This is a genomic window from Bacillus sp. FJAT-53060 (assembly GCF_037104745.1).
Lineage (GTDB): Bacteria > Bacillota > Bacilli > Bacillales > Bacillaceae > Bacillus > Bacillus stratosphericus_B.
In genome coordinates, this window is sequence record NZ_JBAWSW010000009.1 from 1 (window position 1) to 56820 (window position 56820).

At 40.4% G+C, this 56820-nt stretch carries 62 protein-coding genes and 7 pseudogenes (1 of these 69 only partly in view); 41 read left to right on the forward strand and 28 right to left on the reverse strand.

From position 1 onward, the window contains the following. The 8 genes and pseudogenes from WAX46_RS05345 to WAX46_RS05380 form a co-directional block, all read right to left on the reverse strand. Positions 1 to 262, reverse strand: a pseudogene (locus tag WAX46_RS05345) (helix-turn-helix domain-containing protein); the annotation flags it as partial. A gap of 315 nt (positions 263 to 577) precedes the next feature. Further along, positions 578 to 952: a monovalent cation/H(+) antiporter subunit G gene (gene mnhG, locus WAX46_RS05350; protein WP_226567430.1), complete on the reverse strand. Its 375-nt coding sequence runs from the start codon at positions 950 to 952 to the stop codon at positions 578 to 580. Further along, entirely contained in the window at positions 936 to 1220 is a 285-nt protein-coding gene (locus tag WAX46_RS05355) for a Na(+)/H(+) antiporter subunit F1 (protein ID WP_226567461.1), read from the reverse strand. Before WAX46_RS05355 ends, mnhG begins: the two co-directional genes overlap by 17 nt. Beyond that, positions 1217 to 1696 carry a Na+/H+ antiporter subunit E gene (locus WAX46_RS05360; RefSeq protein WP_226567428.1) on the reverse strand — a complete coding sequence of 160 codons (480 nt, stop codon included), beginning with the start codon at positions 1694 to 1696 and terminating at the stop codon, positions 1217 to 1219. Before WAX46_RS05360 ends, WAX46_RS05355 begins: the two co-directional genes overlap by 4 nt. Before the next feature lie 6 nt (positions 1697 to 1702). Beyond that, entirely contained in the window at positions 1703 to 3178 is a 1476-nt protein-coding gene (locus tag WAX46_RS05365) for a Na+/H+ antiporter subunit D (RefSeq protein ID WP_336493457.1), read from the reverse strand. Further along, positions 3171 to 3512 carry a Na(+)/H(+) antiporter subunit C gene (locus WAX46_RS05370; protein ID WP_226567426.1) on the reverse strand — a complete coding sequence of 114 codons (342 nt, stop codon included), beginning with the start codon at positions 3510 to 3512 and terminating at the stop codon, positions 3171 to 3173. Before WAX46_RS05370 ends, WAX46_RS05365 begins: the two co-directional genes overlap by 8 nt. Continuing rightward, a complete protein-coding gene (locus WAX46_RS05375; RefSeq protein WP_226567425.1) occupies positions 3512 to 3943 on the reverse strand; it encodes a Na(+)/H(+) antiporter subunit B in 432 nt (143 codons plus the stop codon). The genes WAX46_RS05370 and WAX46_RS05375 overlap by 1 nt, the downstream gene beginning before the upstream one ends. Then, complete coding sequence (locus WAX46_RS05380) at positions 3940 to 6345, reverse strand: Na+/H+ antiporter subunit A (protein ID WP_336493458.1); 2406 nt, start codon at positions 6343 to 6345, stop codon at positions 3940 to 3942. The genes WAX46_RS05375 and WAX46_RS05380 overlap by 4 nt, the downstream gene beginning before the upstream one ends. A 219-nt stretch (positions 6346 to 6564) precedes the next feature. On the opposite strand from WAX46_RS05380, the gene WAX46_RS05385 reads away from it, so the two are divergent. Continuing rightward, the gene (locus WAX46_RS05385) at positions 6565 to 6774 is read left to right on the forward strand and encodes a hypothetical protein (RefSeq protein ID WP_226567423.1); all 210 of its coding nucleotides are present in this window, start codon (positions 6565 to 6567) and stop codon (positions 6772 to 6774) included. A gap of 75 nt (positions 6775 to 6849) precedes the next feature. Here the strand turns inward: WAX46_RS05385 and WAX46_RS05390 are convergent, their stop codons facing one another. From WAX46_RS05390 to malK, 7 genes are all read right to left on the reverse strand, one after another. Beyond that, positions 6850 to 8169 (reverse strand): 2-hydroxycarboxylate transporter family protein, encoded by a 1320-nt coding sequence (locus tag WAX46_RS05390; RefSeq protein WP_442895658.1) that lies wholly within the window; start codon positions 8167 to 8169, stop codon positions 6850 to 6852. 193 nt (positions 8170 to 8362) lie between these two features. After that, a complete protein-coding gene (locus tag WAX46_RS05395) occupies positions 8363 to 9322 on the reverse strand; it encodes an ABC transporter permease (protein WP_226567421.1) in 960 nt (319 codons plus the stop codon). Continuing rightward, a complete protein-coding gene (locus WAX46_RS05400; RefSeq protein ID WP_226567420.1) occupies positions 9323 to 10369 on the reverse strand; it encodes an ABC transporter permease in 1047 nt (348 codons plus the stop codon). Next, positions 10362 to 11897, reverse strand: a complete 1536-nt coding sequence (locus WAX46_RS05405) for an ABC transporter ATP-binding protein (RefSeq protein ID WP_226567419.1) — start codon at positions 11895 to 11897, stop codon at positions 10362 to 10364. Before WAX46_RS05405 ends, WAX46_RS05400 begins: the two co-directional genes overlap by 8 nt. 155 nt (positions 11898 to 12052) lie before the next feature. After that, positions 12053 to 13135, reverse strand: a complete 1083-nt coding sequence (locus tag WAX46_RS05410) for a BMP family lipoprotein (RefSeq protein ID WP_226567418.1) — start codon at positions 13133 to 13135, stop codon at positions 12053 to 12055. Positions 13136 to 13527: 392 nt separating this feature from the next. Further along, on the reverse strand, positions 13528 to 14235 hold the full coding sequence (locus tag WAX46_RS05415; protein ID WP_226567417.1) for a response regulator: 708 nt from the start codon (positions 14233 to 14235) through the stop codon (positions 13528 to 13530). After that, positions 14228 to 15826 (reverse strand): malate sensor histidine kinase MalK, encoded by a 1599-nt coding sequence (malK, locus tag WAX46_RS05420; protein WP_226567416.1) that lies wholly within the window; start codon positions 15824 to 15826, stop codon positions 14228 to 14230. Before malK ends, WAX46_RS05415 begins: the two co-directional genes overlap by 8 nt. Before the next feature lie 184 nt (positions 15827 to 16010). Here malK and WAX46_RS05425 point away from each other — a divergent pair, with 184 nt between their 5' ends. After that, on the forward strand, positions 16011 to 16568 hold the full coding sequence (locus WAX46_RS05425) for a DUF5366 family protein (protein ID WP_226567415.1): 558 nt from the start codon (positions 16011 to 16013) through the stop codon (positions 16566 to 16568). 44 nt (positions 16569 to 16612) lie between these two features. On the opposite strand, the gene WAX46_RS05430 is transcribed toward WAX46_RS05425, so the two are convergent. From WAX46_RS05430 to WAX46_RS05440, 3 genes are all read right to left on the reverse strand, one after another. Beyond that, a complete protein-coding gene (locus WAX46_RS05430; protein WP_226567414.1) occupies positions 16613 to 17023 on the reverse strand; it encodes a thiol-disulfide oxidoreductase DCC family protein in 411 nt (136 codons plus the stop codon). A gap of 18 nt (positions 17024 to 17041) precedes the next feature. Then, complete coding sequence (locus tag WAX46_RS05435; protein WP_226567413.1) at positions 17042 to 18943, reverse strand: transglycosylase domain-containing protein; 1902 nt, start codon at positions 18941 to 18943, stop codon at positions 17042 to 17044. 66 nt (positions 18944 to 19009) lie between these two features. Continuing rightward, positions 19010 to 20188, reverse strand: coding sequence for an MFS transporter (locus WAX46_RS05440; protein ID WP_264188667.1), 1179 nt, complete (start codon positions 20186 to 20188; stop codon positions 19010 to 19012). 215 nt (positions 20189 to 20403) lie between these two features. Here WAX46_RS05440 and kapD point away from each other — a divergent pair, with 215 nt between their 5' ends. After that, positions 20404 to 21021, forward strand: a complete 618-nt coding sequence (gene kapD / locus WAX46_RS05445) for a 3'-5' exonuclease KapD (RefSeq protein WP_226567412.1) — start codon at positions 20404 to 20406, stop codon at positions 21019 to 21021. Here the strand turns inward: kapD and WAX46_RS05450 are convergent. Continuing rightward, positions 21018 to 21410: a kinase-associated lipoprotein B gene (locus tag WAX46_RS05450; protein ID WP_226567411.1), complete on the reverse strand. Its 393-nt coding sequence runs from the start codon at positions 21408 to 21410 to the stop codon at positions 21018 to 21020. The two genes, kapD and WAX46_RS05450, sit on opposite strands and share 4 nt — an antisense overlap. Positions 21411 to 21500: 90 nt before the next feature. Between WAX46_RS05450 and WAX46_RS05455 the strand changes: the two genes are divergently transcribed. Beyond that, a complete protein-coding gene (locus WAX46_RS05455) occupies positions 21501 to 21680 on the forward strand; it encodes a hypothetical protein (RefSeq protein WP_226567410.1) in 180 nt (59 codons plus the stop codon). Here the strand turns inward: WAX46_RS05455 and WAX46_RS05460 are convergent, their stop codons facing one another. Further along, the gene (locus WAX46_RS05460; RefSeq protein ID WP_336493460.1) at positions 21681 to 22973 is read right to left on the reverse strand and encodes an ATP-binding protein; all 1293 of its coding nucleotides are present in this window, start codon (positions 22971 to 22973) and stop codon (positions 21681 to 21683) included. 132 nt (positions 22974 to 23105) lie between these two features. Continuing rightward, positions 23106 to 24281 (reverse strand): MalY/PatB family protein, encoded by a 1176-nt coding sequence (locus WAX46_RS05465; protein ID WP_336493461.1) that lies wholly within the window; start codon positions 24279 to 24281, stop codon positions 23106 to 23108. Between the two features lie 83 nt (positions 24282 to 24364). Here WAX46_RS05465 and WAX46_RS05470 point away from each other — a divergent pair, with 83 nt between their 5' ends. Further along, positions 24365 to 24625 (forward strand): DUF1871 family protein, encoded by a 261-nt coding sequence (locus tag WAX46_RS05470; RefSeq protein ID WP_336493462.1) that lies wholly within the window; start codon positions 24365 to 24367, stop codon positions 24623 to 24625. On the opposite strand, the gene WAX46_RS05475 is transcribed toward WAX46_RS05470, so the two are convergent. Further along, positions 24622 to 25446, reverse strand: a complete 825-nt coding sequence (locus tag WAX46_RS05475) for an alpha/beta fold hydrolase (protein ID WP_376776414.1) — start codon at positions 25444 to 25446, stop codon at positions 24622 to 24624. The genes WAX46_RS05470 and WAX46_RS05475 overlap by 4 nt on opposite strands. Positions 25447 to 25623: 177 nt before the next feature. Here WAX46_RS05475 and WAX46_RS05480 point away from each other — a divergent pair, with 177 nt between their 5' ends. The 3 genes from WAX46_RS05480 to yugI all read left to right on the forward strand — a co-directional run bounded on the left by WAX46_RS05480 (position 25624) and on the right by yugI (position 27908). Next, positions 25624 to 26124 (forward strand): Lrp/AsnC family transcriptional regulator, encoded by a 501-nt coding sequence (locus WAX46_RS05480; protein WP_226567405.1) that lies wholly within the window; start codon positions 25624 to 25626, stop codon positions 26122 to 26124. Then, the gene (locus WAX46_RS05485; protein WP_336493463.1) at positions 26125 to 27318 is read left to right on the forward strand and encodes an aminotransferase; all 1194 of its coding nucleotides are present in this window, start codon (positions 26125 to 26127) and stop codon (positions 27316 to 27318) included. Between the two features lie 197 nt (positions 27319 to 27515). Further along, positions 27516 to 27908, forward strand: a complete 393-nt coding sequence (gene yugI, locus WAX46_RS05490) for a S1 domain-containing post-transcriptional regulator GSP13 (protein ID WP_226567403.1) — start codon at positions 27516 to 27518, stop codon at positions 27906 to 27908. A gap of 65 nt (positions 27909 to 27973) precedes the next feature. On the opposite strand, the gene WAX46_RS05495 is transcribed toward yugI, so the two are convergent. Then, a complete protein-coding gene (locus tag WAX46_RS05495) occupies positions 27974 to 28207 on the reverse strand; it encodes a DUF378 domain-containing protein (RefSeq protein ID WP_226567402.1) in 234 nt (77 codons plus the stop codon). 127 nt (positions 28208 to 28334) lie between these two features. Between WAX46_RS05495 and WAX46_RS05500 the strand changes: the two are divergent. From WAX46_RS05500 to WAX46_RS05545, 10 genes and pseudogenes are all read left to right on the forward strand, one after another. Beyond that, positions 28335 to 28493 (forward strand): annotated as a pseudogene (locus tag WAX46_RS05500) (NADH-dependent alcohol dehydrogenase); the annotation flags it as partial. Between the two features lie 321 nt (positions 28494 to 28814). Beyond that, the gene (locus tag WAX46_RS05505) at positions 28815 to 30170 is read left to right on the forward strand and encodes a glucose-6-phosphate isomerase (RefSeq protein ID WP_226567401.1); all 1356 of its coding nucleotides are present in this window, start codon (positions 28815 to 28817) and stop codon (positions 30168 to 30170) included. A gap of 132 nt (positions 30171 to 30302) precedes the next feature. Continuing rightward, entirely contained in the window at positions 30303 to 30506 is a 204-nt protein-coding gene (locus WAX46_RS05510; protein WP_226567400.1) for a hypothetical protein, read from the forward strand. Positions 30507 to 30550: 44 nt separating this feature from the next. Further along, on the forward strand, positions 30551 to 30952 hold the full coding sequence (locus WAX46_RS05515) for a YugN-like family protein (RefSeq protein WP_226567399.1): 402 nt from the start codon (positions 30551 to 30553) through the stop codon (positions 30950 to 30952). A 532-nt stretch (positions 30953 to 31484) separates the two neighbouring features. Next, on the forward strand, positions 31485 to 31709 hold the full coding sequence (locus WAX46_RS05520; RefSeq protein ID WP_226567397.1) for a hypothetical protein: 225 nt from the start codon (positions 31485 to 31487) through the stop codon (positions 31707 to 31709). Positions 31710 to 31787: 78 nt separating this feature from the next. Beyond that, positions 31788 to 32465, forward strand: coding sequence for a zinc metallopeptidase (locus WAX46_RS05525; protein ID WP_226567396.1), 678 nt, complete (start codon positions 31788 to 31790; stop codon positions 32463 to 32465). 48 nt (positions 32466 to 32513) lie between these two features. Further along, positions 32514 to 33806, forward strand: a complete 1293-nt coding sequence (locus WAX46_RS05530) for a hemolysin family protein (RefSeq protein WP_226567395.1) — start codon at positions 32514 to 32516, stop codon at positions 33804 to 33806. A gap of 137 nt (positions 33807 to 33943) precedes the next feature. Continuing rightward, positions 33944 to 34306, forward strand: coding sequence for a secondary thiamine-phosphate synthase enzyme YjbQ (locus tag WAX46_RS05535; protein ID WP_336493464.1), 363 nt, complete (start codon positions 33944 to 33946; stop codon positions 34304 to 34306). Positions 34307 to 34322: 16 nt separating this feature from the next. Next, on the forward strand, positions 34323 to 35354 hold the full coding sequence (locus WAX46_RS05540) for an NAD(P)H-dependent flavin oxidoreductase (RefSeq protein ID WP_336493465.1): 1032 nt from the start codon (positions 34323 to 34325) through the stop codon (positions 35352 to 35354). A gap of 24 nt (positions 35355 to 35378) precedes the next feature. Next, positions 35379 to 35627: a hypothetical protein gene (locus tag WAX46_RS05545; RefSeq protein WP_336493466.1), complete on the forward strand. Its 249-nt coding sequence runs from the start codon at positions 35379 to 35381 to the stop codon at positions 35625 to 35627. 21 nt (positions 35628 to 35648) lie between these two features. On the opposite strand, the gene WAX46_RS05550 is transcribed toward WAX46_RS05545, so the two are convergent. After that, a complete protein-coding gene (locus WAX46_RS05550; protein WP_336493467.1) occupies positions 35649 to 36389 on the reverse strand; it encodes a protein-glutamine gamma-glutamyltransferase in 741 nt (246 codons plus the stop codon). 178 nt (positions 36390 to 36567) lie between these two features. Here WAX46_RS05550 and WAX46_RS15760 point away from each other — a divergent pair. The 5 genes and pseudogenes from WAX46_RS15760 to tlpB form a co-directional block, all read left to right on the forward strand. Beyond that, positions 36568 to 36774: pseudogene (locus WAX46_RS15760) on the forward strand (hypothetical protein); the annotation flags it as partial. 205 nt (positions 36775 to 36979) lie between these two features. Next, a pseudogene (locus tag WAX46_RS15765) lies at positions 36980 to 37870 on the forward strand (HAMP domain-containing protein); the annotation flags it as partial. After that, a complete protein-coding gene (locus tag WAX46_RS15770) occupies positions 37865 to 38815 on the forward strand; it encodes a methyl-accepting chemotaxis protein (protein ID WP_376776419.1) in 951 nt (316 codons plus the stop codon). The pseudogene WAX46_RS15765 and the gene WAX46_RS15770, both read left to right, overlap by 6 nt. A 203-nt stretch (positions 38816 to 39018) precedes the next feature. Further along, positions 39019 to 39376 (forward strand): annotated as a pseudogene (locus WAX46_RS05565) (IS3 family transposase); the annotation flags it as partial. Between the two features lie 113 nt (positions 39377 to 39489). After that, a complete protein-coding gene (gene tlpB, locus WAX46_RS05570; protein WP_336493469.1) occupies positions 39490 to 41478 on the forward strand; it encodes a methyl-accepting chemotaxis protein TlpB in 1989 nt (662 codons plus the stop codon). 194 nt (positions 41479 to 41672) lie between these two features. Here the strand turns inward: tlpB and WAX46_RS05575 are convergent. Then, positions 41673 to 41839 (reverse strand): annotated as a pseudogene (locus WAX46_RS05575) (Gfo/Idh/MocA family oxidoreductase); the annotation flags it as partial. A 364-nt stretch (positions 41840 to 42203) separates the two neighbouring features. Here WAX46_RS05575 and WAX46_RS05580 point away from each other — a divergent pair. Together WAX46_RS05580 and WAX46_RS05585 are read left to right on the forward strand one after the other, a co-directional pair. After that, a complete protein-coding gene (locus WAX46_RS05580; protein ID WP_336493470.1) occupies positions 42204 to 43346 on the forward strand; it encodes an AI-2E family transporter in 1143 nt (380 codons plus the stop codon). A 126-nt stretch (positions 43347 to 43472) separates the two neighbouring features. Further along, positions 43473 to 44306: an undecaprenyl-diphosphate phosphatase gene (locus WAX46_RS05585; protein WP_226567387.1), complete on the forward strand. Its 834-nt coding sequence runs from the start codon at positions 43473 to 43475 to the stop codon at positions 44304 to 44306. A 472-nt stretch (positions 44307 to 44778) separates the two neighbouring features. Here the strand turns inward: WAX46_RS05585 and WAX46_RS05590 are convergent. The 3 genes and pseudogenes from WAX46_RS05590 to WAX46_RS05600 form a co-directional block, all read right to left on the reverse strand. Next, positions 44779 to 45114 (reverse strand): annotated as a pseudogene (locus WAX46_RS05590) (biotin synthase BioB); the annotation flags it as partial. Positions 45115 to 45363: 249 nt separating this feature from the next. Then, positions 45364 to 45714 carry a hypothetical protein gene (locus tag WAX46_RS05595; RefSeq protein WP_336493471.1) on the reverse strand — a complete coding sequence of 117 codons (351 nt, stop codon included), beginning with the start codon at positions 45712 to 45714 and terminating at the stop codon, positions 45364 to 45366. A gap of 265 nt (positions 45715 to 45979) precedes the next feature. Next, positions 45980 to 46357: a helix-turn-helix domain-containing protein gene (locus WAX46_RS05600; protein WP_226567385.1), complete on the reverse strand. Its 378-nt coding sequence runs from the start codon at positions 46355 to 46357 to the stop codon at positions 45980 to 45982. A gap of 406 nt (positions 46358 to 46763) precedes the next feature. Here WAX46_RS05600 and WAX46_RS05605 point away from each other — a divergent pair, with 406 nt between their 5' ends. The 16 genes from WAX46_RS05605 to WAX46_RS05680 form a co-directional block, all read left to right on the forward strand. Further along, positions 46764 to 46913 (forward strand): hypothetical protein, encoded by a 150-nt coding sequence (locus tag WAX46_RS05605; RefSeq protein WP_226567384.1) that lies wholly within the window; start codon positions 46764 to 46766, stop codon positions 46911 to 46913. Further along, positions 46891 to 47136 (forward strand): hypothetical protein, encoded by a 246-nt coding sequence (locus WAX46_RS05610; RefSeq protein ID WP_336493472.1) that lies wholly within the window; start codon positions 46891 to 46893, stop codon positions 47134 to 47136. Before WAX46_RS05605 ends, WAX46_RS05610 begins: the two co-directional genes overlap by 23 nt. Further along, entirely contained in the window at positions 47111 to 47374 is a 264-nt protein-coding gene (locus tag WAX46_RS05615) for a hypothetical protein (RefSeq protein ID WP_226567382.1), read from the forward strand. The genes WAX46_RS05610 and WAX46_RS05615 overlap by 26 nt, the downstream gene beginning before the upstream one ends. Positions 47375 to 47391: 17 nt before the next feature. Further along, positions 47392 to 47577, forward strand: coding sequence for an XtrA/YqaO family protein (locus WAX46_RS05620; protein ID WP_376776417.1), 186 nt, complete (start codon positions 47392 to 47394; stop codon positions 47575 to 47577). A gap of 124 nt (positions 47578 to 47701) precedes the next feature. Next, positions 47702 to 48220, forward strand: a complete 519-nt coding sequence (locus WAX46_RS05625) for a sigma-70 family RNA polymerase sigma factor (protein ID WP_226567380.1) — start codon at positions 47702 to 47704, stop codon at positions 48218 to 48220. A gap of 139 nt (positions 48221 to 48359) precedes the next feature. Beyond that, a complete protein-coding gene (gene terS, locus WAX46_RS05630; RefSeq protein ID WP_226567379.1) occupies positions 48360 to 49007 on the forward strand; it encodes a phage terminase small subunit in 648 nt (215 codons plus the stop codon). Then, positions 49004 to 50317 carry a PBSX family phage terminase large subunit gene (locus WAX46_RS05635; RefSeq protein ID WP_264188660.1) on the forward strand — a complete coding sequence of 438 codons (1314 nt, stop codon included), beginning with the start codon at positions 49004 to 49006 and terminating at the stop codon, positions 50315 to 50317. The genes terS and WAX46_RS05635 overlap by 4 nt, the downstream gene beginning before the upstream one ends. Then, positions 50314 to 51771, forward strand: a complete 1458-nt coding sequence (locus tag WAX46_RS05640) for a phage portal protein (RefSeq protein WP_226567378.1) — start codon at positions 50314 to 50316, stop codon at positions 51769 to 51771. Before WAX46_RS05635 ends, WAX46_RS05640 begins: the two co-directional genes overlap by 4 nt. A gap of 38 nt (positions 51772 to 51809) precedes the next feature. After that, a complete protein-coding gene (locus WAX46_RS05645) occupies positions 51810 to 52895 on the forward strand; it encodes an XkdF-like putative serine protease domain-containing protein (protein WP_336493473.1) in 1086 nt (361 codons plus the stop codon). A gap of 22 nt (positions 52896 to 52917) precedes the next feature. Continuing rightward, entirely contained in the window at positions 52918 to 53841 is a 924-nt protein-coding gene (locus tag WAX46_RS05650) for a phage major capsid protein (RefSeq protein WP_336493474.1), read from the forward strand. Positions 53842 to 53854: 13 nt separating this feature from the next. Continuing rightward, positions 53855 to 54238, forward strand: coding sequence for a protein YqbG (gene yqbG, locus WAX46_RS05655; RefSeq protein ID WP_226567375.1), 384 nt, complete (start codon positions 53855 to 53857; stop codon positions 54236 to 54238). Then, positions 54235 to 54591: a YqbH/XkdH family protein gene (locus tag WAX46_RS05660; protein ID WP_336493475.1), complete on the forward strand. Its 357-nt coding sequence runs from the start codon at positions 54235 to 54237 to the stop codon at positions 54589 to 54591. The genes yqbG and WAX46_RS05660 overlap by 4 nt, the downstream gene beginning before the upstream one ends. Further along, the gene (locus WAX46_RS05665; protein ID WP_336493476.1) at positions 54588 to 55082 is read left to right on the forward strand and encodes an HK97 gp10 family phage protein; all 495 of its coding nucleotides are present in this window, start codon (positions 54588 to 54590) and stop codon (positions 55080 to 55082) included. The genes WAX46_RS05660 and WAX46_RS05665 overlap by 4 nt, the downstream gene beginning before the upstream one ends. A 4-nt stretch (positions 55083 to 55086) precedes the next feature. Continuing rightward, positions 55087 to 55542 carry a phage tail terminator family protein gene (locus tag WAX46_RS05670; RefSeq protein ID WP_226567372.1) on the forward strand — a complete coding sequence of 152 codons (456 nt, stop codon included), beginning with the start codon at positions 55087 to 55089 and terminating at the stop codon, positions 55540 to 55542. Next, complete coding sequence (locus WAX46_RS05675) at positions 55529 to 55741, forward strand: hypothetical protein (protein ID WP_226567371.1); 213 nt, start codon at positions 55529 to 55531, stop codon at positions 55739 to 55741. Before WAX46_RS05670 ends, WAX46_RS05675 begins: the two co-directional genes overlap by 14 nt. 3 nt (positions 55742 to 55744) lie before the next feature. Beyond that, positions 55745 to 56820 carry the 5' portion of a phage tail sheath family protein gene (locus WAX46_RS05680; RefSeq protein ID WP_336493477.1) on the forward strand. Its footprint extends 271 nt past the window's final position, so 1076 of the gene's 1347 nt are visible here — the first part of the coding sequence; it begins with the start codon at positions 55745 to 55747; its stop codon lies off the right edge, out of view.

Here is a 56820-nt window from a genome sequence, read left to right on the forward strand (position 1 = left end):
GTTGTCTCAGATAACGATTTTCTGCCTGCAGTCTCTCTAATTCCGAAGAGTACTCGGGACCCTTTCCATAGATATATTGTTTTCCAACAGGCTGTTCGAACCTGTGTGTATCCCCAGCCTTATGCCACCTCACCCATGTCTGAACCTGCGTCTTATTCTTGATATTCAATTCCTGCATGATCTCTTTCATAGGTACACCTGCCAATCTCATTTCTACAGCCTTCTGTTTGACTTCAACTGGATAACTCACTCTTGTCCCCATAGAAAAAACACCTCCATGTTTTATTTCGGATCACAACGGTCCGTTTTCAAACTTGAAGGTGTTTTTTATTTGTCTCATCTTAGGGGGTCAGTCCCTCCATCGGAAGCTTTTTTTTACTCTGTTGAACGATAATGTTGATATTTGAGCGTCATAATGGAGGTTTTTGGTTTCTAGAAAAATTCAAAGTGAAAAGGTGTTGCTATCTATGATAACTCTTGCTAATATTCTTTACACTCGTAAGACATAAATAAAAGGACCTAACACGTTAGGCCCTTCATTTATTTGTTCCTCCACAAAAGGATATTAAATTGTCTTTTATAAATAAGAATCCTCATTTCGCTTAATCACGAAGTTACGAAACCCGTCATAATCATCTTGCACACTCCGTTTGTCCATCTTGACTCCTGTGTTGTAGGCAGCTCTTCCGATCAGGTGAGCGCCGACTGGTGCTGTCAGGAAGATAAAAACAATCCCGAGTAGGATTTTCGCAGAGATAATACCTGCAAGAAACCATTCATGAAAGAATACACCAACTAAAATGAGTACAACGCCAAGTGTCGATGCTTTTGATGCAGCATGCATACGTGTATAGACGTCCGGTAAGCGAAGTAAGCCAATGGCTGAGATCAGACAAAGGATGGCGCCAAGTAGAATAAAAAAGATCACAATGGCTTTAGCGATGACGATCATTTTCAATCACTTCCCCTTTCTCAAGGAATTTAGAAAAAGCGACAGTGCCGATAAAAGCTAGGATACCGAGCAGTAAAATAATTTCAAAGAACATAGTCGTCTTCAGTAATATTGAAACAATGGCTGTCATCCCAATTAAATTGATCCCTACCGCATCAAGTGCACTCACACGGTCAGGAATGGAAGGTCCTTTGATGACCCTGATGACAAAAAGCAAGGTAGACAATGCGAGAATGCCGAGTGAAATTTGCAATACGAGTTCCATTATTTACTACTCACCTCCTGAATGGCTTTTTCAAATGATACACGAATGTCATGGATGGCTTTTTCAGCATCTTCAATATCCATCGCATGAATATATAAAATGGATCGATCATCCGATATATCAATGACCAGTGTGCCTGGTGTCAATGTGATTAAATTGGCAAGCACAGTAATTTCCCAATCACATTTTAAATCTGTACGAAAGGCGAAAATTCCCGGCTTGATTTGAAGCTTCGGTGATAATATGTTCTTCAAAACACTCAAATTGGCAAGAAGCAGTTCACGAATGAAAATGATCAAGAGCTTGAAAATGGCATAAAGTGCATAGCCATAAAAACGTTGCGGGAAGAATCGCCGCAGCATAAAAATAGCGACCATCCCAAGTACAAAGCCTTTTACAAAGCCTGAGGCTGTGTAAGTATCATTCATAAACATCCATGTAAAGGCGAGGAGAGCGTTTAATAATATTTGAAAGGCCATGTTCATCTACTCCTTCAGCACAGCTTGAATATATTTTTCTGGTGTTGAAATCATTTCCGTAGCTTGATTGATATAAGGTGCAATGAACTCTGTTCCTAATCCAATCGCAAGCGATAAAACAACAAGCAGTACTCCAGGATACACCATACCTTTAATCGACTTTCTTCTCGGAAGTTCCTGTTCTTCGCCCCAAAATGCGAGCGTGAAAATCCTCATAACAGAATAAAGGACAAGCAGACTAGACAGTAAGACGAGAATGGAAAATGTCATGTGTCCAGCAGAAAATCCACCTTCAACAATTTTTAGCTTTCCAACAAACCCACTAAGTGGCGGAATACCTGCAAGTGATAAAGCGGAGATGAAAAACATCCAGCCGAGGAGAGGCTGGGATTGAATCAGACCGCCCATTTTTTTCAGGCTGTTGGTGCCAGCGTACACAAATAATGCACCTGCCAGCATAAATAAAGCTCCTTTGATCACCATATCGTGAATGAGATAATAAATGGCTCCTTGGAGCGATGCTGGTGTATTGGCTGCAATCCCAAATAAGATGACCCCAACAGCTGTCACAATATTATAAATCACGATTTTTTGTATATCAGAATAGGCGATAGAACCAATCACACCGAAAATAACCGTTAGGGCGGCTAGCCACGCCATGAGTGTATGTGTGAAGGCTGTATCATGTATAAAAATTAACGTAAAGACTCTGGCAATGGCATATAAGCCTACCTTTGTCAGCAGTGCGCCAAATAGAGCTGAAATTGCTGCAGGCGGTGCATGATATGATCCTGGCAACCAGAAATAAAGCGGGAAGACACCAGCTTTTAAGCCAAATACTATGAGGAACAGAATCGAAATGACGGTGATTAATCCTGTTTGTCCTGATTCAGCTATTTTCACACTTAAATCAGCCATATTCAATGTGCCAGTGACCGCATATAAACAAGCTATACCGACAATAAATAATGCCGATGAGATGATATTAAACACAATATATTTCAGTGATTCACGAAGCTGGGGCTTTGATCCGCCTAACACAATGAGCATGTAAGACGCCATCAGCAGTAATTCAAAGAAAACAAACAAGGTGAATATATCTCCTGTTAAAAAGGCACCACTGACGCCAGCTAATAAAAACTGTACACCAGAATAAAAGAACAGCCGCTCTCTTTCTTTCCCAATCGTTTGAAAGGAGAAGAGAACTGTGACAAGTCCAACAATGGAAGAGGTCAGTACGAGCAGTGCAGCAAACTGATCGGCCACAAGCGCAATTCCAAATGGTGCTTTCCAGCCGCCCAAATAAAGTGTCTGTATACCTTTTGTAAAAATCGTTTGAACCAAAAACAAGTTACATATAATGGCTGAAAGAGATGCAAAGACACTAAAGCCTCTAGACAGCATGATGTTCTTGTTCATAAAGATCAATAGTGTAGCGGATAGTAATGGAATTAAAATAGGCAGGATCACGAGATTATTCATGCTGATCATTTCCTCTCATTTGATCCATGTCATCTGTTCGTAGCTCTTGAAAGGCACGGAAGGCCATGACGAGCAAAAAGGATGTCACACCAAACGAAATGACAATGGCTGTTAAAATTAATGCTTGTGGCAAAGGATCTACATAGGATGTGAGCCCCTCTTTTAAAATAGGAGGTGCTCCTTTTTTTAAGCCGCCCATTGTTAATAGAAGCAAATGGACGCCGTGACCCAAAACAGCAGTACCAACGATGACCCGTAGAAGACTTTTTGAAAGCATTAAATAGGTCGCCGTCATAAAAATAATTCCGACGATAATAGACATTAGAAATTCCATTATTCCTTCTCTCCAATCGTTTGAATAATGGTCATGGTGACACCAACAACTACCAAATAAACACCGATATCAAACAGTACCGCTGTTGCCAGCTCTGTTTTCCCTAAAAACGGCAATTGAAAATAACCAAAGGTATGGGATAAGAAAGGTGCTCCGAACAGGAAAGATCCGATACCGGTCAGGATGGCAATGAGGAGCCCGACACCTGCTACATAAATAAAATTAAACGGCAAGATGCGTCTCACTGTTTTTAGGTCATAGGCTAAGAGCAGCAGGACGACAGCGCAAGAACTCATTAATCCACCAATAAACCCTCCGCCAGGATTGTTATGTCCCGCAAGAAACAGGTGGAGTGAGAAAAGCAATATGATGAATGCAGTGATTTTGGTTGTGACTTGTAATAGTATATCATTCGTCTCAATTTTTCTCATCGCCGCATTCCTCTCTTCTGTTTTCTTTGTGACTTTAATAACCCATAAATACCAAGTGCTGCGATAGCAAGCACTGCAATTTCAGTAAGTGTATCAAAGCCCCTAAAATCAACAAGAATGACATTAACAATATTGTCTCCACCTGCAAGCTTGTAGCTGTTCTTAATAAAATAAGACGCAATGGTATCAAGTGACTGCTCACTTGTTGAAGCGAAGGCAAGGCAGGTAACAATGATGCCGACACCTAATGAAATGATTAAATTTGTCAATCTGAACCTTCTCTTTTTTTGCTTCAAGCTCAGTTTTGGCAGGTGATAGAAGCAAAGTAAAAACAGCGCAACAGAAATCGTTTCAATAATCAGCTGTGTGAGTGCAAGATCAGGTGCTCTGAAAATGACAAAAAATAGTGAGAGCGTATAACCCATGACACCTAGTCCAATAATGGCCGTTAAGCGAGAACGGGCAAACACAGTCGTGAGGGTCGCCGCCACCATGACAAGTGAAAGGATGACCTCGTAAGTGCCGATTGGTGCAGCATGCTCCGTTTGAAATGAGAAGGCTTGTTGATAGACCATGACGCTTCCAAGCACGATAATCATGAACCCAAACACATAGACAAGGTAGTCACGAAGAAACCCAGTCATATAGCTGCTTGTCAGTCGATACGAGCCTTTTTCTAATCCTGTAAGCGAATGATCATATAATGAGTTAAATGACCATTTTTCTTTGAAGATATTGTAGATTGGACGCCATTTTGACAACGTCAAATATCCGATGATTCCTAAAGCGACAACACCTATCGTCATATAAAGCTCTTTCTGAAAGCCGTGCCATGCTTCAATTTTGACAACAAACCGTTTTCCTGGATCAATCGCATCAGGGATAATGGCTGCAATCGCAGGTTCGATGACAGAATAAGCTAGAATATTTGGGAAGAAGAAAAAGGTGACCACAAGTGCAGCAAGAATAATTGGTGGGATGAGCATACCAATCGGTGCCTCGTGCGGTTTTTTTTCTAATTGATCGAGTTGTAGGCGACCTCTAAATGTTTTAAAGAAGAGCATCATACTGTAAATGAACGTAAACACACTAGCGATCCAAGCAATTGCTGGGAAGATAGCACCCCATGTGGAAACATCGGTAAAACTGATGTCAGAGATACGTATCATGCTTGTGAAAAATAGCTCTTTACTCATAAAGCCATTAAATGGCGGAAGTCCAGCCATTGAGAATGTACCAATCAATGTAATTGTAAATGTAATAGGCATGATGGTCATTAGTCCGCCTAATTTACGAATGTCACGTGTGCCTGTTTCATGATCAATAATACCAGCTGCCATAAAGAGACTGCCTTTAAACGTGGCATGGTTGATTAAATGAAAAATAGCGGCCAGAACGGCTACGCCGAAAAAAGCAGGATTGTTTTCATGAATGGCAGATGCGCCTACTCCAAGCATAAGCATAATCATGCCAAGCTGACTAACGGTTGAAAAGGCCAGAATAGCTTTCAAATCGTTTTGCCGGACGGCGTGAAATGATCCCCAGAATAATGTGACAAGTCCAACGATTGAAAGGGTCCAAAACCACACCTCTGAAACTGCAAAGATGGGACTGAAGCGGGCAACAAGATAAATACCAGCTTTTACCATTGTGGCAGAATGCAAGTAACTGCTCACTGGAGTTGGTGCTTCCATTGCGTCAGGCAGCCAAATATAGAATGGAAATTGCGCTGATTTAGTAAACGCACCAAGTAAGATCAACATCATGGCAGGGATAAAATAAGGTGATGCCATAATGAGCTGGAGCTGATTAATTGCTTCACGGATACTGAATGAATCAGTGATCAAGTAGATAAGGATGAAGCCACCAAGCATAGCCAATCCACCAAAAACAGTAATAAGCAGTGATTTTGTCGCTCCGTAACGAGAACGATCTCGCTTATACCAATACCCAATCAAGAGGAAGGAAGAGATACTCGTTAGCTCCCAAAACAAGTAAAGAACCACCATGTTGTCAGATAGAACGATACCAAGCATAGCGCTCATAAACATTAACAAATACGTATAGAAAGAGCCGATTTGTTCTTTTTCCTTTGACAAGTAGAAAATACTGTACAAGACCACAAGTGAGCCAATACCTGTAATTAATAGCGCAAATAACAAACTAAGTCCGTCTATATATACAGTGAAATTCATTCCGAGTGAAGGAATCCATTCGGCCTGTGAGAACAACGTTCGTCCATTTGATGTGATTGTGATCATTTGGACAAAATAGCTAAATAAAAGAATAGGGAGGATAAGAACAAACCACCCCGTATGTATACGCTTTACGTATTTAAAAAGAAAAGGCACAATAAACGCAAGCAAAAAAGGTGATAGGATGGCGAAGTGAATAAGCTGCAAGAAATAAACCTCCTTCGATCAATATAAATTCACGTTCTAAAGAACTGGTAAATAAAATTATAGCGTAAATACAGAAATAGTGCATTGGTTTGAACTGATTTACAACAAATTGCATTTATTTTTGAGTTCTTTTGACCACAAAAATTATTTTATCAAAAATGAAACTCGTTGTATATTGTTTTGTTTTTCGTACATGCTTTTCTTAAAGGAGCTGATTACATGAAACTAAAAGCGGGCATCAGCTTAAGCATATTCTGCACGATTTTAGGAGGAGCATTCTTAATAGAACGAAATGATCAAAAAAGGTGGCAGTCAGAAAGTGAATGGCCGATGTTTTCAGAACATCTTCTCTATATGACCTATCAAGAAGCAAGACAATATCCATTTCAGCCGAGAGAATATATACGAGTAGTCTTTGGTGAAGAATAAAGTCTAATAGGAAAAAAGGAATATAAAAAAGCATGTGCCCATAATGAGAGCTCATGCTTTTTATGATTGTATTGATTAAGTAAACATTCTGAGTAAGATCGTTGCGCAAATAACAGTTGCTGCTCCACCAAGACGTGTAGAAACTTGGGCGAAAGGCATAAGTCCCATTCTTCCAGAAGCGGAAAGGATCGCAACGTCACCAGTACCGCCTAGTCCGCTGTGGCAGCCAGTAACAATTGCAGATTCTACTGGGTACATGTTCATTAATTTACCAACGATGTAACCAGAACCAACCATTCCAAGAACAACAGCGATACATACGCATACAAATGGAATAGAGATAACAGTTGCTACATCATCAAGCGGAATGTAGAGAATTCCTAGACCAACCATGAGTGGCCATGTGAAGCTTCTAGATACAAACTTGTAGAACTGTTGAGAACCATTTTGTAGATGCTGAGGCATCACGTTTAAGTATTTAATTAATGCTGCAAGAACAATCATTAAAATTGGACCTGGAATATGGATAAAGCTTTCTAACAAACCACCAAAGATAAAGGTCGTACAAGCAATAAGTACACCTGCACCCATTAAACCGAAATCAACTTTTGCATCCATATCAGGCTGCTCGAAAATTTCATTTGCTTCTTTCGTTTTTACAAGACGGCCATTCCCGTTAAGTTCAGGACGCTTTTCACCAAGCTTTTTCATGGCGCCAGCACAGATAATGGCAATGACGTTCCCAATAACAGCAGCAGGAATTAATTGAGAAATTAATGACTCTGCTGATACACCAAGAATTTGTGAATAAGCAATAGATAATGGCAAAATCCCTTCACCAACACCACCAGCAATAATCGGTACAATAATAAAGAAGAACGAATGATGTGGTGTGTAACCAACTAAAAGACCAACAAGAATTCCGGCAGTCACAGCTGCAATTGTACCTGCGACAAGAGGAACAAACATGCGAATAAGGCCTTGTACTAAAACAGTTCGTTGCATCCCAAGAATACTACCTACTACAAGAGCAGAAATATAGAAGTAAAGGAAGTTAGACGTTTTCATAAGAGACGTAACCGCTTCCAACGAGTTTGGATTCAGAACATGAAAAAAGACCAGGAACGATGGTATGAATAAAGAAAGAATCGCTGGTCCACCAATATCTTTTAAGATTGGAATACGTTGTCCTACATCTCCAAGGAAAATCCCCAAAATCATAATAACAGCGAAACCACCAAGCATATTTACTGGAATTTTATTGAAATAAGCGGCAGTTAAAATAATCGCTGCAAGTACTAAATACACAGGAAGATCAATAACACCAATTTTCCAAGACATCATCTTTCGGAAAACGCTTTTATTATTGTCAGAATCGTTTGTAATCGATTTCAATTGTTGTGCATTAGCCACATAAACACCCCCAAACGCTATTTGTCTCAATTGTAGAAGATTGAATGATACTCTTCTATTTATTAAACTAAATTAAGTATAATAAAAGTAAAATAAACAGGGATTTTTTCGTTTTTATCATACAAAAATCCCCTGAAGATAGTTTGTCCTTCAGGGGATTGTTCATATATCGTATTTATCGTTTTCCTTTTAAATAAGGTGTACCAAGGGCTTTCGGTGCATCTGCACGTCCGATAAAGCCAGTAAGTGCTAGGATGGTAAGCACATACGGTGCAATGAGCATGTACACGTTGGGTATATCTTGAAATAACGGTAAGAGAGAGCCAATGATACTTAAACTTTGAGCAAATCCAAAGAATAATGCAGCGCCCATTGCGCCAAATGGATGCCACTTACCGAATACAAGAGCAGCCAAAGCAATGAAACCTTGACCTGTAATCGTCGCATGTGAGAAATCTAGAGCGATGGTCGAAGCGTAGACAGCCCCTCCAAGACCGCCAAACAGACCACTAATGAAAACGCCAATATAACGCATACGATAGACTTTAATGCCCATTGTATCAGCAGCCATTGGATGCTCTCCGACTGCACGAAGACGAAGACCAAATGGCAGTTTAAACAAAACAAACCAAGCAACAACCGCTAGAGCTAATGTGAGTATGGACGTATAATATACATCTTTAAAGAAAATATCACCAATGATTGGAATATCACTTAAAAGGGGAATATCTCCTTTATAGAAAGGCTCTGTAATTTTATCTGTTTGTGCTTTTCCGTAAATAAGCTTAACGACAAACAATGTAGCGCCAAGAGAAAGCATATTAATAGCGACACCACTGACAATTTGATCTGCTCGAAACGTTATGGTCGCAACAGCGTGAATGAGTGAGAACAATCCGCCTACAGCCATCCCAACGAGAAGACCAAGCCATGGGGTCAAGGGGCCAAACATATCAGCAAAAAACAAGTTAAAGATAATACTGGAAAATGCTCCGATGACCATCAAACCTTCAAGACCGATATTAACAACACCTGATCTTTCTGAAAAGACGCCTCCAAGAGCGGTTAAAATAAGTGGTGCAGCATAAACAAGTGTAGCTGGGATGACGATTTCAAGAATTTGCAGAAACCCCACTTATTTCCCCCCCTTTTTCTTCATTTGTTGAATCACAATCCGGATAATATAGCTTGAGGCGACGAAAAGAATAATGATCGCAATGACAATATCAACGACCTCAGTCGGTACGCCAGATTCAAGCGGCATATTTAAAGCACCGACCTTCAATCCACCAAGCAATAATGCAGCCAGAACAACACCAATGGTTGTGTTTCCGCCTAATAAGGCGACGGCGATTCCATCAAAACCAACACCGGTAAAAGAGCCTTTAATAGAGGCATACTCAAACGTTCCAAGCCCTTCCATTGCACCTGCAAGACCTGCAAAGGCACCAGAAATCAGCATCGCATAAATGATATTACGGCGAACGTTCATTCCGGCATAATGTGAGGCCTTTTGATTCATGCCAACAGCTCGTAATTCAAACCCTTTAGAGGTTTTTTGAATAATGACCCACATGACAACAGCAGCAATGATGGCAACAAAAATACCATTATGCATTCTAGAAAAATCGGTGATTTGCTCAAAGAATCCAGAGCGAAGCGATGCGGTTGCTTCAATTTTTTCTGTTTTATCTTTATTACTTGTTAAGACATTTGAAATCAAATAGTTTGTTACATGAAGGGCAATATAGTTCATCATGATGGTGACAATGACTTCATGTACATAGAAACGAGCTTTTAAAAACCCAGGAATAAAGCCCCATAATGCACCTGCAACAGCAGCCGTGATCAGTGCAAGAGGTAGGTGGATGTAGATCGGTGCATGAACCGTAGTTCCAATCCATACAGCAGCTACCCAGCCGATCAGTAATTGACCTTCTACACCGATATTAAAGAGGCCTGTCCGAAATGCAAAGGCAACAGCAAGCCCTGATAAAATATAAGGTGTAACTTGTCTGATGGTTTCTCCCATATAATAGGTCTCACCGAAGACGCCATTCCAAAGGGCGCCATAGCCTTCGATGACACTATAACCGCTTGCAAGCATGATAATGGCCCCAACGAAAAGACCAAGTACAATGGCTATAAGCGGAATCAGCAGATTTGTTAAGCGATTAGACATTTGCTTCTTTCCCCACTTCCTGTTGCGTACTTCCAGCCATTAATAGACCAAGCTCTTGTTCTGTTGTTTCTTTTGGATCAACAATGGCGATAATACTACCTTCAAAGATCACAGCAATTTTGTCGCTGACATTGATAATTTCATCAAGCTCAAATGAGATGAGCAGTACGGCTTTGCCCGCATCTCTTTGTTCAATGAGACGTTTATGAACAAATTCAATCGCACCAACGTCAAGTCCGCGTGTCGGCTGTGCGGCAATTAACAAGTCAGGATGACGGTCAACTTCACGGCCTATAATGGCTTTTTGCTGGTTACCGCCTGACAGCGCACGTGCTTCTGTATATTCATTCGGTGTCCGTACGTCATATTCATCAATAATGCGTTTTGCTTTTTGATAAATATTTTTCATATTCATTAAGCCAAACTTTGAGTATGGGCGCTGATAATATGTTTGTAAGGAAATATTTTCTCCAATTGAAAAGTCGAGAACAAGTCCGTGTTTATGACGGTCTTGAGGAATATGGCCAATACCAGATTCGGTGATCTTACGAGGCGGGAGATTTTGAATGGCTTTCCCGTTTAGCAGGATCGTACCAGATTCTGATTTTTTCAGACCTGTAATGGCTTCAATTAATTCAGATTGACCATTGCCATCAACACCAGCGATTCCGACAATCTCGCCAGCCTTCACTGAGAGGTTAAGATGTTTGACTGCTTCGATTCCTCGTGCGTCTTTTACAGTCAGGTCTTGAATTTGAAGCACTTCCTCAGCAGGAGAAGCTGCTTTTTTGTCTGTTTTAAATGAAACTTCCCGGCCGACCATTAAGCTGGCAAGCTCGTCTTTATTTGTGCTTTCAACATCAAGTGTACGAATGCCTTGACCTTTTCGAATAATGGTGACGCGATGACAGGCATTCATAATTTCCTTCAGCTTATGGGTAATTAAAATAATGGATTTACCTTCATTGATTAAATTTTTCATAATTTGTATAAGTTCTTTTATCTCTTGAGGTGTTAAGACGGCTGTTGGTTCGTCGAAGATCAAAATGTCTGCGCCGCGGTAAAGTGTTTTTAAGATTTCTGCACGCTGCTGCATTCCGACAGAGATGTCAGACACTTTAGCAGCAGGGTCTATTTTCAGCCCATAGCGATCGGAAAGCTCTTGCACTTGCTGAATCGCTTGCTCTTTGTCAATCTTTCCAAATTTCTTTGGCTCTTTCCCTAAAATAATGTTTTCAGCAACAGTGAATGTATCCACAAGCATAAAGTGCTGATGCACCATTCCAATGCCTAAATCACTTGCATCATTCGGACTTGAGATGTGAACGGGTTTTCCGTGTACCTTGATTTCACCTTTTTCAGGCTGATACAGTCCGAAAAGCACGTTCATGAGCGTTGATTTTCCAGCGCCGTTTTCACCAAGCAACGCATGAATTTCACCCTTTTTAAGCTGTAGCGTAATGTTGTCGTTTGCTACAATGCCAGGGAATTCTTTGCGTATATTCAACATTTCAATGATATAATCCACAGGTTTAACCGCTCCTTTTTTAGGGTGCTGATGAAGATAAAAACTAGCAAAAGAAAAGCTGCAAAACAAGGCTGCAGCTTTTCTTTTACCACCTTTTACGAATAAAGAGGAGGTAAAGGAGAGGCAAGGGGATAAGACGCGCTTATCCCAATGAATTAAGCTTTAAAATCTTTTAGTTCATCACGTGTTGCAGGGATTTTGACTTCACCCTTAATGATTTTTTGTTTCCATTCTTCTACTTTCTTTAGTACCTCTTCGTCAAGGTTATCCTGTGATGGAGAGATGTCAACGCCGCCTTCTTTCAGACCGTATGTGATCACTTCGCCTCCAGGGAATTTACCTTCTTTTGCTTGCGTTGTTAAGTCTTGTACTGCTGTGTCTACTTTCTTGATCATAGAAGTAAGGGTGACACTTTGCTTTGTTCCAGGTACTTTTCCTTCGTCATACTGGTCTTTATCTACACCGATAACCCAAACATTACGGTTAGGGTCAGCTTTTTTCAGGTTTTTCGCTTCTGTAAAGACACCAGTTCCAGTACCGCCAGCTGCATGATAAATGATATCTACGCCAGATTTGTACATACTTTCAGCTGTTGCTTTCCCGATGTCTGCTTTATCGAATGCACCAGCATATTTCACTTCAACTTTTGCTTTCGGATTAGCTGCTTGAACGCCTGCACGGAAACCAACTTCGAATTTTCTGATCAGTTCAGAGTCAATGCCACCAACAAAACCGATTTTGTTCGATTTTGTAGAAAGAGCAGCCGCAACACCAACAAGGAAAGATCCTTCGTTTTCGTTGAACATAATGCTTGCTACATTGTCTTTTTCCACTATTGTATCAACGATCGCAAAGTGGTTTTTCTTACGTTGATCTGCAATTTCGGTAATAGAATCTTGCATTAAGTAACCAATACCGTAAATCAGGTCAAATTTTTCACGTGCAAGTGTGTTTAAGTTTGTTGTATAGTCAGCGTCTGATTTAGATTGTAAGTAATCAAAGCCATTTTTACCTTTTGTTAAATTGTTGTCTTTTCCAAATGCCTGTAGACCTTCCCAAGCTGATTGGTTAAACGATTTGTCATCGACACCACCGACGTCAGTTACCATTGCAACAGTAAATTGATCTTTATCTTTTTTACTTTCACCGCTGTTTGAACCAGAGTTGCCGCATGCTCCAAGGATGGTTCCTGCTGCTACGACTAAGGACAATGCTAGTCCAATTTTTCGCTTCTTCAAAACATAACCTCCTATAAAATTTAAAAGTTTTTTTAGAAAAGTCAAGCGAAAAAAGACTGGCTACATCTTCACCGCCTTGTGAAAAGTTATTTTATCCTGCTTTCTCAAAAAAATTCAGAGAGCGGAAGAGAAGATGTAAGACATCAGACTTGTATCTCGTTGAACTAATCAATCATAATTTATCATTTCCGATCGAATAAATAAATAGAAATTTGTTTTATTTTAAAAAAATGTTAAAAGGCTTCATTCGATGTCTTTTTATAGACTGAAATATGATATAATGTCGCTTTTGTGATGTGCTCTACTACAGTGGAAGCACTGATTTCAAGGGGTTTGTTTATCGTGTGTCATTAAAAAACATCTGGCCTTTGTGAAAGGTCAGATGTGTCAAATTATAGATATTGCTGAATCAAATTCATATGGCTCGTATTAAGTTTATATTGAAAAACAGGACGTCCGATTGTCCCGTACGCCATTTCCACATCGACAACTTTGATATCCTCAAGGAATTTCAAGTATTTTCTAATGGAGACTTGAGAGATTTCTGTTTGATTGGCTAGGTCTTCAGTTGTGAAAGCCTGCCGACCAAACGATTGAATGCTTGTCCAAATGAGTTTGAGTGTACTCTTGGTCAGGCCTTTTGGCAGAAGCACCTTTTCTACCTCTGCTTTTTTATGAAAAAGTTTCCCATCTAAGTCATTTTGTGAGATGCTGTTCATCGTTTGGAACAGGGCGTGTTTTCTTTTATACTCTGCCAGCGCTGATTGGAATCGTTCGAACTCAAATGGCTTGATTAAATAATCAACTGCTCCGTTTCGCATCGTTTGCTGGACCACGTCGACTTCATTGGCAGCAGAAATGACAATCACATCGACGGCATGGTTTTGCTGACGAATTTCTGATAATAAAGCGAGCCCATTTTGTCCTGGCATATAAATATCGAGCAGTATAAGGTGAATGACTTCTGTTTTTAATAATTCTAATGCCCGCTGAATGGAGGTGGCAATCCCCTTTAACTCAAAACCATCTATTTGGGTAAGATAGCGTTTGTTCAGCTCCCCAACCATTGGATCATCTTCTACTATTAACACATTAATCATGAGAATCCTCCTTTTGTTTATACGGGATACGGAGACTAAAGGTCGTTCCTTCTCCTTTTTCACTCGTGACAATCATATGTCCGCTTAGTTTTTTGAGGCTTTGGTCAACGAAGTAGAGCCCTAATCCTCTGTCTTCTCCTTTTGTTGAAAAGCATTGATCAAACATCATGTCCTGCTCTTCTTTTGTGAGACCAACACCTGTGTCTGTGATTTCAATATGAAGCTGCTCCTGGATGTATCGGAATGAGATCGAGATGTTTTTGATCACTGTATGAGAAACAGCATCGAGTGCGTTATTTAACAGGTTGCCAATGACAGTAATGAGATCATGTGTTACTGCTGGGTCCTCGGAGTTTGGGACCTGTGTGTTGCAAATGACTTCTAAGGTGGCACCTTGTTCTCGAATATAGCTTTGTTTTCCTAGTAAAAATCCTGCTAAGACAGAGTTCTTCACATGGTTGATGATTTCATTTGTTTCTATTTGCTGATAAATCGCAATATCTTGTATATAAGTGCCAAGGTCATCATAGTTTTTGAGCTGTACCAATCCTAAAATCACATGAAGCTTGTTCATAAATTCGTGTGACTGGGCGCGAAGGGCATTGGCATACATCTTGACCCCGCTTAGCTGCTCAGCCAGGTGTTTGACTTCTGTTTTGTCACGGAAGGTGGCAATCGCCCCAACAATCTCACCTTTTACGGTAATCGGTACCTCGTTAAAGACGAGCTCCAGCCCATTCATTCTTACGTCACGATCAAGTAGCGGTTTGCGTGTTTCGATTACTTGCTTTAGACCACTTGAAGGAAGGAGAGTCTGAACATCCTGTTCTCTAGGGTCAACCATAATGCCCAAATTATGAAAGAGTCGTTTGGCTTCTGCGTTGGCGAGCTTGATTTTACCGTGCTGATCGACGGCAAGAATCCCTTCTTTTGTTGATTCTAGCATGGCGCTTCGTTCTTTCAATAATGTAGCAATTTCATCTGGCTCGAGTCCAAACATAATCTTCTTCACTTTTCGTGCAACAATGAGTGCACCGATAATGCCAGATAGAAGGCTAAGCGATGTGACGAAGTAGAGCGGGAGTAAGCTTTGATGAATAATCAAGTCAATTTCCTTTAACGTAATCCCTACTGCCACAGCCCCGAGCTGCTTTCCGTCTTGGCTGTAAACAGGAACAAAAGCACGCATGGACCTACCAAGTGTTCCAGATGCCGTGCTAATATGTTCCTTACCCTGTAATGCCGGTTTTTCATCACCGCCAGCAAATCGTTTGCCGATCTTTTGTGGATTGGGATGTGTTTTGCGAATGCCGTTCATATCCATGACGACAACGAATTCAGTATTGGTGATATGCTGAACACTTGTTGTATATTGACGCAGTGCTGAGTATGAATGGTCTTCTAATGATTTCGCTGTGATTGGTGCCTCTGCAACCATTTTGGCAGTGGAGAGGGCAATGTCACGCTCTTGCTGATGAATGTTCTTGGCTGTTTCCGACCATATCGTAAAGAATGTAATACAAAGGGAAATAAGAACAACGATACAGACAAAGATCGTCAGCCGTGTTTGCAGTCTTAAAGTTTTTTTCACGAGTATACCCCTAACGCACAATTTTTTCGTAATAGTAATACTTTAACGGGAAAAAGTAAGTTTGTGAAGGAATGTACGTGAAAATTACAAATTTGATTTTGATCCCAGTTTCATTTGAAAGCATCTTGTCAATCTGTTTTAAGTGAGCCATAATAAAAATGAGCTTATGAGAAAGGAACTATTTATGAAAAATACATATTTGACTGGATATTTTCCGCTGATATCAATTTTACTATTCAGCTCTGCTTTTTCCATTTTCACAGTAGGCATGACCACTGATTTCTTGACAAAAGCAGGTATTTTAAAAGGAATGCTGGAATTCTTTTCAGAACAGGGCATCCGTCTTGCTCTATTTGCCGCATTTGCACTTGTTTATTTTATGATATTATCTGCATTAAAACTTATTGCTGATACGGTCTTAGAGTTGGCTTTACTCTTTTTCGCAAAGGACCCTGAAGGGGGAAACTTAAAGAAAATTCGGATTGCATCCGTTGTTTATTTGTTTGCCAGCTTGCTTGCTTTTCTTTTGACGCAGCAGCTTATCCTGCTTGTAGGACTCTTTGTGTTAGCAAATCTTGTCTATTTTATTTTGGTGGTGGTTCGCATTCATCAATCGCTATCCATGCTGAATTTAATTGGGTTTATGATGTTTATTTTGCTGTTTTGGGCCACGTTTTTGATCGGCATTTTGTACTTATTTATTAAGCTTTATAACAGTGTTATGGCAAGTCTGCCTTCATAATCAGACGAAAGAAAGCATCCCCCGATGAATGGAGGATGCTTTTTTTATGGAAGAAATCGTTTTTTGATATTGGGTGTAGGCATTATACAGGATGTTTTTTGACCAAACCATTTGTAGCGGTTTTTCGCAATCAGCTCATAAAGCCAGTCGCGGATAGGACGCGGAATAGCAAGGAGCAAATAGCTCCACCTGTATATTCCTTTTAAATGACGTGCAGCTTTTAAAATGCCTGTCGATTTCGTATAGAATGTGCCCTCTTCAATATAAATGAATGAATTGAACTCATATAATGGCAAACTGTTGTCTTTTAGAAATTGCTGCCCTGTATTTGATTGTAAAGAAGCAAACATCATCCGTTCATTCGGATCACGTTTGATTACAAATTGAACAGCACCACTGCACACGTTGCAGACACCATCAAATAAAATTAAATGGGGTGGATGTGTTGAATGCATGGCAATCAAACCTCCTGTTTATCTGGCGTATTGCATTGTATTTTTCCAAATACGTAAGTGCGGGCTTGAGCTATAAATGGATTCAACCGTGCCTTTATCTCTTCCGACCCATACACCCATTGTGTATTGATCGGTTAATCCAACAAACCAAATGTCTTTGTAGTCATTGGATGTTCCAGTTTTACCGCCGATGTAAGGAGAATTGAAATTCGCTTTTTTCCCTGTTCCACTTTTCACAACGGAGGCAAGCAGTTTACGCATGGTTTCATTTGTACGTTGAGAATACACTTGCTTCGGCGATTCCTTCCACTTGTAAAGGGTTTTGCCGTTTAAGTCTGTGACCTTTGTGATCGAATGACTTTGCGTGTAGGAACCTTGATTGCCAAAGACGGTATACGCATCTGTCATTTCTAGCGGTGAGAAGCCTTTCGTAAATCCTCCAAGTGCAGAAGGAAGGCGATAATCATCTGCTACAATATGTTCGAATGAGAACTTTTCCAAGTAGCTAAACCCTTTTTTGACACCTACAGTATCCAGCATTCGGATCGCAGGGGTATTGTAAGAATTCTTAAAGGCTGTTTCAAGTGTCACTGTTCCATAGGTTTTATGGTTATAGTTTTGTGGACAGTATCCGCTGCTGCAAAACTTTTCGGCACTAATGGTACTCGAAGCCGTTGCACCGGTTTGATCAATATAAGGACCATAATCTAAAAGTGGTTTAATGGCAGATCCAGGCTGCCTTTTCGCTTGATAGGCATAGTTGAAATCAAACTTTTTATAGTTTTTCCCGCCAGCAAGAGCGACAATTTGATGGATTTCATGGTTAATGACCGCTGATCCGCCTTCCACACCTTGGTAAGGCAATTGAGCATTTAGTTGATAGACGGCTTTTTGCTGTAAGGTAGGATCAAGTGCTGTATAAATCTTCACACCATCCTGGAGCAAGGAACTGACCTTTTCAGTTAATTCCTTTTGAATGGCTTTTTCCGCCCCTGCTGTTTTGGCCTTCTTCAATCGTTTTGTAAAGCCTTCCTGATCAGACACAAGATCGGTAAATTCCTCATTGGCATATGTCACATAATCAGGGTAAAGGTTTTTCTTTTCACTTAAGGACAAGCTGATTTTTTCTTTGACGGCCTTTGTGTATTGCTTCTTGGTGATAACACCATCTTTTTCCAAAATACCGAGCAGCCGTTCTTGGCGTTTCTTTGTATGCTTGAATTGTTTCAATGGGTCATACAGTGATGGATTGTTTGGAATAGCAGAAATAAATGCCATCTGTGCCAGTGACAAAGAACTAAGCGGCTTATCAAAATAGTAATGAGCCGCAGAACCCACACCGTAAACACCGTTACTGAAATAAATCGTATTTAAATAGCTTTCGAGAATTTCATCTTTTGTGAATTTCCGCTCTAGTTCATAGGAATAGAGTAGCTCTGTAAACTTTCGGCTGAACGAACGTTCATGGCTTAAATATAAATTGCGAGATAACTGCTGTGTGATGGTACTCGCTCCTTGACTAATGCCGTGGTTTTTAACATTTGCGGCAAGAGCACGAACAACCCCCATAAAGTCAATGCCTTTATGGTCATAAAAGTTGTGATCCTCTGAGCGGAGGAACAGCTCCTTCACAGGATCAGGAATGTTGTCGTATTTTACAAAAACACGATTCTCATCGTTTGAAACGATCTCGGAGATAAGAGAACCATCTCGATCATACATATAACTGTTTTGGGAAAAATCTATCTTTTCCAGCTTGATTTTTTGATCAAGCACTTCGTTAACAGGTTTTACGCTTGCGGCTTCTTCCTTGGATAGATAAAAAGTCAGAACAAATATCGGGATGAGGGCAACAAGTAATAACCAACCAATGATTGCACGAAACATGAGGTCACTCACTTTCTTCAGATTTCTAGCCATATCGTACCATTCTTTTGCGGATACGAGAAGGTTATTTTTAGAAAAGAATGGGCGTGAAGCCTATCATCAGATACTCCTTTCTTTTGCCTTTGAATGTGAGCGAACCGCCCATAAAAATAATGCCCCGAAAAGGAAAATCCCGGCGGTGACATAAAAGACAGTTGGAATCCCGTAATGACTCGCCACAATCCCGCCAATGACTGGACCGACGACATTTCCGAGAAAACGGAAGCTGACATTGTAACCGAGTACTTCTCCTTGCATAGAAGCAGGAGCTTTGATGCGAATATACGCCGTCGTACATGGAATAATCCCGCCTAGTGCCATCCCATAAAGAAAACGGAAAATGACTAACATGCCATAGGAAGCTGCCAGCGCTTGCGGGATGAATAAAATGGAGGAAAGGATGAGAAGAGCCAGCAGCACCTTATCATGCCCGATTCGATCTCCAAGATCTCCCCATTTTCGCGTAAAAAGCAAATTCCCAAGTCCTGTTGCGGAAAACGCCAGACCCGCATAAAAGGCGAGATTGACGGGGCCGTGTAAATCATGAATGTACAAAGCCAAAAGTGGCTGAATACTAAAGTTGCCCACTTGCGTAATAAACGTTAAAAGCATCGTGACCACAAGCAAAGGCTGTTTGAAAATATGAACGAGTACATCCTTCCGTGAGTAAGAGACGCGCTTTGCTTCTTTTGATCGGATGGGCTGTTCTTTTACACCGAAGATAATCACGATAGCCGACACATAAATGACAGCGGCTGTTAAGAAAAACGTATAAATGAAGCCGACGCTGTCTGCCATGAAGCCTCCCATTAATGGACCGAACAATCCTCCAGCGACATTACTCATCTGCATCGTTCCAAGGGTTTTTCCAGCGGTTGCCTTCTCAGTTTGAGCAGAGATGAGTGCCATTGAAGTAGAGATGAAGCCTGTCACAAGCCCCATAAAGAGCCGCAATGCAAATAGCTGATAAACGGTTTGAACAAGCCCCATTAATAGAATACTTGTCGCAATGCCAATGCCGTTAATGAGCAAAATCTTTTTATAGCCATGCCGGTCCCCAATCCGTCCCCAAATAGGAGAAATCAGAAAGGCCGTTAAAAACGTCACCCCAAAGACATAGCCGCTCCATCTTTGGACAAATTCATTTGAATAGCTGCTATCAAGAGATTCTATGTATAGTGATAAGAAAGGGACGATCATTGTAATGCTGGCAGATACAAAAAAGTTCACAAACCACATGATGTACAAGTTTTTCTTCCTGTTTGTGATAGAGACCACCTTCTTTATTTATTTCGTGTTCCTAATTATAAAGGAAAATAAACGATCTTTCATCTGATGAATAGGTTTGGGCATAGTGAATCTGCATTATTTTCACAAAAATGAAGTGATTTCAAAGTCGGTCTTAATATAATGGTATCAGGATGAAAAATAGATGAGAAAGTGGGGTGAGACGAGTGGAACAGAAGACGCTGCTTGTGGTTGATTTTGAATTTACAATGCCTGATGGAAAATATCATCCTCAAAATTTTTTCCCTGAAATCATTGAGGCTGGTGTAGTGAAGGCAACGAGTGAAACCGTCATTGATACCTTCTCAAGTTACATTAAACCGAAAAAGTTCCCGAAGCTGACGAAGCGCTGTAAATCGTTTCTCGGAATTACGCAGCAGGATGTAGAGAGCGGGATATCGTTTGAGGCATTTATTGAAACGCTGATGTCACTTGATGGGGAAGAAGACTGTGAGATTATCACTTGGGGAAATATGGACATGAAGGTGCTAAAGCAAAACTGTATGCTCAATCATATTGCCTTTCCTTTTAAGGGGAAGCTGCGGGATCTCGCTTTTGAATATAAAATCTTTTTTGGTGACAGAACATTTACAGGGCTTCGAAAAGCGGCGAGGGAGTACGGCAGTGAAGGAGCTGGTAAGCATCATAAAGCACTAGATGATGCCATGACCACTTATCAGCTTTTAACCCTTTTTGAAAAAGACAGAGCCTATATAGAGAATCCTCAAACAACCAAAATTGGTGAACTCATCGATTTCTCACACTTTTTTGAATCGACAGATTAGCAGGTGTCTTCTGGAAAATAATCCTTTTCAAGAGAAGATAGGCACACTCTGGATTTTTCAGCCCATTTGGAATCATCCGCACGGAGCGTTTGTTTTAATTTTTCTACGGCTTCTTTTAGTGATACTTGATAATCTGGTATACCGCTATCATAAGGCTTTACCATATGATGAGGGATATTCGTCTGTTCACGATAGGCCAAAGCCCGTCTTTCTTGGAAAAAAGGCACGTCTGCTTCTTTTGGATGATGCAAGTCGCCTTGAGTGGGATGTGTCAGAACGGCTTTTACTTGAACGAGATAGGCCGATGGTTTCACTGCTGTCACTTCCCCAACGTAAACACCTGTTTTATAAAATCCTTTCACAACTTGTCCAATTTGAATGTCTGTCATGTGAAATTCCTCCATTTCCTTCTCGCAGGAAGGTATTTCATTTCTTTTAGCCAATATAGTGAAGTAAACGAGCAAAAGGGGGAATGGCGAATGCTGTCGTTCATCGCACTCTTTCTACTGTATTTTCCTGAAGATAAAAGGGAGTACATCCCAGCGGCAATTACCACATTGCTTTTCTTTATTGCTGCATTTATTTGTTTTCGTCTAATCGTTCGTGCTTCTAAGAAGCAGGAGCAGAAAGATGAAAATAGGACAAAAAAAATGGATTGATTATTTTCTTCTTGTATCTTCAGGAAACTTCACGGTGACCGTTGTACCAGACTGCAGCGCGCTTTTGAAACGAATGGTTCCATGGTGATTTTCAATGATGGAAAAAGTCACTGTCAGCCCAAGTCCAGTTCCTTTATTTTTCAAGGTGTAATAAGGTTCCCCAAGCTTTTTCATTTGGGTTTCTGTCATCCCTACACCGTTATCGACGAAATAAAGGCATATTTTATGATTTTCTTTTGAAGCAAAAAGTTCAATTTTTCCTTCGTGTTCGGGTGCTGCTTCAATCGCATTTTTGATTAAATTAATCATGACTTGTTTGATCTTCGTTTCATCACCTTGAATGGATAGGTCTGGTTCAATGGATTGATGAATCGTGACCGATTTAAAATTAGCATAGGATGTCATCAATGATGCACATTCCTCGAGCAATTTGGATAGATTGAGAGATCCGATTTGATAATAGTTTTGTTTCGCAATATCAAGATAACTCGTGATAATGTCCTGCGCGCGGTCTAACTCCGAAAGAACGAGATGTTTGTAATCTTCATTGGTCGACGGCTCTTTCTTATTTTCACTCGAAAAGAGCAATTGAATAAACCCTCTCACGACTGTAAGCGGATTGCGGACTTCATGGGCGACGCTTGCAGCGAGTTCACTCACGATGGTCAGCTTTTCGGATTGGACGAGCTGTGTCCTCATTTGCGCATTTTCTTTAACGAATTCAATGGAATAGATACTTAGCTCAAGAAAAAATATGTAGTAAAGTGTTGAGAAAAATAACTCAATGAACTTTTGCTGCATAATAAATGCTGGGCTATACTCGATTAAGCTGACCATAAGCAGTCCAATGTAAATAAAGGTTCCTTTCGATAGACCGATGAGTACCCCGTATATTAGCTTTTTCAACTTAGAATATTGACGCCATTTCCGGTAAAACAGGAAAGGAATGAAAAAGTAAATCGGTACAACGATGAGTCCAACCCATAAGAAAGAGCCATACATCACGAATTTCACAATTGAGCTTATTAAGATTGCCACGATTCCAACTGTGTATCCTCCGTATAAAATGGCAAGGACAAGGGGAATCGATTGAAGCCCAGTCTGCAAATCTAAAATCGAATCAACTGGATACATAATACATAGTGCTGAAGAAATGGATGCAAATATTGTGATGAGCAGTTTATTCGTTTTAGGGGAATGAGCAGGGGACCGGCTTAGCCATAGCGCATGATATAAAAAAATTGGAAATAGAATAAAAGATAAATGGAGCAGAAAATCCTTGAACATTTCCATTTAAATGCTCTCCTCGTAAATAATTGTAATTCCTCTCATTATATCATTTCATGTACAAAGTAGATATGAGAAAAGGAGGGTTTTTTCTTTAAAAAGAACACCCGCTAGGATGTTCTTTTTAAAGAATTGGTATTATTCGGCTGATAGAGTGAAAGCTTGATGAAGGCGTTTCAGACCTTCCTTCACCGTTGAAGCAGGACAACCGAGATTGATCCGAATAAAGCCGTCTCCTTCATGCCCGTACACGTGTCCAAGCTCTAATATGACTTTCCCTTTTTTTAGCAAATTTCGTTTCAATTCTGCTTGACTGAATTCATAATCGCGAGTGTCGAGCCACAATAAATAAGAAGCATCTGGTTTCATATAGCGCATATCCGGAAGATGTTCGTCAATATAGTCCATTGCCATTTTCATATTGTTTTCGAGATAAAGAACAAGTGAATCAAGCCACTCATCTCCATGACGATACGCTGCTTCCATCGCAGGAATCGCAAATGCGTTTAGTTTGGAAAGCCCGTTTCTTTGTAATTCATTGGTGAAAAGAGTTCTTTTTTCTTCATCAGAAATGATAATGGCAGATGCCTGAAGCCCAGCTAAATTAAATGTTTTACTCGGTGCAATACAGGTGACCGTGATGCTTGCTATGTCGTCAGAAAGACTAGCGAAAGGCACATGCGGCTTCCCGTCAAGCATCAGATCAGAATGAATCTCATCTGAAATGACTGTTACACCATGCTGCACACATAGATCTCCTACTCGTTTTAATTCTTCGTTTGACCAAGCTCTCCCAGAAGGATTGTGCGGATGACAAAGGAACATCAGCTTCGCTTGTGGTCTGCTTAGTTTTTTCTCTAAATCATCAAAATCCATCATGTAACGGTTGTTTTCTATTATTAGCGGATTGGTTGAAACAAGACGTCCATTTCTCTCAATCATTTGATAAAAAGGCGTGTACACTGGTGACTGAATGACCACTTCATCATTCGGTGCTGTAAAAGCTTGGACAGCAAAGCTAAGTGCTGTCACGATACCTGGTGTGAAGGTAATAGCCTCTGTCTCAATCATCCATCCATGTCTTCTTTTGAGCCAGCCAGCCACTGCCTGCTGCGTATCCTGATCTTGAAATGCATAGCCAAATACGCCATGTTCTAATCGCTCTTTTAATGCATCAAGGACGACCTGGGGCGCTTTAAAATCCATATCCGCTACCCACATCGGCAAAGCATCTGTAGTGAGGAACAAAGACTCTGCTTGATCCCATTTGACTGATTTTGAACCTTTACGTATGATCTGTTCGTTGAAATTCATGAAACCCACCTCTAGTCGTTTTTAATCCTTAGTTGGTTGTGCTAAAATAAACATCACAAAATTTATTATAAGCGGTGATACCGATGAAAGATAGTCAAGCTATAGAAGTGATGATTCAATTCATGAAGGAATGGGACCCTTTTCATTATGGAGAGGACTTTTATGAAACGGAGCCTGCTGACGTCATTCATGCATTATACGACGCAGAGGACCCGGTATCTTTAGCAAAAAAGATTCAAGCCATTTACCATCACTCATTTGAGCAGCTTCTTCCGATAGAGAGCTGTCAAGATATAGCGAATCGGCTTTTTGTCATAAGAGACAGCCGCGCTTGCTCACGCTAAGACAGGCTGAAATTTCCAATTTGATCAGACACAAAGATAGGATTTTCCTCAGGGATGAGGTGCCCGGTTTTTTTTAATGCATGTAAAGTCGAATGCGGTAAATCTTTGTGCAGTCTTTCGCCAACTTGAATAGGAACAATCCGATCTTCCTCGCCCCAAATGAGTAGCACAGGTGTCTCCATTTTCTTCAGCACATCTGACGTCAAATCACCTTCCCGATGCCGCACTAAACGCAAAAGACCTCTGAAGATTTTATCATCAGAAAAAGGCTTTAAGTATCCTTCCACCATCTCTTGATTAATGATGGATTGATCATGGACAACAGCGGTTAAATTGTTCATAATGCCTTGCTTGAAGAGCCTTCTTTTTAGAAATAAATAAAAATAAGGAATATACGTGCTGTAAACAAGAGATCTTTTGGATTTGTTTAAATACCCTGAGCTGCATAAAAGAACCGCTTTTTCAAAAATATCTGGACGTTCAGATGCAGCGTATAAGGCAATCTGTCCGCCCATTGAATGACCAACTAGGATCGCATGCTGAATTTGCAAGTAACCAGCTAGCTCAATAATAATTTTTCCCATGTTGCGATAGCTGTAAATAAAGGTATTAGATTTCTCGGACTGCCCAAATGGAGGCAGGTCTATTGCGATTAAATTGAAGTCCTGTTTGAGAAATGGGATGAGCTTTCGATAGCTGAAGGTAGAAGAGAAGAGGCCGTGAATCAATATCAATGTTTTCTTACCTTTATTTGGATAGTGCTCGTAATAAATATTTAAACCGAATTTACTTTTCATATAAGCTGGCTGAACAATGTCCACACTCATCACTCCGATACTTAGTACTCACTCTCTGTTAGGTGCCTGTATTGTACCCTAAAAAGTGGATTTTAAGCTACGAATAGAATCTTTTCCCTGCTTAGCATATTGGGAAAAACGTGCTATAATGTTCAGAAGATTTTTTAAAACTAGCTTTTACATTCAGAGGTGTGAAATCAAATGAAACTAACAGAAAAAGAAACTGAAATATTAGAGATTTTAGATGAAAACAGCCGTGCCGATTTAAATACAATTGCGAAAATGGCTGGCGTGACAATGGAAGAAGCCCAAGCCATTATTCAAAAACTTGAAGATCAAAAAGTCATTATTGATTATTCCACGATGATTGACTGGCGTAAAGTCGATGGTCATGAAGGAGTCACAGCGATGATTGATGTGAAAGTGACACCGAAAAGAGGCGTTGGCTTTGATGATATTGCTAAACGAATTTACAGGTTTCAGGAAGTTGAGTCCGTGTATTTAATGTCAGGTGTATATGATTTATCTGTTGTGATCCGAGGGAGATCTATGTCTGATATTGCTCGCTTCGTATCTGAAAAATTATCAACGCTTGATTCCGTTGTTTCAACAACTACCCACTTCATTTTGAAAAGATATAAACATGATGGGAAAGTGTTTGAAACAGGGGACGATGACAAAAGAATCGTGGTGTCTCCTTAAATGAAAAAGTCTTATTTATCTGACACGGTACAAAGTATCCAGCCGTCAGGTATTCGGAAATTCTTTGATTTGGCAGCCACAATGAAAGGGGTCATCTCCCTTGGTGTTGGCGAACCCGATTTCGTGACAGCTTGGAATGTCAGAGAAGCAAGCATTATGTCATTAGAACAAGGACTTACCTCTTATACGGCGAATGCAGGTCTGTTATCTTTGCGAAAAGAACTGAGTCACTATTTATATAAGCGATTTCACATTGATTACAGTTCAGAAGATGAACTGATCATTACAGTTGGCGGAAGCCAGGCCCTTGATTTGGCCTTTCGTGCGATTTTAAACAGTGGCGATGAAGTGATCATTCCAGAGCCTTGTTTTGTAGCATATGGGGCTTTGACGACACTTGCAGGCGGGGTGCCTGTTTATTTAAGTACATCGGCTGAAAAAGATTTCAAAGCGGATTCTGCTGATCTTCGCAAGAAGCTCACGCCGAAGACAAAAGCCATCTTGCTATGCTCTCCGTCAAACCCAACAGGGTCTGTATATTCAAAGGAAGAGCTCGAAGATATTGCCCAGTTTGCAAAAGAGCATGACCTTTTAATCATCACTGATGAAATTTACGCAGAGCTGACGTACGATGAAGCTTTCACAAGCGTTGCGGCGATTCAAGATATGAAGGAAAGAACGATCTTGATTTCAGGCTTTTCAAAAGGGTTTGCCATGACAGGATGGCGCTTAGGGTATGTGGCAGCACCACCTGAACTGTGTGATGCCATGCTGAAAATACATCAATATTCTATGATGTGTGCTCCGGCTATGGCACAATATGCGGCAAAAGAAGCATTAAAAAATGGACTTGAAGATGTAGGGAAAATGAAAAAAAGCTACAGAAGACGCCGTAATTTGTTTGTCGGCTCTCTCAATGAACTTGGTTTGACATGTCATCAGCCAAACGGAGCATTTTACGCCTTCCCATCCATCAAAAGTACCGGTATGACCTCAGAACAATTTGCTGAGGAGCTGCTGCTAAGCGAAAAAGTAGCGGTTGTCCCTGGAAATGTATTCGGTCCAAGTGGTGAAGGTCATATTCGCTGTTCATATGCTTCGTCACTTGATCATCTTCAGAAATCACTTTCAAGAATCCAGCGTTTCTTGCAGGATAGACAAGTGAAAGAAGAAGCACCTGTCATCTTAAAATAAAAAAAGGCATCAATCCATCTGGACTCATGCCTCTCAAATTAGGGGGAATACTAGAAAGCATTCTTGTTTTCAGGTATTCCCCCTTTTGTTATCATCTAAACCTTTTTAAAAAATATTTTGCGTAACTGTCCGTTCTATGATATAGTTTTTAATTGCGTATAAACGAATATTAAAACATTTATTTAGGAGTTGTTATCATGGCGACAAAGTTTGAAGTAGGCAGTGTTTACACTGGTAAAGTAACAGGATTACAAGCGTATGGTGCGTTTGTTGCATTAGATGAAGAAACTCAAGGACTTGTGCATATATCTGAAGTAACACATGGCTTTGTAAAAGACATCAACGAGCACCTTTCAATTGGCGACGAAGTACAAGTAAAAGTTCTTTCTGTTGATGAGAAAGCTGGTAAAATCAGCCTTTCTATTCGTGCAACACAAGAAGCACCTGAAAGAAAAGAAAGCAAACCAAAGAAACAAAGACCACAGCAAGTGAAAGAAGAAGCTGCTGCACCACAAGGTTTCAATACACTTAAAGATAAACTTGAAGAGTGGATTGAGCAATCTAACCGTACAGACTTAATTAAGAAATAAAAAAAGCACCGCTTCAAACGGTGCTTTGGGCTGCCACATGTGGCAGCTTTTTTATGTCTTTTTGTTTAGCGAACTTCTGGATTCGGCTCGTCACGGACAGCTTCTTCACTTGGCTTAAACAATAGACCAAGGTTGACAAGACCTGCAATTCCAACAAGACCATAGATAATACGTGATAATGCAGAACCTTGACCGCCAAAAATCGCTGCTACTAAGTCAAATTGAAAAAAGCCGATTAGTCCCCAGTTAATAGCACCGATAATCGTGAGCACGAGGGCAATACGCTGAATAGCACTCATCGTGATTCCTCCTTTCGCTACAGATCAATACATTTATATTTTGCAGATTTTTAGCCAAACTATGCGTAAGAAAATGGATTTTAAAAAAATTACATGACTTTTGGAATAAATGAGGCGCATAATGTAAAAAGGAGAAGTATCAGTCCCTTCAGATGAACTTAAACACTATGGAAAAAACGTATTACTTGTATATGATGGAGGCAGTATTAAACGAAACGGCCTATATGATCAAGTTGTCAGCATCCTAAAAGAATCTGGAGCTACAATCACTGAGCTTGCGGGTTTGAGTCAACCATACGATTTATGTCTTCTTGAAACCATCTTATTTACACACTTGATCATAATGTGGAACGGTTTAAACTAGGTGAACAAGCCGTTAGCGGATTATGATCGCGGCAGAACAAATGGCATATGGGGGATTTGGAAATTTTATGAAACTATACCTTGATGACATTCTGTCTATTTTGAAAGCTACTTCATAATACGGATTGCCGCTTCTCCTCATGAGAAGCGGCTTTTTGCTGCACCGTGACAATCACTTGATTTCAATAGCTAGTTCCGATAAAGTGAAATGGACAGAACTAACGTAATGGAGGGCTTACAAGCGATGACACATATTCAATTTGACTACTCGAAAGCGTTACCTTTCTTTCAAGAACATGAACTTACATATTTAAAAGATTTTGTGAAGGTAGCCCATCATAATATTCATGAGCAAACGGGTGCAGGCAGTGATTATTTAGGCTGGATTGACTTACCGAAGCAATATGATCATGAAGAATTTGCCCGCATAAAAAAAAGTGCTGAAAAAATTAAGTCTGATTCTGATGTTTTACTCGTTGTTGGAATCGGTGGTTCTTATCTTGGCGCACGTGCAGCAATTGAGTTTTTAAACCATTCTTTCTATAATACTCTGCCAAAAGGCAAACGCAAAACACCGCAAATCATCTTTATTGGAAACAACATCAGTTCTTCTTATTTAACAGATGTAATGGATATGCTAGAAGATGCCGATTTCTCCATTAACGTGATTTCAAAATCTGGTACAACAACAGAACCAGCCATTGCGTTCCGCATCTTTAAAAAGCTCCTTATCGAAAAATATGGTGCTGAAGAAGCGAAAAAACGTATCTATGCGACAACTGACAAGGCACGTGGGGCACTCAAAACATTAGCAACTGAAGAAGGCTATGAATCATTTATCATCCCTGATGATGTCGGCGGACGCTATTCCGTTTTAACAGCAGTTGGTCTGTTGCCAATCGCTGTGAGCGGTGCAGACATTGATCAAATGATGGAAGGTGCTGCGAAAGCAAGCGAAGACTTCGCTTCATCTGAACTCTCAGAAAATGCGGCTTATCAATATGCGGTTGTTCGTAATGTTCTTTACAATAAAGGCCGGACGATTGAAATGCTGATTAACTATGAGCCAGGATTACAATACTTCGCAGAATGGTGGAAGCAGTTATTTGGCGAAAGTGAAGGGAAAGATGAAAAAGGAATCTATCCTTCATCTGCCAACTTCTCAACGGATCTTCATTCACTTGGTCAATATGTACAAGAAGGAAGAAGAGACTTGTTTGAAACCATCGTGAATGTAAACAAGCCTCGACATGAGCTTGTCATCGAAGCAGAAGAACAAGACCTTGATGGCTTGAATTATCTAGCAGGGAAAACGGTGGATTTCGTGAATAAAAAAGCATTTGAAGGAACAATGCTTGCCCATACTGATGGAAAAGTACCGAATCTAATTGTCACGATTCCTGAGATGGATGCTTATACGTTCGGATATCTCGTGTATTTCTTCGAGAAAGCATGTGCGATGTCTGGGTATTTACTAGGTGTCAATCCATTCGATCAGCCTGGAGTAGAAGCGTATAAAGTGAATATGTTTGCTTTATTAGGAAAACCGGGCTTTGAAGAGAAAAAGGCAGAGCTTGAGAGCCGTCTAAAACAATCATAAGAACAAAAAAAGCACATCTTTTGGGGTCAGTCCCCTTTCATAAGGTGTGCCTTTTTTTTGTTCTCATGGTTTCAGTGCAAGCCTCCCTAATCTCCATACATAGAATAATCAATGGAGGAGGTTGATGAAGCGATGAGAACAAATCATATTTATATCCATGACATTTCCGGGCAGGCGATTGTCAACTTTGGCAATATCGGACGGATATGTCCGATGAGTGCTGTGAAGGGTACGTCAGGTGTAGGGAGCGCTAATGAGAGCCGTACATCATCCGAGAAGAGCTTGATTGATGCCGCTTTTACAAACAATGTGCAAATCAAGAGAGGAGATGTATGAATTCCTATGTTTAACGAACCCTATTACAAAAAGGAGGGTTCCTCATGATTCATGTACCATCCAGGCTAACAGGTGAAAGCTTTTCGCTTTACCATCTAGAAGAAACGATGAAGCCGCTTGGCTATGTCATTAATGGCAATTGGGATTACGACCACGGGTACTTTGATTATAAAATTGATAACCGTGAAGGCTATACCTTTCTCAGAGTTCCATTTACAGCCGAGAAAGGGCAGCTTGATCAGCCAGGCGTTGTAGTAAAAATGGGACATCCATTTCTCTTAAAGCATGTGTATCAAGACAAATTAGATGATTATGCAATGGTTGGAAATGTCGGGGCATCATTTAACCAATTCCAAGAACCAAAAGAGAAGGATGGAGATGTGTCAAAAGCTTATACTGAAATTGGTTTTTCACTTGTCAAGGAATTAGAAGACGCACTGCTTTAACGCGCAATAGCTCGCCCTCTGGATGAAGCTCATTTTCCAAAGGGAGGATTCATCATGGATCCTTCTTTTTTGTACGCCCACAATGATCACATGATGCTCTAAGAAGTGGCGGAGCACTGTTAAGTACGTTTTACCAGCTAATGCGGGGGGGGGGGGGTTGCATCAGACGTATGAATGACTTGGATTGCTCCAGGACGCTCAGCATTTTTCACGTATCTGTCTGTCAAGGTCTCAATTAAACAGTATAATGAAGGATTTAGTCCTTTTGCCACAAGTAAGGTTAAGACACTTTGCATATCTGCTGTGAATTCATGCCGCTTAATTGACCAAAAAAGAGCAGCAAGAAACAAATGAGGATAGCAATGTGAAGATAAGAGGCCACCTTAGTCAAGCGATAAAAATACGGTTTGATTTCATCGAACTCTTCCTTTCAAGGAGACTATGCATGATTGAGAAAACATTTTTTCATCTTCGTCATGTATGAAAACAGATCCCATATCTTAAAATAAGAGAGGAGAAGGAGGGAATTCGAATGTCGTTCGTTCAAAAGACCGTACTTCTTTTTATCGGTGCACACTTTTTATCATCAGCTATGATCTTGCTTGTCTTTGATTTAAATGCTGTGAATCATTTCATGAGTGATTTCTCATGGTTGCGCTTTTTTCAAGATCTGTATGGGACTGTGACATTTTATACAGCATGCTTGGGCATGTTCTTCTTTTTCATTGGCGCTGTCATCCCCCTCAAAAAGACCTAGTGATTTTTGCTGTACACGTTACATAAAACCCATTAAAATTGTAAATAAATATATAAAATTAAAAGGAAGCTGATGAGCATGCTATTTTTTTATTTTTTAACATTTGTCGCATTGGGATTGTCATTTTGGGCACAATTTAAAGTGAAGAACCATTTTGAAAAGTATTCAAAGGTTGAAGCATCCAGTATGAAAACAGGTGCTGAAACCGCTCGATATATTTTAGATCGCAACGGGTTACACGATATACCTGTTGAACCGGTAAGAGGAACTTTGACTGATCATTACGACCCGACGCAGCGTGTGGTTCGTTTATCTGAACCAGTGTATTATGGCCATTCCATTTCGGCCATTTCAGTCGCATCACACGAGGTTGGACATGCCTTGCAGCATCAGGAATCCTATGGTGCGCTTGTCCTGAGACATAAAATCTTCCCTGTTGTGAACTTTGCATCTGGTGTTGCCCCGCTTCTTTTCCTTGGTGGATTATTGCTTGGCAGCCTTAACTTAATCGGGCTTGGGATCATTTTGTTCTCAGCAGCTGTGTTCTTTCAGCTTGTCACATTGCCTGTCGAGTTTAATGCAAGTTCTCGTGCAAAAGATATCATTGTTTCAGAAGGAATCATTAGAAGCAGTGAAGAAAGAGGCGTGAACAAGGTGTTAAATGCTGCAGCTCTTACGTATGTAGCAGCAGCACTTGTCTCGCTGTTTGAATTGCTTCGTTTTGTAATGATCTTCCTAAATGGCCGTAATAATTAATTAACGCCAGAGGAGGTGAGCCCTTACCAATATTAGGTGAGGGTTTTTTTGTATATTTTAAACGTATTTTTAGTCATATTACTCATTGCTGCGACAGCATTTTTTGTTGTCACTGAATTTGCGATTGTGAAAATTAGAGGGTCCAAAATCAATCAGTTGATCGAAAGCGGTGATAAGAGAGCCATCCATGTTCAAAAGCTGACATCGAATCTTGATGAATATCTATCCGCCTGTCAGCTCGGTATCACCATCACGGCATTAGGCTTAGGGTGGTTAGGAGAACCGACGGTGGAGCATTTTTTGCATCCGCTTTTCGAAAAATTAGAACTTCATTCCGCATTGACAGACATCTTATCTTTTATCATCGCATTTGTGATCATTACGTTTTTGCATGTGGTCGTTGGAGAGCTGGCGCCCAAAACGATTGCCATTCAAAAGGCAGAGGCCGTTAGTCTTGTGACTGCAAAACCACTCATTTTCTTTTATAAAATCATGTACCCGTTCATTAAAGCATTAAATGGCGCTGCGCGAGGAATCGTGAAATTATTTGGTTTTCATTCTGTCAAAGAACATGAAATGGCGATCAGTGAGGAAGAGTTGCGTCTTATTTTGTCTGAAAGCTATGAGAAGGGAGAGATCAACCAATCTGAATACAAATATGTGAATAAAATATTTGTATTTGATAACCGAGTGGCGAGAGAGATCATGATTCCTCGCACAGAAATCTCAGCTATTGACATTGAACAGACGCTTGAGGATGTCACCCATTTTATGCTGAACGAAAGGTACACACGTTACCCTGTCATTAAAGAAGACAAAGATCATGTGATTGGTCTCATCAATAGCAAAGATGTGTTCAAGGCGAGCTTTTTAAATCAAGATGTGACGATTGAAGACTTAATGCGTCCGGTCATTCGGGTGATTGAAAGCACTCCTATTCAAGAATTGCTCATTTTGATGCAAAAGGAACGAATTCATATGTCGGTGCTAGTAGACGAATATGGAGGAACAGCCGGACTTGTCACAGTAGAGGACATATTAGAGGAAATTGTGGGCGAAATTCGAGACGAATATGATCAAGATGAAACCCCTCACATCGTCAAAAAAGGTGATTTCCACTATGTAATGGATGGGAAAGCCTTGATTGATGAGGTGAATGATTTATTGGATTTAGCCATTGAGAATGATGATGTTGATACAATTGCCGGCTGGATGATGACGCATAAATTTGATTTTGAGATTGGAGATACGATTGAAGCAGAAGGCTGTGAATTTACCATCATAGATGCAGAAGATCACCATATTCGAACCATTGAAATCAAAAAGGTTCATTTCTCCTAAAAACCTCGTAGCGCTTGACGAGGTTTTTTTGCTTGGTAAAATTTAGGTAAGACAAAGATTTCTTCGGATAGGCAGAGATTTGTTTCACATAAAAAGGGTATGGTTTTATAGAAACGACAAAAGGAGTCGCTGATGACATGATCGACGTCACACACGAGGTTCATCAATATATCAAGGAAACAGGAATTCAGAACGGGACTGTTATTGTCTACTGTCCACATACGACAGCAGGGATCACGATTAATGAAAATGCAGACCCAGATGTGAAACGAGATATGCTCCGCCGGCTTGACGAAATTTTTCTGTGGGAACATCCGAAGGACCGCCATATGGAAGGAAATACAGCAGCACACATGAAAGCGAGTTATATGGGGGCGTCTCAGCATGTTCTCATCCATGATGGTGATCTCGTGCTTGGCACGTGGCAAGGAATCTATTTCTGTGAGTTTGACGGACCGAGACATCGGCATTTTTTTGTACAAGTGTCATCAAATGAATAAGAAATGGGGGAAATAAATGGGGGATATCACGACATTATTGCAAATCGAACATGGAATCATCCAAGCGCCAATGGCCGGAGGAGCTGTGACACCGCATCTGGCAGCCACTGTTTCACAGTACGGGGGACTTGGCAGCTTGGCAAGTGGGTATGTGCAGCCTGACAAAATGAGGCAGCAAATGAAGCAGGTCAAACAGCTGACACCCCGCCAGTTTCAGGTCAATGTGTTTGTTCCAGAGCCAATTTCTGAACCCAAAAAAGAAGACGTAGCGTTTTGGGAAAAGCGGCTGCCTGCATATCCGTCAGCTGATCGTATGCCAAGCGAAGAAGCATTGTGGGATGATTTTGAACAGAAAATCAACATTCTTCTGGAAGAAGAAGTACCGGTCGTTTCCTTTACTTTCGCTTGTCCAAACGAACAAACCATTCAACGCTTCAAACAAAAGGGGATTCTTTTAATTGGAACCGCCACAACAAAAGAGGAGGCACTTCTTTTAGAGGAGAAAGGAATGGATGCCATTGTTCTGCAAGGAAGCGAAGCAGGGGGACATCGTGGTACCTTTTTACCTTCAAAAGGAGATGCCCTCTTGGGACTTTTTAGTCTGATTACCGACGTCAAGCCGCTCTGCCGAGTACCATTGATTGCTGCAGGCGGGATCACAGATCGAGCAGGAGTGAAAGCCGCTCTAGCGCTTGGAGCGGATGCGGTTCAAATCGGCACAAGATTTTTAGCCAGCCAGGAAAGTGCAGCAGCAGACGTATACAAAAAGGCGATTTTACAGGCGGAAAGCAGTGAAACCAAGATCACAAGACTTTTTTCAGGGAAAAGAGCAAGAGGAATTGTGAACGAATGGATGGAGGAAGAAAGAAAAAATGAAGATAGGGTCCTTCCTTATCCAGTTCAGCATGTATGGACGACACCGATGCGAAAAGCCGCTACTGCCGCAGGAAACCCTGATCAAATGGCTCTTTGGGCAGGACAGGGTGTTGGCCGTATTCACTCCATTTTAACCGTTGAAGAGATTATGCACGAACTGACACGCATATAAAATCATACTGGGTGGTGTGAAAGGATGGACATCTTAAAACATTCATACCGTAAAAAAGGACAAATTGAATTTTGGTTTGATGAATTCCCACACTCTCCTGCCGTCCTTACGCCCATTCGACACTACTATTTTGTTCGTTACGTAAAATGGAGCGAGCACGATCCGCCAGTCACTAGAAAAGACTTAGAAAAAATGGAGATCCTTGCGAACACGATGCTTGGCACGCTGCAAGATTATCATAAACGCAAGGCATACAAAAGCCCCTTGTCATAACCAATAGACAAGAGGCTTTTTTTAGCTACCAAACATCTGCCTAAGATAAATGACATCCATCCGGGTAGTCTGGGGCAGTAAATAAGCGGACTGAACAGCACCTGGCCGCCTTCTGCTGTTTAATTTGTCGATAATTTCTGCGGCAGTTAAAATGCCAAGCCCATGCCCGTAATATTGATCTTCTCCTAAGTAAATGACATTTTCCCCACGCCATTGGGACTGCTGATAACTAAACTCCGGATTTTCGAAATATAAACAATCCCCATAAATAAAGTCATTTCCCCGTTCTGTATAAATAGACAGTGTATCATAATGCCAGTCATACAAAGTTAAACTACGAAGCCTTCGATTGAACTTCTCGTCTCCTACCGTTTGCAGTACCCCCATATAAAACACAATGACAATCGCAGTCGCACATTCAAAAGCATATTTTGAGCCATTTTCAAAAATGTCCTTAATCCCTGTAGATGGTTCGACTTGATAGCGTAGTTCTAGTGCCCCTACCTCTGATACACGCCAAAATGCCTCATTTGCACGAGATCGTTGAAAGATGGCAAATGAAACACCACTTTTATGCAAATCTCTTGCCGCATTCATGATGTTCGATCGTAAGGTCACCTCAAACAACAAATCAGATGCTTGCCTATAGCGGAACGTATCATTTGAGGCTTGTAGCTGCATCAAAATGATCCGCTTTTGCCCCTCTAGCTGAAACGATGCCAGCTGATCATTTGTCACTGGCTGTCCGGAAAGGATAATCATATGAAAAGCGCCCCCTTTTTTATTAGCGTATGCGTGATGCTTGGGCAAGGAATCAATTAAAAAAAGGCAGCAGAAGGCATGTCGAAAAAGCTCTCCCAGTTAAACGATACAGCAATTAACAATTAACCTATCGAGCGGTTCAAAGCTTATTTCACAAGCGAAGCAGGAAATGCGCCAAGTCTCAAGAGAAAGCGAAGCGAGTATTCAAGACATTGCTGCCTCTGCTGAAGAAAAGTGGGCATCTATGGAAGAAATTACATCACCTTTTGTTACACTTGCAAATATGGCCGAAGAACTAAAAGAGCTAACAAGTCAATTTAAATCGATGAAAAAATATCCAGCATTAACTGGGTATTTTTTTAAAAACGTCATTTCTAGCCTCTAAAAATATATCTTTCATCCGATAATAACTTTAGAGAAGGGGGAAAGAGAAAATGGGAAAAATGATCCAATGGTTCAAAAAACCATCCATTTCAAAAAAATTAATCATTGCCTTTTTGGTAGTCCTTATTCTGCCAACTGTAACACTGACAATTAGTGCATTTTTTACATCAAAGACAGAGCTGGACAAACAGATTATGGGCAGTGCTATGAGCCAAGTCAATACATTTGATAAATTAATTAATGAAAGTATTGGAAACCATGTAGAGGCTGTTACACTGTTTACAGTTTCTCTAAAAGCTTCTAATCTTCAAGAAAAAAATAGAAATGCGACTATTAAAGAATTGCAGCAATATGGGAAAATTAATGAAAAAGATGTAGCTGCTATCTATGCAGGTTCTGAAAAGGGATTGTTCATGCAATACCCAGTTCAAAAAATGCCTGATGGCTATGACCCGAGAGAGCGTCCATGGTATCAAGAGGCAATGAGTGCTGAAAATGGCAAGCAAGTCATCACAAAGCCTTACGTAGCAGCATCCACAGGCAAAATGGTGATCACCATTGCCCAAAAAATGGAAGATGGATCAGGTGTGATCGGGCTTGATATGGAAATTGACAGCCTGAATAAAAAATTAAAAGAAATCAAAATTGGGCATAAAGGCTACGCCTTTATCATGGAGAAGGATAAAACCGTTCTGGCAGATCCAACCCAAAAAACAGGGAGTCAAGTAAATGAAAGTTTGGCGAATATTATTTATCAAAACAAGGAGGGAAGCGGCAGTTATACGATTAAAGGAACTGATAAAAAGGTTGCGTATGTGACCAATGAATTAACAGGGTGGAAAATCGGTGGAACGATGCTCGTATCAGAAGTCAAAGATGCAGCAAAGCCAGTATTCCATACAGCCATTATCGTGTTCAGTGTGACACTTATTGTAGCAGGAACCCTCATCTTCTTTATCGTCCGCTCAATATCAAAGAGATTATCCAATCTTGCCAGTTTCTCGAAAAAGGTCAGTAATGGTGATTTGCGTGATAAGCTACAGATCCAATCAGATGACGAAATTGGACAAGTTGGTAAAGACTTTAATACGATGATTGACTCATTAAGATCCCTCATTGGTGCCGTTCAAACCTCAGTCGAAAATGTCGCTTCTTCATCAGAAGAACTGACCGCCAGTGCAGGACAAACAAGTAAAGCAACAGAGCATATTACATTAGCCATTGAACAATTCTCCAGCGGAAATGAAAGTCAAAATGATAAAGTGGAATCCAGCTCAGTTGAGTTAGAGGAAATGAATAGAGGACTTCAGCATATGAATGAATCTGCTGAATCGATTACCGCTTCATCGATCAAATCGACAGATATCGCAGGAGAAGGAGAACAGCTTGTTGAAAAAACCGCTTCTCAAATGAATGTCATAGATCAATCAGTGAAAAAAGCAGAGAATGTCATAAGCGCTCTGGAAAGTAAATCAAAAGACATTGCTCAAATTCTCGGTGTCATCAATGGTATCGCCGATCAAACGAATTTACTTGCGCTAAATGCAGCGATAGAAGCAGCAAGAGCTGGGGAATCCGGACGAGGTTTCTCCGTTGTAGCAGAGGAAGTGAGAAAACTTGCTGTTCAATCAGCAAACTCGGCGAAAGAAATAGAGAATTTGATCAAAGAAATCGTTCAAGACATTGATGTATCACAGGAAGTCTTCACTGCGGTGAATCGAGAAGTCCAATCAGGCTTAAGCTTCACTGAACAAACGAGAGTAAGCTTCCACAATATTTTCGAAATGACAAAAGAAATTTCAGATCAGCTCCAAACAATGAACCAAACGGTTGTCCAGCTTTCAAAAGGCTCTGCACATGTTTCAGAGGCTGTTCGTGAGATCGCAGAGGTATCTCGTGAAAGCTCAGCAAATATCCAAGACATTGCCGCTTCAGCAGAGGAACAACTGGCATCAATGGAAGAAATCAGCTCATCCTCTGCCACACTTTCTTCAATGGCAGAAGAATTACGTGATTTGATTAGCAAATTTAAGGTGGAATAGACACGCAAAAAAGAGCCTCCGCCGATGAAGTGCACCCCAAATGTTAGACACAATCTAACATTTGGAGGTGCTTTTCTTTTGACTAAATCAAAGGAATTGCAAAACATATTGGTGTGCACAAAAGTATACTTCAATATTGGGTGAGAAAGTATCAATATATAATTAGACGTACTTGACTATATAAATGAGCATGGGAAGTATAGCCCATATTAGATCTATTTAATGGTGAAATCATTACCTATACAATCGGTCAAGACCTATTGATTCCCTCGCCTCAACGATGCTTCATCAGGCATTCAACCGATTAGATGAGGAAGAGAAACCGATGATACATTCCGATCAAGTGTGGCATGACCAATATAGACACCCCTTAATAAGCGTGGAATAACACAGAGTATGTCCCGAAAAGGCAACTGCTATTATAACGCAGTTATAGAGAGCTTCTTCGGCATCTTAAAGACTTGAGCAATATATTGATTACTACAATTAACACGAATAAAGACAAAACTAAAAGTCATGAGTCCGATACAATATCGAACTCATAACTCGAAAGCTGTCTAATAAAAACCCATTTTGATGTTCAGTGCTGTTATACTTTAATAAGTTAAAAAAGTAAACAACCTAGTAGTTCTTCCGATAAATATACTATCTTACTAAAAGGAGTTTTCTTTTTTATGAAATTCATACAGTATTTCAAAAAGCCTTCTATTTCAAAAAAGCTCGTATTCTCTTTCTTATTTATTCTGTTATGCCCAATTATTGTATTGGCATACTCTTCATATCATGCTGCAAGCACTTCCTTAAATGATCAAATCTTGCAAAGTGCAAAGGAAAACGTTGAGCAGCTAGATAAAAATGTTACGAAGGTTGTGAAAGTGAAAACAGACGCAGCCGCTTTCTTTAGTCAATGGATCACGGAGAAAAAGCTCAAGCAAAAGGGAACAACTGAAATTCAAGGCCGCTTTGAGCAATTCATGAGTATGAATGATGACATAGAAGGTATCTTTGTCGCTTCAAATGATGGCAAAGTGTTTTCAAGATATCCTAATAAAAAAATGCCGGCTGACTATGTCGCAACTGAACGAGATTGGTATAAAGATGGCTGGGACAAAAACGGTGAACTGTCTGTTTCAGCTCCGTATCCAACCGCCTCAACCAGTACTCTTGTTGTAACCATTTCTAAGAAGCTTGAGGACGGCTCTGGTGTTATCGCGATGAACCTAGATATTGCGAATCTAGTGAAAGAATCAAATAGTATTAACATTGGTAAAAAAGGCTATGCATTTATTGGAAGTCTCGATCGTACCTATGTTGCCCATCCAACGAAAAAAGCTGGCACAAAATTATCTGGTGAATGGTTAGAAAAGCTCTATTCACAAGATCAAGGATCCATGAGTTATATGTTTGAAGGAAAAGAAAAACAAATGGAGTTTACTACAAACAAGGCGACTGGCTGGAAGATTGTCGGTACGATGTTTGTAAGTGAAGTAAAAGATGCCGCACAGCCTGTCTATAACATGGCCGCTATTATTTTGGTTGGCACCCTCATCATTGGCGGTATTCTCATCTTCTTTATCATTCGTTCAATTACAAAACCACTTTTTATGCTTGTCTCCTCTTCGAAGAAGATCAGCGAGGGAGATTTAACAGAAAAAATTGATGTCCGGTCAAAAGATGAAATTGGCCAGCTCGGCACAAGCTTTAATGAAATGAGTGAGTCACTGCATAATGTCATTCAAGCTGTACAGACATCTGTTGAGAACGTGGCCTCATCGTCTGAAGAACTAACGGCAAGTGCAGGTCAAACAACAAAAGCAACAGAACATATTACATCATCCATTGAAACATTCTCGAACGGTAACGAAAATCAAAGTGAAATGGTCGAGCAAAGTGCAAACCATTTGAAACAAATGAACGAAGGTCTAAATGAAGTCGCTCAAACCTCTGATGTCATCACAGTTTCATCTGCTCAATCAAAAACAGTAGCAGAAACAGGCGGACAGCTTGTAGAGCAAACAGTTGGTCAAATGAAAACAATTGATCATTCAGTGAAAGAGGCTGAAGGTGTGATCAACGGACTAGAGCATAAATCAAAAGATATCACAAACATCTTAGGCGTTATTAACGGCATTGCCGATCAAACGAATTTACTTGCACTAAATGCAGCCATCGAAGCAGCACGTGCAGGCGAGTCAGGTAGAGGCTTCTCGGTTGTAGCAGAGGAAGTACGTAAACTTGCAGTTCAATCATCGGATTCAGCAAAAGAGATTGAAAAGCTCGTGAAAGAAATTGTATCTGAAATTGAAACGTCTCAAAGCATGTTCAAATCTGTGAATGAAGAAGTGAAAAATGGTCTTTCTATTACAGATCAAACGAAAGAAAGCTTCTCACAAATTAACCATCAAACAGCGGAAATCGCAACAAGAATGAATGAAATGAATACAACCGTACGCGAGCTTTCAAAAGGATCAGAGCAGATTTCTAAAGCAGTAAATGAAATTGCAAATGTGTCTAGAGAGAGTTCAGCAAGTATTCAAGATATAGCGGCATCTGCTGAAGAGCAGCTTGCATCAATGGAAGAGATTAGTTCCTCTTCTACGACTCTTTCCCAAATGGCTGAAGAGCTGCGTGATTTAATTAAAAAATTCAAGATCAATCAATAATTGTGAAAGTGGTTCTCCTCAAGGGGAACCGCTTTTCTTTTTAAGAGATGATCTCGTACAATAGAGGTAATCGGAAGAAAAGGAGAGATGTTATGCGATTATCAGATAAAAAGGTCATTGCGTTTGTCAGTGATGATTTGAAGATTTAGAACTATGGTATATACTGAATCAAACGCGTCACTATATTCTATTTAATGTAAGTTTGTAAGACCGTTTCAATTCCGTATTTTTCGACAAATGCCTGTCCCTTTTCAGTGGATCGAGAATAGAAGGCTGTACAAGTAAAATCTGAAATTCCCTCTCCGGCCTGTAAGAATCGATCTGTAATCCAGTTCGTTCCGATGACAGCAAATCGAATCATGTCAATCCCTTCTTCTGCTTTCTCTGATTATACATGCTTTGAAAGCGTTTGGATGAAGGAATATTGTTTTTATTGAAAAGCGGATGAAACCTTTATCTAGGCTGATGCGTCTTACATAAAGTATTTAAATGTACGAAAAGCGGGTAGTTTCTTCCTTCATTCGGGTAATACTCAGAAAGAAGGGAGAGAAGGGATTCCATTTTCAGGTCAAGAGAGCACAGAACAAGCAGTGCTATGGATAAGGCTGATTGTACAGCCGATTCTGATGATATGGTTTGGAAAAAAAGCTAAAACAATGATCACCATATCATGATCAAGTAGTGTACAATTTATTAATATAATAGCCCGTGTTTGGAGGAACGATATGAATTCTATGCAAATGTGGAGCAGTCAATTTAGAAAATTTTTTCTTGATAACAAGTTTGTTCTCTTTTTACTCATCCTGCTATTAATAGGGTTGAACATCCTTGTTTTCACGAAAGCATCTTTTATCTTCACACCGCTCATTGTACTCATCAAAACCATTGCCTTACCGATTATTTTAACGGGGGTTGTGTATTATTTATTAAATCCGATTGTCAACTTGTTAGAGAGATTTAGAGTTAAGCGGATCTATTCGATTTTGCTTTTATATATTGTCATTATTGGGATTATTACAATAACCATTGTGGCCATTATTCCTTTTTTACAGGCACAAACCATGAGCCTGTTTCATAACTTTCCGAAATATGTCGATACGGTAGAAGATCAGATTAGACAATTAACAGGGAGCAACTTTATTAATCAAGTGCAGAATACGATGAACTTTAACGTATCGGAATTGGTCAGTAAAGCATCAAGTCAAGCGACGAAGATTTTGGAAAGCACCTTTACCGGTGTAGGGACTTTCCTAGGTGCACTGACAGAAATTATCATCTCGATCATCACAGTTCCTTTTATTCTGTTTTATCTATTAAAAGACGGCAAAAAATTGCCAGACTATTTTTTGAAATTTATTCCTTATAAGCTAAGAGATCATACACATATCGTGCTTCACGAAATGAACCATCGCCTGAGCTCATATATTCGTGGACAGATTATAGTCAGCTTCTGTATCGGTTTTCTTCTTTTAATTGGATATATGATTATCGGGTTAGACTATGCCTTGCTGCTAGCCATTATTGCGGCATGTACAAGTGTAGTGCCTTACCTTGGTCCAACAATTGCCATTACACCAGCAATTGTGATTGCGCTTGTCACGTCACCAGTGATGCTGTTGAAACTGATTATTGTTTGGACAGTTGTTCAGTTGATTGAGGGGAAATTTATTTCGCCGCAAGTCATGGGGAAAAATCTTCAAATTCACCCGATTACCATCATTTTTGTTCTTTTAACAGCGGCTAAATTGTTCAGCTTGGTTGGTGTCATTGTCGCTATTCCGACGTATGCCGTTTTGAAAGTCATCACGACCCACTTGTTTGATTGGTTCAAAATGCGATCCAATTTGTATAAAGAAGAGAAGGTTTGATGTCATAATCTTTTTTTAAAAAAATATAGTATCATAAAGACGAGCTTTCGAAAAAGGAAGCTTGTCTTTATGTGGACATAGATGTTTGACATGTTCAAAAGATCAGAATTGAAAGGAAAGAATATCATGAATCTATGGGATTTATTCGTGGCACTGATTTTAGGAATTGTCGAAGGGTTAACAGAGTATGCACCTGTCTCGTCTACAGGACACATGATCATTGTTGATGATCTTTGGTTAAAATCGAAGGAAATTATTACGCCAGAAGCGGCAAATACATTTAAAGTCGTGATCCAATTAGGCTCTATTCTAGCGGTAATGATCGTGTTTAAAGATCGTATTTTGAACTTGTTAGGCTTAAAGAAAAATATCACAGAAGAACAAAAGCGCAGCGGACATAAGCTGACCATTGCTCAAATTGCTGTTGGACTCGTCCCAGCCGTCATTTTAGGATTCTTATTTGAAGATTATATTGATAAATATTTGTTTGATGTCAAAACGGTTGCTGTCGGATTGATTTTAGGGGCAGTGCTGATGCTTGTCGCTGACTGGATCAATAAACATAAATCAGAAACAAGCTCTGTGGATAACATGACGTACAGACAGGCACTTTATATCGGGCTGTTTCAATGTTTGGCATTATGGCCTGGCTTCTCCCGCTCAGGTTCTACTATTGCAGGTGGTGTTATTCTAGGTCTTAATCACCGAGCTGCGGCTGACTTTACGTTTATCATGGCCATGCCGATAATGGCAGGGGCAAGTTCCTTAACACTTGTAAAAAATGCCCAATACTTAACGACAGATATGCTTCCATTCTTTATCGTCGGCTTTGTGAGTGCGTTTATTGTGGCTCTCTTTGTTGTTCGATTCTTCCTAAAACTGATCAATAAAATCAAACTTGTGCCTTTTGCGATATACCGAATCATCCTAGGTCTGATTTTATTTATCCTGTTTATGTAAAATACTCTTTTGAAAGAGAGTTTTTTTGTTGTTATGCCTTTTTTAAACAGTAAAACCCCTCTTAATTTGTAGGAAATAAAGTTTTTTCATAAATTAGTGTTTAAGAGACAAAAGAAAGGGTAGTAGATTTAAGGAGGAGTTAGAAGTAATGAGGGAAAAAGTGAATTTTTCGTCAGTACTGTGATCGCTACTTCAATGGTTCTGTCCCTCTATTCTGAAGCAGGTCAAAACCATCATGTTGTTGTACAAAACTTAAGTCAATACCATGACTTTAGTGGACTGAACAATGTCGTCTATGATGGTATTACTTTGATATTGAAGATGGCACGTTTGTCAACAATGGTGACGTCGGCTATATTAACTGGATATTTATTGGAAGATTTGACCGTGAAGAAGGTAGCGGTACTGTCAAATTCAGTAAAAGATTCTAATCTCATGTCAAAAGTCTGCCGAGCCATCGGCAGACTTTTTGCTATAGTGCACATTCCTCTATTTCAAAACCTACATCTTCAATGAGGTGATGATCGGCTTGGACTTGTTGACATTTTGTTGTAAAATAATCGACTACAAAAATAGAGTTTGCCGCATAAAGGGCTAGCGGCTGCAGCGTCCGTAAATTAAACTCTCTTCCCCAGATACCCGAATTTCTTTTGTTAGATTAATGAATCGCTCAGTGCCAACACCTTTAACGCTTTTATCGGGTGTGTTCGTTCTTGATGTTCAAGAGGTTTCCTTCGATTGCATGAAGAAAGTAGACTGGGATCGAATCTGCATCAAGTGCTCTGAGCGCAAACGCCATTTTAACAATGGTTTTTGGTCAGCATTGTATATCTCTCAACCGGACAATACCCCCTTTTGACATTAAAGATCATATTTAACTTTACTTTTTTTTGAAAAAAATGAAATCTTACTTAATAGGTGCGTGCAGGATAGTAACAATTCCCCGTCGTCTGCTTCAAGAATGTCTAAACCTCTTGCATGGTAATCAATTCATTAGCAAAAACACCAAAAGGCGATGACTTCATGTTCATCGCCTTTTGATATGTAAAGATGGATATTAACGAACAGTAATATAATTTATGACAAGCTCACCCTGCGAATTATAGTAAGAAACAGTCACAGAACCGCGTTGTACGGCACGAATCCAAGTGAAGTTTGGAGCAGTTTGATCTAATTGAATGGCATACGTTGCCCCAGATACAGAAATTTGATTTGCTGGAAGAGAGACAGCGATTGAAGAACCTACAGAAAGCGTACGGTTCACAGTGATCACTTTGTTCATAATAGGAGCTTTTGCGATAACTGATTCTTTAGGCTGTGCAGCTGCATGAGCACCTTCAGATTGGAAGAATGTAAGAGCACCTAAAGCAGCTAAAGACAATGTACAGGCTTTCATTAAATTTTTCATTGTGAACACTCCTTTTTTTGGTATATACATATATTAATAATAATAGAATTATATGTCAATAAGAATAAGTGAAAAAAAGTATTTATGGTTAAAATTGTCATATATTAACGAAAGAGATGCAAGGAGATCAAAAAACACATGATTTTTTGTTTATATGTCATTCTCATTTTAGGGGGAAAAGAGGCATAAAAAAGCTGGGCTTATACCCAGCAATGTGATGCTTTTGAAAAAGATCATGAAAGAGCAGGCACTTAGCCAGTTTTCCTTATTCGCTGTCTGGCTGTTTTAACTGACGGCCTTTTTGTTTCTCTTTCTCTCTAATGTAGTTAATAAAATCGATGGTTTGTCTTCGGGCTTCTTCGGAAAAGTCGGAGGCAGCTTTAAACGCAATTTGCAAATCAGGATCGTCTGCAAGATCGTCATCAGTGACGCCTTTGTTTTTACCTGTGAGGAGGTAATCTGTTGAGACCCCGTATAACTCTGCGATTTTTACAATCATTTCACCATCGGGCTTTCTCAATCCATATTCCCAGTTCGCATAGGTAGACATCGCCTTTAACCCAAGTTTTTTAGCAACGGTTGACTTACTCCATCCATGCTTCTCTCTTAATTCAGTTAAAATCTTTCCAGTCAAATTATCCATTGGAAACACCTTTTTTCATATTATGTGTAAATTTTATCATGAATTACACGGAAAAGATAAATAAATACACAAAAAGAATAAAAATATGATTGACTTACTCGTTTCGTGTATATTATTATAATGAACATAACTTACACATATCGAGTAATAGGGAAGATGAAACTTGAAAATTCACCAGAAGAATGAATCTTACAAGGAAAAACAAAAACTTATATGGTGAAAAAACTTGCATATAAGTACACGAGTGACTATGAAGAAATGGGCCGAACGAAGCCCAGCTAGACATAACAAAGTAGATTGCAGATTTGTTAAATATCAGTGTTCAAGAGTTTTTTTGGCCAAAAGTTACACAAAAAGAGTAATTCTTTAAAAGAAGACCGCTCTTAAAAAAGGGGAGACAAACAGAATGAATATTGAACATCCGATGGTGACACAAATCAATGATTTTGGATATCCAAAAAGTTACTGGCCTTATGAGATCAAGCGATATGGTTATCAAGTAGAAGACGGCGACAGTGAGGAGGGATCTGATGATGAGACATCAGTTGAAGTTTGATTGCGGAAAAGAAGCGCAGCTTTGCTTAGTACAAGCTGGAGGCTGGATTAACTTTTATCAAAGGGAACCGATATTTGTTTTCCCGACAGCAAAAGAGAAGAACACATATATGACCCTCATGGTAGCGCAAGCCGCTGATGAAAAAAGAAGAAGGAGATCAGAACCACATGAACCGATTGAAGAAGGTCATTACATTCATGAAATGTTTGCTCAAAGCGAGTAAAAACGAACAAGACATCAGGCAGTGGGCGAAGGATGACGGGAGATCGCAACATAAGCATCCTCCAGTCAAGTTACAACACATTCTAGAAGCACTTTGCACCATTACCGATGAAGCACCTCTACAGATTGTGGATTTAAGAGTTTCTCAGTTTTATAGCATGCGCCCAAGAGTGGAAGTCATTTTAAATACTGTCGGTGACAGCATGAGGTCATCACCAAAAAAGGAGACAAGCATATGAACGAGCCAAAACAACTAATGATTCAAAAAAACCAGACATTTGTCGGTGAAATGGAAAAAGGAAAGATTCAAATCATTGTGTTAGATGGAAATGTAGGAACGGCCTATATGATGGATGTACCTGAGCATGGAAAAACCATTATTCAAACAGCAAAGGGGCATTTTGCAAGAGTGGATCACGAGATTGGTTTTAAAATCAGCTAGCCTGATGACTAAATCACAACATAATAAGTCCAAGACGGAAAGCCTGCGGACACTGATCAAGACCCTACTTAAAGGGGCTGATTGGTGTCCGTTTTTTATTTTCTAAAAAAGGGAGAGCGCACACATGCAAGACTTACTCATCGAATACAAACGAGCATTAAAGGACGCTAGAAAACGATATGAACCATATAGAGAAAAAGAAGACAAGCAGCTGTCAGATCAAGATAAGCATGATAAAAAAATGATCGCCAGTATGGTAAGCGATTTAGAATACGTTGTGGACTGGCTTCAAATCGGCAGAGAGCCAGGCGCACGCAGGGGATTAGACAGACGTTCTGTTTATCAGCGTACCATCCTTGCAAATCCAGAAGTATTAGAGGCCTTATCACATGAATACACCCTTATTCAAGAGAAAGAAAGAGAGGTAAGTGAGCGGGACAAAAGACGAGTTGACGAGGCTTTGTCCGTTTTAACAGATCGAGAGAAGGATGTATTCTTTATGCACACAACGCAGGGACTTTCATTTAGCGAGATTGCGATTATGCTAGATGTAAAGAAAGGAACTGTCCAAAAACATATGGAAAGAGCTCGGACCAAAATGTCCAAAAAAGTACAAGAACGCCTATTCAAAGCTGCTGAATAGGCGTTTTTTCTTTAGAAAATGAATCATTCAGAGCTTGTCTTACATTTGCCACCTATAGATAGAAAGACCGTAGCCCTACACAAATGGATTCCTTTTTAGGGAATCATTCGAACTAAAAGGAGGCGGCAGGTGAATGTAAATGAAAGATAAACGGATGCAAGCAAAGCAGGATTATATGAAAGGGATGACGTACCAGCAACTAGCTGATCATTACAACGTCTCGATCCATACCGTCAAATCATGGAAAAGGCGATACGGTTGGCAAAGACAAAAAAAATCGTCAAAGCAGGCGCACTCGATTTTCAATCAATTTCTTTCGGATGAAACGATTGAAATCATGGAGAAAATGGGCGGGCGCACATCACTTGATTTAATCTGGGATCAAATTCAAATTCAATACGCAGCCATTATTCGGGCGCAGCGAATCATGCATGTAGCAGATCGAGATGACATGATCAAAGAGCTGAAAAAGGCGACGTACATACCTTCTTCATTAGAGGAAGAAACAATAGAAGGTATTCATCCAGAACCAGAAATCACGTCAGAAGAATTTTCGTTTCAATTTTCATGGGACCGGCATGCCACTTTTTTAAATGCCCAATCTCGTGCAATGGGAGAGCTCAGACGTCTTATTAAACAGTTTGAAGAGCTCGCTCATGCGAAAGACGAACGAAGATTAAGGCTGAAGCAAATTGAACTGACGATCGAAAAAACAAAAAAAGCAGTGCGTGAGGAAAAAGAGGAAGACCTTCACATCATGATTAAGCGAAAAGAGGACAACTCATGACGCCGTTGATTGAAAAAGAAGTCAACCCTCACTTTGAACACTTTCTATTCGATTGGGATCAAAAGTTTCAATTTTTAGTAGGCGGCTATGGCTCCTCCAAAAGCTATCATATTGCGCTGAAACTGATCTTAAAGCTGCTGGAGGAAAAGCGGACAGCACTTGTCATTCGAGAGGTGTATGATACGCACCGAGAGTCGACATTTTCTCTATTGCAAGAAATCGTCAGCGACCTTGGCATCGATCATGTTGTGAAATGCCGCAGTTCGCCGCTTGCACTCACCTTTCGAAACGGCAGCAGCATCTTATTTAAAGGGCTGGACAAGCCTGAGAAGCTGAAGTCGATCAACAATATTTCGATCATTTGGATTGAGGAGTGTTCTGAGGTTTCTTATGAAGGTTTTAAAGAACTGCTTGGAAGGCTGAGGCACCCGACATTATCTCTTTATATGATGTTATCGACCAACCCTGTTGGTCAGGATAATTGGACGTACAGACATTTCTTTCGAGATGAGCAGCTGAAGCGATTTGTTCTTGATGACGAGACCTTATACAAAAAGCGAACCATTGTCATCAAGGATACGTACTATCACCACTCAACAGCAGAAGATAACTTATTTCTTCCTAAAAGCTATGTGAAGCAGCTGGATGAGCTGAAAGAATACGACCCAGACCTTTATCGAATTGCGAGGAAGGGATATTTCGGAATCAATGGCACAAAGGTTTTTCCTCAATTTTATGTGAGAGATCATGCTGACGTATTAGAAGCGATTCAGCAGATTGACAGACCGCTGAAACGAGCGGGCATGGATTTTGGATTTGTTGAATCCTATAATGCGTTAATTCGATTAGCCGTCGATCATGAAAAAAAGTACTTATATATTTATTGGGAATATTACGACCGCGGAAAAACAGATAATGAAACAGCCGTTGACCTAAAAGAGTTTGTAGAATCAAAGGAACTCATTAAGGCAGACGCAGCAGAGCCTAAAACCATTCACTATTTTCGGCAGCGCGGATTTCAAATGGTGGCAGCGCATAAGTTTCAGGGCTCACGCCTGCAATATACAAAGAAAATCAAACGGTTTAAGAAAATCATTTGTTCCGATGCTTGCCCTTATACCATCTATGAACTTCAATCACTGACCTATAAGGCAGATAAGGACGGCCGCTTAGAGGAAGATGAATTTCAAATCGACCCGCACACATTATCAGCCATTTGGTATGCGCTGGATGATTATGAGGTGACGGATTTGAAATATACCGCTTCGAACCGTGTCCGTCCAAACAGAGAGAGGAGGTCCATACAATGAAACAATTGAAAGCAACGATTATGAAGGCAAACATGTCTGATCACACAAAACAAATGTATGAAGATGAATTTTCCTACGAAAAAGATAACATTGTTCCCCCGCCCTATCATATCAATGAATTAAAAAGCATGGCAGAATATTCGACCATTCTTCAGCAATGCATTGATGCCTATAAAACAAACATTTTAGGCTTTGGTTTTGGAGTAGAATACGCCTTTGACTTTAATGCAGAAGGTGTGAAACCGGGAAAAAAGAAGATCGCAGAGAAGGAATGGACAAGACTTGAAGAGTTTACGAAATACATGAACTATGACGAGTCTGCCGACGTGATTCTTGGCTATGTACTCGAAGACCGAGAGAAAACGGGGAATGGCTTTTTAGAGGTGCTGCGGGATGGGCAAGGAAAGCCGGCAGGCATTGAGTATTTGGATGCGCTCCATATTCGGATTTGCAAGCTTAGTGAGCCAGTCGACATCGATTTCAAACACACAGAAAATGGCGAATTGAAGACGATGAATCGAAAGAAACGATTCCGTCAATATGTGCAGATCATGAATGAAAAGAAAGTCTTTTTCAAGGAGTATGGTGATCCGCGCATTTTAAATTGTGAAACAGGCAAATATGATGACACCACGCCAGAGCCGCTGAGAGCAACAGAAGTGATTCATTTTAAAATCGGCAGTGGAACGTATGGGATTCCCCGATGGATTGGCAATATCGTTAATATGTACGGAGCACGTAAGGCAGAAGAGCTGAACTATCTTTATTTTAAGCAGGGAAGGCATGTACCTGGTGCCATCGTTGTCGAAAATGGAATGCTGTCAGAGGCTTCTTATCAGCAGCTTCAGGATTATATGGACGATATTGAAGGCACTGATCATGCGCATAAGTTTTTATTGCTTGAAGTAGAAGGTCTCCCAACTGAAAAAGGATTAACAGGCGAAGAAGATGTATCAAATGTTAAAGTGAACTTTAAATCCTTAGCGGAGATCTTGCAAGAGGATGCGCTCTTTTTAGAATACGATGAAAAGACTAGAAACAAAATCCGTTCCGCTTTTCGCCTGCCGCCTATTTACACAGGTGAGTCTCAAGATTATAACAAAGCCACGGCAGATACTGCGCGTAAAATAACAGAGGAGCAGGTATTTCAGCCCGAGCGGCATCTCATTACAGGGAAACTGAATACCCTTTTCCTGCCGGATCTTGATATATGGCATGTCCGCTTGCTATTAAATGGTCCTGACTTTAGAGATCCATTAGAGATTGCGAAGGTCCTTACGCCTTTTATTCAGGCTGGGGCAGTGTCTCCAAACGATTTACGAGATCTGGCGGGACGCATTCTTGGAAAAACGTTAGAGGAATGGCCGGAGGAACTCTATCATCGACCTTTAGAAAGCCGAATGAAAGCAGCTGATGAACCGTCTCAAACTGAGCTGAAACAGCTGGAGGAATAAACAGAAGTTCTTGAGCTTTTTTGAAAGGGGGTGAACATATGCCAAGAGAATTAAAAAACGCAAAAATTACGCATGTTTCCTATGTGGACAGGGCAGCAAACCAAAAGAAATTCTTTTTGATAAAGGCAAAACGGCAGCTTGACTTTCAAAAGGAAGTTAATGTCCTGACAAAGGCAGAAGATGCTCATCGTCTTGTGTATGGTGTCGTGTATGAACCGAATACACCCGATGCACACCAAGATTTTATGTCCGCCAAGGAAATTGAAAGGGCGGCACATGGCTTTATGAAGGATGCCCGTCACATTGACAAGCAGCATAATTTTCAAGATGGTGTTGGCGAAGTCGTTGAATCATACATTGCCCCAGCGGATTTTGAAGTAGGAGGGGAACTGATTCAAAAAGGATCTTGGGTACTTGTGACAAAGGCTTCACAAGATATTTGGGATCAAATTCAGCAAGGCCACATTACTGGCTACTCAATGGCTGGGACGGCGGACATCGTTGAAATAGAAGAACACGATCAGCTCTCACCTCAAGAGACGAATGAGAGAGGGCTTTTTTCTTTGCTGAAAAATTTCTTTTTGAAAGAGGAAGGTGCAAACATGTCACAACAATTTTGGAGTGTTTTAGACCATCTCCTGGAAACATTACAGTCGAGTGATGGTGATGAGTCTAGCGTAAGAGCTGCGCTTGAACAATTGATTCCAATTATGCAGGACGTTTTGAAGACAAATAATGTCCTTCAAACGATTGGCGAAAGACCAGCATCCGTTCTAAAACAAGATGCCGTACTGACGATGGATCAAGTACGCGAGCTCGAAAAAGCAAAAATGGCCATTGAAAATGTTCTACAGCAAGCGGAAAAACAGGAAACAGATCTACTAGGGGAAGAGCCTGTCCAAAAAGTGTTGGAGCAAGTGGTTGCGCCGATTCGTGATCAGCTCTCTTTATTAGAGAAATCAGCCAGCAGAGAAAAATTAGGGATTCAGCAAGTGCTGGAGCAGCAACTTTTGCCTATTTCAGAGCGGATTCACATGCTTGAAAAAGCGCGGGGCATTTCAAAACAAACAATCCACGATACACAAAATGACAGTACAAAGCCCATTTGGGATGGCTTACTATAAGCCTAAATAAGGAGGAAAAAGTGTGAGAAATCAAGAGTTGATTCGCAAGGCTGAAATGACACTTGCCAGTCTAAAAACCGGCGGTCTCATGAACGCAACCCAATCTAATACATTCATTAGAATGATGCAAAACACACCAACCGTTTTAAATGATGCACGCATCATTCCGATGGAAAGTGATTCACAAAAAATCGAAAAAATCGGCTTTGGCCAGCGTATTTTGCGCCCAGCAGAAGAAGGACAAGCGCTTGATGCAAAAGACCGCGTTGTCCCTGCGACAAGCACTGTCCAGCTAAATGCGAAAGAGGTCATTGCAGAGATCCATATGACCTACGACAGCATTGAAAACAATATTGAAAAAGACGGAATTCAGCAGACCATTATGCAAATGCTGGCGGAACGAGCGGCAGTCGATATTGAAGAGCTGATCGTCAACGGTGATACGACATCATCAGATCCGTTTTTAGCTCAAATAGATGGCGTAAGAAAACAGGCGGTATCTCATGTTTTTGATGCAAATGGAGCGGAAATTAGCCGCCAGATGTTCAAGCAAGCCTATAAAGCGATGCCATCAAAATATTTACGTGTTCCTCAGGATTTCCGTTTCTACACATCTCCAAGTCTAGAGGTCGAGTGGAAGGATCAAGTAGCAAACCGTCAAACAGGCCTCGGAGATGCGGCAATTCAAGGCGGACTTTCTTCCGCATTTGGAGTCCCGGTCAAAGGGCTTGCCAATATGCAGCCATATGACGAAGCGGGAACAGACGTATCAGATATTTTACTGACACATCCTAAAAATATTATTATAGGTTTTTCACGCAATATTCGCATTGAAGTAGAAAAAGATATTCGCAGCCGTAAGTTTATTATTGTCCTAACAGCGAAGCTCGACAGCAAATTTGAGGAAGAGGATGCTGTAGCAAAAGTGATGAAAGTGAAAGAGTAGGAGACGGCAGACCATGATTATTTCTGCTGAGGAAGTACAAGCCTATTCTGTATTTGATCGTGTGAAAAATCGATCTGTAGAAAGACTGACAGCAGATATTATCGAAGCAGAAGCTGCGGTATTTCAGATTGTAGGTCACGATTTTACGAACGAAAAATATCAGCCCCTCCCCGAAAAAGCAAGAATCGCCATATTAAAAATGGCCCAGTATTTCGCCATGCTGAATGATGATGAATCCATGATGAAAGGATTTACATCAGAAAAAATGGGCGATTATTCATATGCGAAGGCAGCAAATCATCTAAAAGGCAGACCACATGTGTATGCCCTGCTAGTTGATTACATTGAACCATCGCTAACTGGCGGCAGTGCCAATTTAAAGGTGAGATCATTATGAGCTATCATTCTCTATTAACGGATCGCTGTGATCTTTTTCACCTGGAAAACGAGGAGGCTGTCTGCGGGAAATTTGGTATTCCAGCAGAGGATTGGCAAATGACACTCTCTTATCCTGATACTCCAAGCTTGAGAGGTCTGGCTTGCTATGTTATCGAAAAAAACCAGTCACTCATGCAAGAAGAACCGAATACAGTGATTTATCAGTCCTATCTTGTCCATTTTCCTTTAGCAAGTGATATTCGCCTGCATGACAAAATGGTATGGAACGGGGTCTCGCTTAAGTTACAGCACCCTAAAATAGTGAAAAATCATCACATTGAAGTGATGGCTGTCAGAAAGGAAAATCTATGAAAATTGATGGATTTGACCGGCTGCTTTCCCAGCTCAAGAAGGCGAGTGGTGGCTTAAAGGCGGAGTATCAAGATTGGTTACAGGAGTTGGGCTTACAGCTTTTAGACATGATTCAGGATGAATTAATCAAGGAAAAAGCTGTAGATACAGGCCGGCTTCTAAGCTCCTTTCAAAAAGGTGACAAGGAGAATTATTTTCTTATCACACGAGGCGGTCTCACGCTTGAAGTTGGAACGCAGCTTGAATATGCCTCTTACGTCAATGATGGACATGCCGTTTCTTCAAGTGGAGAGCGAAGATGGGTGCCTGGCAGGTGGACTGGCGGCCGCTTTGAATATGATCCGAATGCAAGTACAGGGATGATGCTGGCATCTCAATGGATTGTTGGAAATGGTTACTGGGATCATGCTGTCATGCTCTATGAACAAATGTTTGAACATTCGCTTGATCGAAAGCTTCAAAGCTGGATCGATCGACATTTTGGGAGGTGATGGAATGAATCAAGAAGTCGGGGCAATCATGCATTATATATACACACACTTTCCTGTGACAATGTATGATCGTCTTTTGCCAGAGCGCTTTCAAGTTCCATCCGTTTATGTGCCGCCAGTGACAGTCATCAGTGGTCCAGATACAGTGTCTACCTTTATGAAATCTTATTCGCTACAAGTGAAAGTGTTTCATATTGATACTGAGAAAGCACATGATGCAGCAGAAACTGTCGCCGATGCATTGCTTGCTGATCGTCAAATCATTCAGATGATCAGTGAACAGGGAGAGGTGCTTGATGATTATGTCCGCATAAAAAGAGTGGAAACAAGAATCATAGATCAAGGTGTAGCAGCGATTGTCCTGACGTGGGATAGCTGCTATTGGTACAACCGAGACAAACAGCCAAGCCTAGAAGATATCAACTTTTCAGATGGGGTGATCAAACGTGAGCAAGACTAAAAAAGTACAGCTCGATCAAACAGCTGGCGAAGAAAAAGAATTTGGCTTTTCATTTGAAGCCTTAAAAGAGCACAGTAAGGATCTTTTTGGGGTAAAACCAGAAATTCTTGAAGGTGCTCTTTTTTATATCAAGCATCAACCAATTACAAAAACAGAAGCAAAGAAGCATATTGATGCTTTTTTGTCCAAGGAGGTTTAAAGGATGAACGGAGGCACTTTTACACCAGGTACAGAGAAAAAGCGTCCTGGCATTTACTTTAATTTTAAAACAACAGCAGAGCAGAGAATTACTTTAGGAGATCGAGGTACAGTGGCACTTCCTCTTGTGATGAGCTGGGGAGAACCAAAAACCTTTATTTCGGTTTCCAATATGGAAGACTTAAATAAGAAAGTCGGGCTCAACATTGATGATAAGTCACTCCTTCTTTTCCGTGAAGCGAAGAAAAAAGCGCAAACGGTCTTACTTTATCGCTTAAATGAAGGAGAGACGGCCAAAGCCGAAATCGCAGAAAATTTTGTGGTTACAGCAAATTATGGCGGCATAAAAGGAAATGAGATTACCATACAAGTCGCAGAAAATGTACTGGATAGCACAAAACGTGACGTCATCACCTATCTTGGAACAGATATGGTCGATAAGCAGGTTGTCACGGATGTCAAAGATCTTGTCAAAAACAAATATGTTCAATTTTCTGGCGAAGGTGAAGCAGTCATTACAGCTGGCGAGGCACTAAGCGGCGGTAAAAATGGTGTGGCAAGTGTCGCAGATTACACAGTTTTCCTAGAAGCAGCAGAAACAGAATACTTTGATGTCATTGCTCTTCCAGTCGATAATAGTGAGCAATTAAAAGCAACCTTTGCCTCATTTATTGAGCGTTTACGCGATAAGCAAGGACGTAAGGTGCAAGGGGTTGTCGCCAATTATGCAGCTGACCAAGAGGGAATCATCAATGTCACAAGTGGTGTTGTTTTAGAAGATGGGACAGAATTGACGCCTGCTCTAACAACAGCATGGGTCGCAGGTGCAAGTGCAGGAGCGAACTTCAATCAGTCACTTACCTTTGTTGAATACGATGGAGCAGTAGATACATTAGAACGCATTGATAATGATCAAGTAGAATACCGATTATCACAAGGGGAGTTTCTTTTCACCTTTGATGCGCGAGACCGTACTGTGAGCGTAGAAAAAGATATTAACTCCTTAACAAGCTTCACGACTGAAAAGAACCAGCAAATGGCGAAAAACAAAATCATTCGTGTGCTTGATGCGATCAACAA

Excerpts from the sequence above, each read along its gene's own strand:
- WAX46_RS05370 (WP_226567426.1), bottom strand. The coding sequence starts at position 3,512 with ATGGAATTTCTAATGTCTATTATCGTCGGAATTATTTTTATGACGGCG.
- WAX46_RS05430 (WP_226567414.1), bottom strand. The coding sequence starts at position 17,023 with ATGCATTCAACACATCCACCCCATTTAATTTTATTTGATGGTGTCTGC.
- WAX46_RS05610 (WP_336493472.1), top strand. The coding sequence starts at position 46,891 with ATGAGACATCAGTTGAAGTTTGATTGCGGAAAAGAAGCGCAGCTTTGC.
- WAX46_RS05385 (WP_226567423.1), top strand. The coding sequence starts at position 6,565 with ATGAAACTAAAAGCGGGCATCAGCTTAAGCATATTCTGCACGATTTTA.
- yugI (WP_226567403.1), top strand. The coding sequence starts at position 27,516 with ATGGCGACAAAGTTTGAAGTAGGCAGTGTTTACACTGGTAAAGTAACA.
- WAX46_RS05660 (WP_336493475.1), top strand. The coding sequence starts at position 54,235 with ATGAGCTATCATTCTCTATTAACGGATCGCTGTGATCTTTTTCACCTG.
- WAX46_RS05580 (WP_336493470.1), top strand. The coding sequence starts at position 42,204 with ATGAATTCTATGCAAATGTGGAGCAGTCAATTTAGAAAATTTTTTCTT.
- WAX46_RS05665 (WP_336493476.1), top strand. The coding sequence starts at position 54,588 with ATGAAAATTGATGGATTTGACCGGCTGCTTTCCCAGCTCAAGAAGGCG.
- yqbG (WP_226567375.1), top strand. The coding sequence starts at position 53,855 with ATGATTATTTCTGCTGAGGAAGTACAAGCCTATTCTGTATTTGATCGT.
- terS (WP_226567379.1), top strand. The coding sequence starts at position 48,360 with ATGAAAGATAAACGGATGCAAGCAAAGCAGGATTATATGAAAGGGATG.
- WAX46_RS05450 (WP_226567411.1), bottom strand. The coding sequence starts at position 21,410 with ATGACAGACATTCAAATTGGACAAGTTGTGAAAGGATTTTATAAAACA.
- WAX46_RS05520 (WP_226567397.1), top strand. The coding sequence starts at position 31,485 with ATGTCGTTCGTTCAAAAGACCGTACTTCTTTTTATCGGTGCACACTTT.
- WAX46_RS05360 (WP_226567428.1), bottom strand. The coding sequence starts at position 1,696 with ATGGCCTTTCAAATATTATTAAACGCTCTCCTCGCCTTTACATGGATG.
- WAX46_RS05620 (WP_376776417.1), top strand. The coding sequence starts at position 47,392 with ATGATTCAAAAAAACCAGACATTTGTCGGTGAAATGGAAAAAGGAAAG.
- WAX46_RS05600 (WP_226567385.1), bottom strand. The coding sequence starts at position 46,357 with ATGGATAATTTGACTGGAAAGATTTTAACTGAATTAAGAGAGAAGCAT.
- WAX46_RS05505 (WP_226567401.1), top strand. The coding sequence starts at position 28,815 with ATGACACATATTCAATTTGACTACTCGAAAGCGTTACCTTTCTTTCAA.
- WAX46_RS05455 (WP_226567410.1), top strand. The coding sequence starts at position 21,501 with ATGCTGTCGTTCATCGCACTCTTTCTACTGTATTTTCCTGAAGATAAA.
- WAX46_RS05595 (WP_336493471.1), bottom strand. The coding sequence starts at position 45,714 with ATGAAAAATTTAATGAAAGCCTGTACATTGTCTTTAGCTGCTTTAGGT.
- WAX46_RS05625 (WP_226567380.1), top strand. The coding sequence starts at position 47,702 with ATGCAAGACTTACTCATCGAATACAAACGAGCATTAAAGGACGCTAGA.
- WAX46_RS05460 (WP_336493460.1), bottom strand. The coding sequence starts at position 22,973 with ATGGAAATGTTCAAGGATTTTCTGCTCCATTTATCTTTTATTCTATTT.
- WAX46_RS05550 (WP_336493467.1), bottom strand. The coding sequence starts at position 36,389 with ATGATTATCCTTTCCGGACAGCCAGTGACAAATGATCAGCTGGCATCG.
- WAX46_RS05400 (WP_226567420.1), bottom strand. The coding sequence starts at position 10,369 with ATGTCTAATCGCTTAACAAATCTGCTGATTCCGCTTATAGCCATTGTA.
- WAX46_RS05435 (WP_226567413.1), bottom strand. The coding sequence starts at position 18,943 with ATGGCTAGAAATCTGAAGAAAGTGAGTGACCTCATGTTTCGTGCAATC.
- WAX46_RS05670 (WP_226567372.1), top strand. The coding sequence starts at position 55,087 with ATGAATCAAGAAGTCGGGGCAATCATGCATTATATATACACACACTTT.
- WAX46_RS05440 (WP_264188667.1), bottom strand. The coding sequence starts at position 20,188 with ATGTGGTTTGTGAACTTTTTTGTATCTGCCAGCATTACAATGATCGTC.
- WAX46_RS05480 (WP_226567405.1), top strand. The coding sequence starts at position 25,624 with ATGAAACTAACAGAAAAAGAAACTGAAATATTAGAGATTTTAGATGAA.
- tlpB (WP_336493469.1), top strand. The coding sequence starts at position 39,490 with ATGAAATTCATACAGTATTTCAAAAAGCCTTCTATTTCAAAAAAGCTC.
- WAX46_RS05495 (WP_226567402.1), bottom strand. The coding sequence starts at position 28,207 with ATGAGTGCTATTCAGCGTATTGCCCTCGTGCTCACGATTATCGGTGCT.
- WAX46_RS05615 (WP_226567382.1), top strand. The coding sequence starts at position 47,111 with ATGAAATGTTTGCTCAAAGCGAGTAAAAACGAACAAGACATCAGGCAG.
- WAX46_RS05585 (WP_226567387.1), top strand. The coding sequence starts at position 43,473 with ATGAATCTATGGGATTTATTCGTGGCACTGATTTTAGGAATTGTCGAA.
- WAX46_RS05515 (WP_226567399.1), top strand. The coding sequence starts at position 30,551 with ATGATTCATGTACCATCCAGGCTAACAGGTGAAAGCTTTTCGCTTTAC.
- WAX46_RS05365 (WP_336493457.1), bottom strand. The coding sequence starts at position 3,178 with ATGAATAATCTCGTGATCCTGCCTATTTTAATTCCATTACTATCCGCT.
- WAX46_RS05425 (WP_226567415.1), top strand. The coding sequence starts at position 16,011 with ATGAAAAATACATATTTGACTGGATATTTTCCGCTGATATCAATTTTA.
- mnhG (WP_226567430.1), bottom strand. The coding sequence starts at position 952 with ATGATCGTCATCGCTAAAGCCATTGTGATCTTTTTTATTCTACTTGGC.
- WAX46_RS05605 (WP_226567384.1), top strand. The coding sequence starts at position 46,764 with ATGAATATTGAACATCCGATGGTGACACAAATCAATGATTTTGGATAT.
- WAX46_RS05470 (WP_336493462.1), top strand. The coding sequence starts at position 24,365 with ATGAAAGATAGTCAAGCTATAGAAGTGATGATTCAATTCATGAAGGAA.
- WAX46_RS15770 (WP_376776419.1), top strand. The coding sequence starts at position 37,865 with ATGATTGACTCATTAAGATCCCTCATTGGTGCCGTTCAAACCTCAGTC.
- WAX46_RS05640 (WP_226567378.1), top strand. The coding sequence starts at position 50,314 with ATGAAACAATTGAAAGCAACGATTATGAAGGCAAACATGTCTGATCAC.
- WAX46_RS05525 (WP_226567396.1), top strand. The coding sequence starts at position 31,788 with ATGCTATTTTTTTATTTTTTAACATTTGTCGCATTGGGATTGTCATTT.
- WAX46_RS05535 (WP_336493464.1), top strand. The coding sequence starts at position 33,944 with ATGATCGACGTCACACACGAGGTTCATCAATATATCAAGGAAACAGGA.
- WAX46_RS05375 (WP_226567425.1), bottom strand. The coding sequence starts at position 3,943 with ATGAGAAAAATTGAGACGAATGATATACTATTACAAGTCACAACCAAA.
- WAX46_RS05545 (WP_336493466.1), top strand. The coding sequence starts at position 35,379 with ATGGACATCTTAAAACATTCATACCGTAAAAAAGGACAAATTGAATTT.
- WAX46_RS05510 (WP_226567400.1), top strand. The coding sequence starts at position 30,303 with ATGAGAACAAATCATATTTATATCCATGACATTTCCGGGCAGGCGATT.
- WAX46_RS05465 (WP_336493461.1), bottom strand. The coding sequence starts at position 24,281 with ATGAATTTCAACGAACAGATCATACGTAAAGGTTCAAAATCAGTCAAA.
- WAX46_RS05635 (WP_264188660.1), top strand. The coding sequence starts at position 49,004 with ATGACGCCGTTGATTGAAAAAGAAGTCAACCCTCACTTTGAACACTTT.
- WAX46_RS05485 (WP_336493463.1), top strand. The coding sequence starts at position 26,125 with ATGAAAAAGTCTTATTTATCTGACACGGTACAAAGTATCCAGCCGTCA.
- WAX46_RS05645 (WP_336493473.1), top strand. The coding sequence starts at position 51,810 with ATGCCAAGAGAATTAAAAAACGCAAAAATTACGCATGTTTCCTATGTG.
- WAX46_RS05415 (WP_226567417.1), bottom strand. The coding sequence starts at position 14,235 with ATGATTAATGTGTTAATAGTAGAAGATGATCCAATGGTTGGGGAGCTG.
- WAX46_RS05540 (WP_336493465.1), top strand. The coding sequence starts at position 34,323 with ATGGGGGATATCACGACATTATTGCAAATCGAACATGGAATCATCCAA.